Here is a 57671-nt window from a genome sequence, read left to right as displayed (position 1 = left end):
TGGCCTCGAAGCCCTGTCCGAAGCGACTGCCGATCCGTCTGGGGGAGATCAAGACCGGTCCGATCGTGAAGCGGCTTCGGGAGCTGCACGAGTTGGGCGGGGATCCGGGGTACGAGCGGTTCCCGGCCTCGGAAGAGCTGTTCCGCGTGCTGGAGCACGCGGAAACGTGGGCTCGTGGCTTGGCTCGGTTTGTCGACCGCGTAATTGGTTCGCCGTCCGGTGCCCGTCATTCTGCCTCCAGGTGTGATCTCGGCGGTGGCCGTGAGGGCGTCCTGGAGTGTTCGCACGCCTGCGCGCATGGGCGAGGGCGCCTCCCACCCCGCGTGTCTCCCTGCTCTACCCGCCGTGGCCCGTCGCCTTGCCCGCCACGGCGGCGGCCGCGCGGACGAAGGCGGCCAGGGCTGGGGAGGTGGCGTGCTCGGGCCAGGCGAGGACGAGCGTGGTGGGCTCGGCATCATCGACTGGGACAGCGACCAGGTCGTCGCGGAGCTGGCCGCGGATGGAGGAGGGGAGGACGGCGACCATGCGGCGCAAGGCGATGAGGTGGAGAAGCTGCCCAAGGTCACGGACCTCGGGTCCGTGTGAGCCACCCTCAGATGCGCCCGGCCAGCGCGGCAGGGGCTCCCCGGCGAGGTCGTTCAGGCAGACCCGGGTACGGCCCGCGAGGCGATCCGAACTCGGCATCACGAGAAGTTGAGTCTCGGTCAGGAGGTCCTGGGTGTCCAGGCCGGTGAGGTCGTGGTGGGGGCGGTGAAGCAGGGCGGCGTCGGCACGGCCCTCCCGCAGGAGGATCTCACGCTCGCCGAAGCTGCACACCAGCTCGACCGGCAGCGCACCCGGCTCAGCCTGATAGGCGTCGAGGATCGCGGGCAGCAGGCCACCGTCGCCGCCCGGCTTGATGACCAAGACCAGACGCGGGTCGGCGCGGCCGGCCCGCCGGGTGCGGCGCGCCGCGGCCGACGCGGCGTCGAGCACCCTACGGCTCTCGCGGAGCAGGACGGCCCCCGCCTCGGTCAGTGCGACCCGGCGACTGCCACGTTCCAACAGGGCTACGCCCAGCCGTCGTTCGAGCTGCTGAATAGCGCGGGAGAGCGGCGGTTGGGCCATCCCTAGCCGGGCGGCCGCCCGACCGAAGTGCAGTTCCTCGGCGACAGCGGTGAAGTAGACGAGCTCGCGGACCTCCAGTCTTTCCATACCCGCACGGTATCGCTGCGTACCTGATCGGTGTTGGAACTCCCGGCCGGCCCCGTGGTGGGCTGAACGCATGACAGAAACCACGACTGCCCTGGTCACCGGCGCCAACAAGGGCATCGGGCGCGAGGTCGCAGCCCGGCTCGCCTCGCTCGGCACGAACGTCCTGCTGGCCTCGCGCGACCCGCACCGCAGTGCGGCAGCCGCAGCCGACCTGGGCTCGCGGGTGTACCCGGTCACCCTGGACGTCACCGACCGCGCCAGCGTCCTATCCGCCGCCCGCTGGATCGAGGAGCGCTTTGGCCGGCTGGACATCCTGGTCAACAACGCCGGCATCTCCGGCGACCTCGCCGCCCAGAGCCCTGCCAGTGTCGAACTGGCCACTGTACGCGAGGTGTTCGAGACCAACGTGTTCGGCGTGATCAGCGTGACCACCACGATGCTGCCGCTGCTCGCCCGCTCCCCCGCCGCCCGGATCGTCAATGTCAGCAGTGGACTGGGCTCCATCGCCCGGATGACCGATCCCGACGACTACTTCACCACCCGGCCCCCGTTGGCCGCGTACGTCCCGTCCAAGACCGCACTCAACTCGCTGACCGTGCAGTACGCCAAGGAACTACGCAGCCGCAACATCCTGGTCAACGCCGCCGATCCGGGGCCGTGTGCGACCGACCTCACCACCGCATTCCCCGGCCTCACCCGCACCGCGGCCGACGGCGCGGCCGTGGTCGTCCGGCTCGCCACGCTGCCCGATGACGGGCCGACCGGCGGCTTCTTCGACGAGCACGGCCCGGTCCCCTGGTGAGCTGCCTGTCAGGGAACCGAGGGACGGGGTGGTGGGGGTCAGCCCGTACGGGATGGGCGAGCCGGAGATCGCGCCGGCGCCCGACGGGCCGCAGCGCCCGGGTTACCCGCCGGACCGCCCCGGCAACAGCCGACGGAAGGGTAGCGGACCGTCAGGCAGCCTTGACCGGGTACTCGGTCCAGGTGCGGATGGGTGAGTCGGGGGCAAAGCCGGTCTTCGGTTCGGCGCGGGCATTTCGCCGGCGCACGTAGGCGCCGATGGCGGCGTTCTGTTCGCCGTGGCTGCGGTGGTCGGTGCCGTTGAGGGCGAAGTAGCGCAGGGCGGCGAACTCGGACTCGATCCAGTTCAGTCACGATCCGTAGGTCGGCAGGAAGACCAGCTCGATGTCGTTCGCCGCGGCCCACGCGCGGACGTTCGGGTGCTTGTGAGGGGAGAAGTTGTCCAGGACGACGTAGAGCTTCTCGCCGGGCCAGCGGATGCGCAGGGACTTGAGCAGGGACAGGAACTCGCACCACCGTTTGCGGGGCCGGATGCGGTAGTACATCTTGCCGGTGGCCAGGTCGAGGACGGCAAGCATGTGCATCGCGCCGTCGCAGCGGTTGCAGGTGGCCCGCAGACGACGTGGTGAGCGGTGCGGGCGCCATGCCCTGCCTTTGCGGGGCATGAGGTTGAGCGGCCCGAACTCGTCCACACAGACCACCCGGCCGTCGGTCGGCGGGGAGCCGTAGAGCGCCAGGAACCGGTGCATCTTGGCGATGAAGTCTGGGTCGTTCGAGGACTTCCAGGTCGTGCTGGTCTGCCAGGAGACCCTGCCCTCGGCCAGTATCCGCCGCAGTGTCTCGCGGCTGACGGCGGGGACCACGTTCTGCTTGACCAGGTGTTCGGCGACCTTGGTCAGGCTCCAGGTCGAGAACGCGGAGATCTTCCAGCCGGCGGGGACGTTCGGGCGATCAGGCAGATGTGCTCACGCACCTGGCTTCTGATCGTCCTGGGGCGACCCCCGCTCCATTTTGGGTCCAGCGCCTCGAACCCCTGCTCGTTGAAGGCGTGGATGACGTCTCGCAGATAGTCGGCGCTGACCTGCATCAACCAGGTGATGTCCGGAACCGACTGCCCCTGCGCGGACATCATCACCACGATCGCCCGCCGCAGCCGCACCGCATCCTTCGCGGTCCTGCTGATCCGCTGCAGCCGACGCCCTTCCTCCATGCTTACCGGCCGGACGAACACCCCGGACGACGTCCCACGACCACCTCCTCCATCACAACGTGGAAGCAGCCTGCCGCGCAACGAACGGAAGATCAATGACCCGACCAAGGATCCGAGCCAAGCCACTGGCAAGTTGAAGCAGCCAAGGGACAGCCTGGTCAACGTGGTGGGCGAGGCCGCGGTGTTGCGCGCGACGTTGTAGCAGTACCTGCGCGAGCAGGGGGACACTGGGCAGCTGAAGGCGATCGAGGATGGCAGGGCCGCCGGCGTGCCGTGGCTCCACTTCACCGAAGCACGGTGCGTGGCCTCCAAGCAGGGCGCGCACCAGAAGGCGCGGCGGTTGAAAGCTGAGCAGGTTCGCGAGCCCGGCGAGCGCCGCACGCCCGAGGTCGCCCGTGAGCACGAGGACCGCGTGGCCGCCGAGGAGCGGGCCGAGCGGGCCCTGATGCTCGTGCGGGAGCGCCGCTTCCCCGTCGCCCGACAGATCGGCCGGCTGCTCCTGGAGCACGGCGACGGCATCGTCCTGGACAGCTGGGCGACCTACTGGCTCGGCGAGATCGCCGAGACCATCGACGACCGCGACCACCCGGCCAAGCGTGCGCGGTTCACCGGATAGGTGGAGAGCTTCCTACGAGCCGTCCACGGCCACGCTCGGCAGCGCAATCAGCCCTCCACCACTACGGAGGAAATCCGCCGAGCTCTGGCGCTGGCCACCGAGTTAACCTTCCAGGAACGACCCAAGATCCCCGAGCAGGTGCCACGTTCTCACTCTGGGAACCCGGCGCGGTGCGAGCGCCGACGCATACGCGGCGGTCGTACTGGCCGCTGACCCCGCTCCACGCATTCCGTCACCTCGGGAGCCGCATTTCGTCGGTTCGTGTGTCCTGAACGCAAGGAGGAGTTCGATGTAGGAAGAGCGCCTTTGTTGCGGTGCTGCGTGAAAGATGAAGGATTTGGCCCTTCGGAGTCGCCCTGCGGGGGGAGGCTTCAAACCGCCTCATGCTGCGTTGGCTGAAGACCGTCGTGGTGAGCGATGAGGAAAAGGCGTCCAAGAGGCGTCAGGTAGGGATCGGGAAGACGAGCGCAAGCGAATCGTCGATGATGCGTCGAAACGGAAACAGGTGACATCAAAACCGGGGGTGTGTAACCGGCTCCCGGGATCAGCCTGGCGGGAGCCCGTCTATTGGCCAGGTGGTGTCCGGCGTGTAGGCGACGTGAGTCCGGTCTGCTGCTTTCACGTGGAACAGGAGAAGGCGTACCTCGACACTGCTCGCCCCGGTTGGGGCGGCGACAGGGAGCCTCCCGAGCGGCCGAAACCGCGAGGGACTGAGTACCGTCGCGGGGTGCGCTGGCGGACCGGTCCGTAGTAGTGACGAAGCCCCTGTAATGGGGGTGGAGCGAAGGGGCCGGGTCATCCGTGGCTGTGTTCGTTTGGTCAACCGGGCGGTGTCCGGGAGGAGCCGATGGAGCAGTTGAAGTCGTCAGGCAAGTCGTTTGATATCTCGAAGTGGGAGGTCTGGGAGGCTTTCCAGGATGTGAAGAAGAATCAGGGTGCACCGGGGGTGGATGGTCATTCCATCGCCGACTTCGAGGCCGATCTGAAGGGCAACCTCTACAAGATCTGGAATCGGATGTCGTCGGGGACGTACTTCCCTCCTCCGGTGCGTGCGGTGGAGATTCCGAAGCAGCACGGCGGTGGCATGAGAATGCTCGGCATTCCCACGGTCGCTGACCGCGTTGCGCAGACCGTGGTGGCCCGACATCTGGGCGTCCGAGTGGATGCTGTATTTCACGAGGATTCCTATGGATACCGGCCGAACCGGTCGGCCTTGGACGCGGTGGAGCGTTGCCGGGAACGGTGTTGGAGGCGGAACTGGGTGATCGATCTCGACATCCAGAAGTTCTTCGACAGCGTCCGCTGGGACCTCATCGTCAAGGCCGTGGAGGCTCACACTGACGCCGTTTGGGTGAAGTTGTATGTCCGGCGGTGGCTGGAAGCGCCGCTTCAACTGCCTGACGGCACCTTGCAGGAGCGGGATCGGGGCACCCCGCAGGGGTCTGCGGTCTCGCCCGTGCTGGCGAACCTGTTCATGCACTATGCGTTCGACATGTGGCTGGCCCGGACCCATCCGGGCGTCCAGTTCGAACGTTATGCGGACGACGCGGTCGTGCACTGCGTCACCGAGCGCCAGGCCCGTGAGGTCCTGGCGGCCCTCGGAAACAGGATGGAGGAGGTCGGGCTGCGACTGCATCCCGACAAGACCAAGATCGTGTACTGCAAGGACGAGAAGCGGCGTGGTTCGTACGAGCACACGCAGTTCACGTTCCTTGGCTACACGTTCCGCCCGCGCGGCGCCCGCAGGAGAGGCGGAAGGCAGTTCCTGGCCTTCATGCCGGCGGTCAGCAAGGACGCCCTGAAGAAGATGGGCCGGGAGGTTCGCCGCTGGCGGCTTCACCGACGTCCCAACTCCACGTTCGTGGAACTCGCCAAGGAGATCAATCCGATCGTGGCGGGCTGGATCAACTACTACGGCCGGTTCTACCGGTCGGCGTTGTATCCCCTCCTGGCGCGCATCAACGCCTACTTGGTGCGATGGATCCGCCGAAAGTACAAGCGGTTGGCGGCCCTGAGGAAGGCGGTCGAGTGCATGCAGGGGATCGCCAAGAGGTATCCCCGGCTCTTCGCGCACTGGAAGATCGCGACCGAAGCCGCCGTTGCCTGGTGATCAGGATGGCAAGAGCGGAGTGACGAGAGATTGTCACGCTCCGTTCTGTGGGAGCCCGGGGGTGCGATTCCCCCGGGCCACCCGACCCCGTATTGGGCCCGTCGCGCCGGGCCTGATGTGCTTGTCGGGACACAGGGTCGGGTCGGGTCCAGGAGGAACCGGTCCGGCTGCTTGTACCTGGCCGCCGGCTGGTCGCTGATGGGTCTTGGTCGGCTTCAGGACGGCCTTCAGTGCGAACCGGTCCCCGCCACCTGACGACCGTTGCCCCCGAGTCTCATCTTGCCGGCGGCGGAGTTCGCAATCTGCCTGCCTACCTTGCCGTCAGCACGGTGACCAGTTCGTCAAGTCCGCTGGACCGCAAGTCGAAGACATCGGAACTCGTCGGCGGGTCCCCGACCGGTCGCTGAACGTAGGCTGTCCGCATCCCCGTCGCCTGAGCTCCGCGAAGGTCCCAGGCGTGGGCGGCCACCATGAGCACACGTTCTGGTGGGCATCCGGCAGTGTCGATGGCGAGCTGGTAGACCTCCGGCGCCGGCTTGTAGGCCAGGACGGCTTCGCTGGACAGGGCTTGGTGCCAGCGCAGTCCGGCATGTGCGTTGAGGCGCAGAAGGGCGGTGCGGCCGGCGTTGGAGAGCCCGAGCACGGGGAATTGCTTCGCCAGCCGTTCGAGTCCGGCTACAGAGTCGCCCCAGGGAGGCAGGCGCTGACCGGCTGTGGCCAGCCGGGCGACGGTCGCCGGATCGGCGAGTCCGGCATGGTCGGCGACCCGTCGAGCTGCCTCCCCATCGATGATCTCGGTGCTGGCGTACTCACGATGCCCTTGCGCGATGCGTTGCTGCTCATGCTCTACATGCTGCTGCCACAAGGTGAGCATCTCGTCGGCAGACTCGTCGTCGGACGCAGGCACGGCCTCGCGGATTGCCGCTCGAAGCCCGCTGGGTTCGTCGACCATTGTTCCCAGGACATCGAAGACGACTACCTCGATGTCGCAGATCTCGGCCATCCGGTCTCCTGTTCGTGCTGGTCTCCACAAGGGCGGGCCAGTTCCGACTCCTCCGACGGTGCCCGGTTCTCTGCCCAGCGGAACCAGCTCTGCTCGGTTCCGTCGCCGAGTGGGTCGCGCAGCGGCACACCTGAGGCGGCGACTACGCACGCCGCGCTGAACGATTTCGGCACCTTCGCCGTCTCAGGAACGGTGGCACGCAAGGCAACTCGGACTTCACCTCCGGGTTCTGCGCCGGCCCGTCCGACAACCACAACTACACCACTCCAGCGGCAACTTCACCGACCCTGGCAGAACGCACGGCCCCCTATGCGTATGAGGTGCTCCCTATGTCCCGACCTCCGCACCGCCGCCACCGTCCCCGCCCGCCCCGGGCCGGCGGTGCATGGCTCGCCGTCGTTCCGGCGCTCCTGGCTGTTGTGGTCGTGGGAGTCGCCGGTTGCTCGAAGCCCGACGTGCGCAGCGGGGCGCCCCCGCTGAAGTTGTGCGGCGTCACCTTCTGGAGCGGCGCCGAGGGCATCGGAGCAACCCGGCTGAGCGCTTCCACCCGTGGGATGCCATCCGCTCCGGCCGGCGACGGGCTGCCCGCCACGACCGCCCGGGACGCGATCGGCACGCCGCCCCGCGTCGTTTCCGTCTCCTCCGACTGCTCCCACGGCCGTACGGTCGTCGTCTCCCCGGCTGCCTCCGTACGCGTCCGCAAGGCGGCGAAGGACGGCGACGGCCACATCGTGGCCCTCTCTCTCATCCCGGCGCATCCCGGTACCCCTGCCCAGGTGCACATCTACGCCTACGACGGCGCTCGCCCCACCGGCCAAGTCCTCACAACGGTGAGCTGATACACGCCGGGCCGGCGGGCGTTCGCAGGAGAGGCGTTCCGCTCCAGTTACTCGCAAGCGCCCCGTCGACCTGGCCAGGTCGGCTGCAGTGCCAGCGACGGCGCGCGGTGGTCGACGGCATGGGACGATGACCGCGATGTCAGGTCAGGCCAGGTCTGGGGGTCACTCATGTCCTTGGCCGGTGTCGCGCTCGGCGGTTCCTTGTACTGCCTGGTCCAGCGCAGGACTGTCTGTCCATGACGCGGCACTCTTCTCCCGCCGCCGCAGCGACCTGACGTCGGCCTCACAATGGGAGGTGTGGTCCACGTCCCGATCGGCCGTCATCTGCTCCGCGCCAAGGATCTCGCGGACGCCCGCTACAGCGAGCCGCTCACCGTCGCCGACATGGCGGCGGCCGCCGCGCTGTCCCCTGCCCACTTCAGCCGCTGCTTCAAGGCCGCGTTCGGTGAGTCGCCGCACCAGTATCTGCTGACCCGCCGTCTCGAACGGGCCGCCGCCCTGCTGCTTGCGACGGACTGGACGGTGGCCGCGATCGGCGTCGCCGTCGGCGCGCAGAGCATCGGCTCGTTCACGACGAGTTTCCGCCGGATGTACGGAACGACCCCGCAGGCCTATCGGGCGGCTCACCCGCCCGCTGCACGGCATGTGCGCATCCCCCGCTGTGTGGCGATGGCCTATGCGCGGCCGCAGCACCGCACGTTTCGAGAAGACACGTCGTCGCCGGCTGCCTAGCGTCGTTCCCAGGCAATCGACCAAGGAGCGGCCATGGCCACGATCAAGATAGCCAATGCTCAGTTCTGGGTGCACGACCAGGACGAGGCGCTCGACTTCTACACCACCAAGCTCGGCTGGGAGGTCCGGGCGGATGTGACGATGGAGGCATGGAGCTTCCGCTGGCTGTGTGTCGCTCCGCCCGGCGGGGACGGCCCGGCGCTCGTGCTGATGCCTGTACCGGGGCAGCCTATGCTGGACGAGACCAGCAGTGCCCAGCTGTCCGATCTGGTGGCCAGGGGTGCGGGCGGCACGCTGTTCCTGGAGACCGACGACTGCAAGGCCGCTTACGACGAGCTGTCCGCCCGAGGTGTCGAGTTCAACGACCCGCCGACCGTGCAGCCGTACGGAATCGACACGTCCTTCCGCGACCCCTCGGGCAACAACATCCGGCTCACACAGGTACTGGAATTCGATCCGGAACGGCACTGACCGCACCCCGGCCCTCGGCACGGACATCAGGCACACGATCAGGGGTACTCCTCAGGTGGAGGTCCAAGATGTTCGAGGCAGGCGACATTCGCGAATGGCGTGGTCACGGCGTGGTCGACCCTCGCGGTCACAAGATCGGCACCCTGGAGGCCGTCTACGTCGACACCGCCACCGACCAGCCCTCCTTCGCGACGGTGACCGTGGGTCTTCCCACCCGTCGGCGGCTGGTTTTCGTACCGCTCTCCGGTGCGACCGTCGGGCCGGACTATCTCAAGATCGCTCACCCCAAGGACGTGGTGAAGAAGGCTCCCGCGATCGACACCGACGGCGAGTTGCCTGCCACGGAGGAGCCAGGGATCTTCGCGCACTACGAACTCGACTACGCCCCGGGAGCAGGCGGTGAACGCCGCCTGGCCCGTCGCTGACCCGCCCGCCGTGAGAAGGCGATGACGCCACTGGAGCGCCGATGAGCCTCTTTCTGTTCCTCATCCTCGTGGCCCTCGTGCTGGGCATCATCGGATTCGCCGCACAGGGGCTGTTCTACCTGCTGATCATCGGCGTCGTCGTGCTGATCGCCGACCTCACGTACGGCGCTGTGCGCTTCCGCCGTGGCGGCAGAAAGCACCGCCTGGCGCGCTGACCGCGACAGCGCCCGACGCGTCCGTGGTCAGATGTCGCCCAGGCGGCGCATGTCCTCCTCGTCCCAGGTCCGGGTGGAGCGCGGCTGGGTGTAGGGCTCGACCTCGGGCGGGAGGCCGCCGGCGATGGCCCGCTGCCGCACGCTCTCGGCATCGAACTCCAGGCCCAGGAGGATCGCGAGGTTGCTGATCCACAACCAGACGAGGAAGACGATGACGCCGGCCATGGTGCCGTAGGTCTTGTTGTACGAGGCGAAGCCGGCGACGTAGAACGCGAATCCGGTGGAGGCGGCCAGCCAGATCACCAGGGCCAGCAGGCTGCCTGGTGTGATCCAGCGGAAGCCCTTGACCTTGGCGTTCGGGGTGGCCCAGTACAGGATCGCGATCATGATGGTGACCAGCAACACCAGCACGGGCCACTTGGCGATCGACCACACCGTCAGCGCGGTGTCCCCGATGCCGAGCGCCTGCCCGGCCTGGTGGGCCAGCCCACCGGTGAAGACCACGATCAGAGCGCTCATCACGGCCAGCACCATGAGCACCACGGTCACACCGATCCGCACCGGCAGGACCTTCCACACCGGTCGGCCCTCCGGCATGTCGTAGACCGCGTTCGCGGCACGAATGAAGGCGGCCACGTACCCGGACGCCGACCACACCGCCAGCACGATGCCGACCAGGGCCATCACCGAGCCGGTCCCGGCGTTGTTCTGCAGCTGTTCGACGGCCCGCGTGATGATGTCGCGTGCCGAGCCGGGAGCCAGCTGCCTGAGGTTGTTCAGGACCTTGTCGGTGGCCGACTTGCCGGTGATCCCCAGCAGGGAAACCAGCACTAGAAGGGCCGGGAACAGGGACAGCACTCCGTAGTAGGTCAGCGCCGCGGCCCGGTCGGCCAGCTCGTCGTCCTTGAACTCCTTCAGGCTGCCTTTGAGAACGGCGGCCCAGGCCCCTTTCGGCAGCTTCGTCGGCGAGGCCGGGGCAGCCCGTTCGGCCTCCCGGTCCGGTCCTGCCTCCTCCGGCGACGGCACCGGCGCTGGGGAAGCCGGGGCCGCGTCGGGGCCGTCCTGGTGTTTCCGGCCTGGAAGATGCAGCTTGGTCATACTCGCCGGGTATCCCCACGGCGCCCGCTCAAGCCGACGCGTGCCTGCCGCGAACGGGGATCATGGAGGACGGCATCCGCCGTGGCCGGTCGATCAGCTCGCTGGCCCGTCCTTCCCGGCTCGGGGCTTGGGTCAGTCGGGTGGGTCCAGGGTGAATACGGTGATCCACTCGGCGTCGGCGGCGTGGTAGCCGAGGCCGGTCAGGGTCTCGGAGGCGGCGCGCATGTGCCCGGCGCCGTAGACGACGGCGACGGTGAACGGGCCGGTCCGTCCTGCGTACCCCCGGTCGAAGTCGGTCAGGGCCTCGGCCAGCAAACGGTCGCGGCGCCGGAGGACCAGGTCGTCCAGGCCCGGCCAGAAGTCCGCCATGGCCTGCTCGCCCTCGCTCATCAGGTCCTCCACCGCGAGGTGCCGGGCGAGCCAGCGGCGCGTCCCCAGCAGCTGCATGCCGGCCGTCACGGCCGGCACGACCGTGGCCACCATCGCGCGTTCCTTGAGGGGCAGCCGCCGGAACCCCTCCTGGAATTGCGCACCGCTCATGTCGGGGCACACCACGGGCAGTCCGAGCGCCTCGAAGTCGATGTCCTGCACGACCAGACCCAGGCGCTCATGACTGTCCAGCTGCTGGTACGACGCGACCAGCGCGTCGGCGCCGGACGAGCCCTCCCCGACTCCCTCGGCGACCACCAGATCGCAGCCGCGGCGCAACCGCGCCGCCACTCCCCGGTAGAAGGCGGCCTCCCCGAGGTGAACCATGGGAAAGAGCACGAAGGTCAGCTCCGTCCCCGGCCGTGTGAACCTGATGACGGCCGATCGCACCCCGGCCAGGCCGGTCACCTCGATGAACTGCACATCCGCCCCCTTCGCGCCCGCCTCTCCCCCACAACCACGCCGGGACCGTCTCTGGGGTTGCCAACAGCTCACTGTTGCGGGCGGCAGCTCACTGTTGCGGGCGGCCGGCAAAGGGGGCGCCGAAGACCAGCCGCTACCGCCGCTCGCCCGGGGTTCCCGACGGTTCGGCTGACGGGGCGTGTTCCGTTTCCGTCGAGGCTTCCGCCGCGGAGGAAGTGATCACCTCGGAGTGCCGGCCGCCCCGGTCCATGAGGCCGCCCGTGAAGGCGAGGCCGAGGCCCGCCACCGCGAGGGCGGCGCCGACGAGGTTGGGGGACGCCCAGCCCCAGCCTGCCGAGATGGCCAGTCCGCCGAGCCAGGCGCCGCCCGCGTTGGCCAGGTTGAAGGCGGAGTGGTTGGAGGCCGCGGCCATCGTCGGCGCCTTCTTCGCCTTGGCCATGAGGAGCATCTGGACGGGCGTGGTGACGAAGGCACCCATCGCACCGATGAAGGTGATCGTCACCAGGGCCGGGACGGTGCTGTGGACGGTGAAGTAGAAGGTCACCAGCGCTGCGCCGAGCAGGGCGAGACCTCCGTAGAGCGTCGGGCGCAGGGCGCGGTCCGTGAGGGGGCCTGCCATCAGCGTGCCGAGTGTCATGCCGACGCCGTACAGCGCGAGGACCAGGGTGGTCGAGGCGTCGGAGATGCCCGTCAGGTGCGTCAGCATCGGCACCAGGTAGCTGTAGACCGCGAAGAACCCGCCGAATCCCACCACGGCCGTGGCCAGGCCGATCGCGACCTGCCTGTTGCCCATCGCCCGCAGCTCGTGCCGGATCCCGGACTGGCTGCCTCGTGGCTGGTGGGGGACGAAGAGGGCCAGCGCGGCGAGCGCGACGAGGCCCATGACGGCGACGGCTGCGTAGGCGGACCGCCAGCCGAACTGCTGACCGAGAGCGGTGCCGGCCGGCACACCGACGATGTTCGCGACGGTCAGTCCGAGGAACATCCTGGAGACGGCGCGGGCGGCTCGCTCGGGGGCGACCAGCCGGGAGGCGACGACCGCGCCGACGCCGAACAGGGCGCCGTGCGGCAGCCCGGCCAGGAAACGCGCGGCGAAGAGCAGACCGAAGTCGGGTGCGAGCGCGGAGGCGATGTTGCCGACCACGAACAGCCCCGACAGGAGCAGCAGGAGCCGTTTGTGCGGTATGCGTGCACCGATGCCGGTCAGTACGGGGGCGCCGACGACGACACCGAGCGCGTACGCCGACACGAGGTTGCCGGCATGGGGCACCGACACTCCGACGCCGTCGGCGATCTGGGGCAGCAGCCCCATCGTGGCGAATTCGGTGGTGCCGATGCCGAAGGCGACGACAGCCAGGGCCAGGAGAGCCAGAGGCATGGTGCGGGTGAACCTTTCAACGCAAGCAGTGCAGGGACGAGGGAGCGGAGAACCGCCGAGGTCGTCCAGATCCCACGGTCGGCCGCGTCGAGCACCATTGCCCTGCGCACCCCCAAACAGGGCCAGCCCATGAACAGTGCAGCAGCGGCGGGAGACCGCGCATTCCAAGATCGAGCCGCAGCCTGGCGTGATCTACGTCATGACGGTGCCGGCCGGTCGGACGGCGACGTGTCGCGTCCGACCGGCACTGTTGCGTCGGTCAAACAGCCCGCGCCCGCTCGGGGGCGGCGTGCGGTGGCCATTTCAGCCGGTGTAGGCGGCGAAGATCTTCGCGAACTCGTAGGGAGACTGCGGGATGTTGGTGCACTGATAGAGCGCGCCCGTGCAGGCGTTGCGATCCCGGGTGGCCTCCCAGAAGGCGAGCTCTCCGAGGTGCTTGCCCTGGGCGAAGGAGACCAGCTGGCGGGCGTCGGCCTGGTCATAGATGTGGCCGTCGTCGTTCTGTCCGAGCATCGGTGTCACTCCGACCATCGCCCAGAGCTGGGCGTCGGTCCTGCTCGGGTAGAGCGACTTCAGCTGGGTGAAGGTGCTCTGTGCGGCCTGGACGGCGGCGTCGCCGTAGTCGACGCTGCGGTAGTAGTCCATGGCCATGACGTTGACCACGTCCAGGTCGACTCCGGCGTCGCGCGCCGACCGCACCACGTTCAGGCCGTCGGAGGTCAGCCCCTCCGGCAGGACGGGCAGCGTCAGCGAGATCCGCAGCCCCGGGTGGGCCTGCTGCAGGCGCGCCAGGGCCTGGGAGCGGCGGGCGACGGAGGCCGGGTCCGCGGTGGCCGCGCCCTCGATGTCGAAGTCGACGTACTTCAGGCTGTAGGCGGTCACCACCGCGTTGTACTCGGCGTACAGCGCGTCCACCGAGCCGCAGGCCTGGGCCAGTTCGATTCCGCTGGCGCCGCCGAAGGAGACCTTGACGTCTCCCCCGGCGGCCCGGATGGCGTCGATCTGGTCCTTGGCCCAGCCGTCGCGCGGGTCGTATTCGTTGAACCACATCGCCTTGCAGCCGGAGGCGGTGATGAAGGCCATCGTGTAGCTCTTCACGCCGCTCGCCGAGGCCATGTCGGGCATGCTCGGCGTGGGCCACGCCCCCATGTCGATGTACGGGGCGGTGAACAGGCCGCCGCTCGGCTGCTGACCGCCGGCGGAGGTGGTGCCGCTGACGGCCGCGGAGTAGGCGGACACGTTGCCCGCGGCGTCGCGGGCCCGCACGCGGAAGGCGTAAGTCGTGGCGGCCTGCAGGCCGGTGGCCGTGTAGGAGGTGCCGGTCACGGTGACGGGCGTGCCGCCGTCGCGTGAGATCTCGTAACCGGCGACGGATCCTGAGTCGTCGGTGGCGGCGCTCCATCGCACGGTGAGGGAGGACGCGGTCGCGGAGCCGACGGTCACTGCTGCCGGGACACTGGGTGGTGTGGTGTCGGTGCTGGAACCACCCGTGCAGGAGGCCCCGTTGAGCTTGCAGCCGGTGGGCGTGCCGGTGCCGTTGGACACCCATCCGAAGGAAGCGGACGCGCCCGGCGCCAGGGTGCCGTTGTACTCACGGTTCTTGAAGGTGTAGTGGCTGCCGTTCTGGGTGAGCAGTGCGTCCCAGTACGAGCCGACGGTGGTGCCGGAGGGCAGGTCGAACTCGACGCTCCAGCCGGACAGGGTGCTGCTGCCGGCGTTCGTGATGGTGTATGCGCCCTGGTAGCCGCCGTCCCACGTCGACGTCTTGGAGAAGGCGGCGTTGGGGGTGCCCGCGGCGGAAGCGGGCGGGGCCAGGACCAGGAGAAGCAGCCCGGTGAACAGGGTGAGAAGTACCGATGGTCTTCGCATGTGCTGCCTCCACTGGGGGGGTGGGCGCCGGGATGACGCGTGAAGTCGCAGACTTGGTCCATACCAATCCTCTGGCATGTAGATACCGAGCGCTGGCGTGGCCGTCAAGCCGCACGCACGACCCGGAAGCTGTGGAGGCGTGGCGATGCCGCGACAGCCCGCCCGCACGAACAACCACAAGGAGTTCTTCGCAAAGGACTCTTCGCGCCCCCTTCCGTCGTCCTCCCGACGGGCATTAATCCGGCAGCACTGCTGTTCCACCTCTGGACGCCTGCCACTGCAGCCCGACCGGCGTCACCCCGGAACAGGCGAGAACGGATCAGTCGACATGAGCGACACACAGACCGGCAACCGCATACGGGCCGCCGCACCGGCTCCGGACGGCGATCTGCTCGAGCGGGTACGCCGGCACCGGCGGCACACCCTGGAACTGCTGACCGTCTGCGCCGTCTGTCTCGTCCCCTGGACCGTGCTGCTGGGGGTGACGCTGCCCTCCGGGTACCAGGTCCACCACTGGCGCGTCACGTGGGTGGGGTTCGACGTCCTGCTCGTGGTCGCGATGGCGTCCACCGCGCTTCTCGGGTGGCTGCGGCACCACGCCGTCATCGTGGCGGCTCTCGCAACCTCCCTGCTGTTGATCTGCGACGCGTGGTTCGACGTGTCTCTCGCCGTCGGCACCTCGGAGATCTGGCTGTCGGCGGCACTGGCCGCGTTCGCGGAACTGCCTCTGGCCTTCTATCTGATCCGCCGGGTGATGGGGATGATCTCGTTGGTGCAGTGGCCCACGGCCCGGGTCGTGGCGTGCGGCGACGAGCAGGCCGCCGACCTGGACACCTGACGGATCCACGGCACGGCGGCCACCTGCTCCGCCGGGATTCAGCTTGAGGGCTGCTGTGCCCTGGGCGTCTGCGGGTGCGGAGACGACGGCGCCACCCGCAGCAGGCGGGCCGCCCAGCCGGGCAGCTGCCAGTTCCACGGGCCGAACAGCGAAACCAGCGACGGAACCAGCAGCATCCGCACGATGGTCGCATCCAGCAGGATGCCGATACCGAGGCCCGTCGCCAGCGTCTTCAGATCAGTCCCGGGGCCGGAGGCGAGCGCGGCGAAGGCAAGGAAGAGGATCAGCGCGGCGCTGGTGACCAGCCGGCCGGTGCGGCCGAGGCCCTCGATCACGGCGGCGTCGGTGGAGCGGCCGGTGTCGTACTCCTCACGGATGCGGGAGAGGATGAACACCTCGTAGTCCATGGACAGTCCGAACAGGAACGCGAAGACCATCAGCGGGATCCAGAAGGTGATCGCTCCGGTGGCCGCGATGCCGAAGACCGCGTCGGAGCCGTGACCGTCCTGCCAGAAGATCACCATCAGCCCGAGGGTCGCCGCGAGGGAGATCAGGTTCAGCAGGACCGCCTTGAGCGGCAGCAGCAGGGAGCGGAAGGCCCGCACCAGCAGGACGTACGTCAGCAGCGCGATGATGGTGAGCATCAGCGGGAAGTTGCCGTAGACGGCGTGCAGGAAGTCGATCTGTGCCGCGCCGATGCCGGCGACGCCGAGGACGCCGGGCAGGCCGTCCGCGGCGGTCTTGACCCGCTTGACCACGCCCACGCTCTTGGAGTTCACGGTCTCGTGGTCGGGGATGACGACAACGATGCTCTGTCCGGCGCGGTTGCCGGCCGGCCCTGACGGCACGAACACGCTGCTCACACCGTCGATGCCGGCCAGCCTGGCGGCGGCCGTGCGGGCCTGGTCGGTGCGGACCAGGACCTCCATGGGAGTCAGGGCGCCGGTCGGTACGCCGCCGCGTTCCAGGGTCTGCAGGCTCTCGTAGGCCGGACCGCTCTTGGCCAGTGACTCGGAGGAGGCGAGACCGATCTTGATGCCGAGGAAGACGCCGGTCAGAGCGAACAGGGCGGCCAGCGCGGTGGCGGCGGCGATCCAGCGGCGTCGTACGACGGCAGCGGTCCACCGGCTCCAGAAACGGCTGGCCCGGTTCTCGTGCCGGATCTTCGGCCAGTCGACCTTGGGCCCGATGCCGCCCAGGATCGCCGGGGTGAGCGTGAGCGTGGTCAGTACGCTTGCCAGGGGGATGAGTGCTCCTCCGTAGCCCATGCTCCGCATGAAGGGGACCGGCAGGACCACCAGCGCCAGCAGACCGATCGCGACGGTGACGCCGCTGAACAGCACCGCGTGCCCGGCGTGTTCCATCGCGACGACGACCGCGTCGTGGTTGTCCCGGCCGTGGTCGCGCTCCTCGCGCCAGCGGGTGACGAACAGCAGTGAGTAGTCGATCGCCACGCCCAGGCCGATGAGGGCGACCAGGAACTGCACGATGAACGACACATCCGTCGCATAGGTGAGCGGCAGCAGCATCACGAAGGTCGCGAGGATCGACACTGCGGCGACCACCAGCGGCAGCAAGGCCAGGAAGGAAGCGAACACGAAGGCGAGTACGGCCAGGGCGCCGACGGCGCCGAGAAGTGTCTCCCCGAGGACGCCCGGCCCGCCGCCGTTGTTGCCACCGGAGGCCAGCACGTCCTCACCCGTCACGCCGACCGCGGACCCCGTCGGCACGGCGTGCTGCGCCGCCGAGCGGATCGGATCGGTCAGCAGCTTCTGCCGGGGGGACGGGTTGAACCGGTAGAACACCAGGGCGTAGGCCGTGCGGTCGTCCTTCGTGCGGAACGCCTTGTCCCCGGTGTTCGCCTCGTCGATCACCCGCAGGCCGGGGACGGCTGCGCCGACGGCCGTGAAGGCCCGTCCGACGTCCTTCTCGTGACCGGTGATCGTCTGCCCTGCGGGAAGTGTGACCGAGACCAGATAGGGGTTCGTGTCACCGCCGCTGCCGAAGGCCCGCTCGATGCGGTGGGCCGTCACCGTGCCGGGCTGGCCCGGCAGGGAGAAGTCGATCGTCAGCCGGTCCGTCGTACGACTGGCCAGGAGGATGCCGGCGACGAGCACCAGTCCCCAGAACCCCACAACCGCCTTGCGATGACGCAGAACGAACTCGGCCCACCGCCGCATGCCCGGGCCCTCCCCACGTTGTAGGTTGCGGGAGTTTAGCGCTATGCCCCCTTACTTCACTATCAGGTGAATCAATGACTTTTGATGCGATCCGCTGCCGTGTCGCCCGGGGCATGGGGGCTGCCGGAGAAGATCACGCCGGGGTGGGTCGGTGTCACCGTGTGCACCACGATCCTGGTCAAGTCCGGGCGGCCGCGCTGGGCCTGGGTCATCGCCGTCCCCCTGGCCTGGGTGGTCGCGGTCACCTTCACCGCAGGCTGGCAGAAGATCTTCTCCGCGGACCCCAAGGTCGGCTTCTTCGCGCAGCGGGCGCGCTACGCCGACGCCGTCGACGCCGGTCAGGTCCTGCCGCCCGCCAAGAGCCCCACCGACATGCACACCGTGGTCACGAACTCCACCGTCGACGGCGTCCTCATCTCCCTGTTCCTCCACCCGCTCATCGCCCGCCGCGCCACCGAACACGGCAGCGGCCTTGCCAAGAAGCGCTGGGTCGTCGAGGCAGCCTTCGCCCTTCTGCACTGGTTACGCGCTGGGCTGAGCCAAGGCGGTCCGAGCACGGCCCCCAGACCTCATCGTTTACCCCTCAACCGCGCAGGGAGTCGAGCAGACCCTGGGGATTTCGGGCATCCCCATCAAGGTGGTCGGTGGCACGGAATGACGGAATTGCCCGGCCGGTGCCGGGCGAACGAGGCCGACTCTATGCTGACGGTCGTGCAGGTACTCGGCAAGAGCAGTGAGGAAGAGATGGTCGCCTGCTTCTTGAGCGGCGAGCTGTCCAGCCAGAGGTTCGGCCAGAACCTCCGTGCCCATCTGGCGGCAGCCGAGCAGACCGAGCAGTTGCTGACGCATCCGGACCTCTCCGACACTGGTGCGAACTTCGCACGTCGCGCTCTGCTCGCTGCGACGCGCGGGTACGGCGAGAACCGCGACCTGTTCGAGAACTTCCCCGAGCAGGTCATGTGGACCAGGGCGCTCCTGTCCGCCGGCGAGGCGGCCGGCGTTCGCTACGTCGACTACTCCTACTGGGTCGAACTGTCGGGTGACAGCCGCCGGCCGGTCGACGCGGCCGCACGCATTAGGGCAGGGCTGCGAGCGTTCGACGTGCCCAACGAACCATTCGTCGACGCAGCCCGGGCGCTCATCAGAGGCGAGCGGTTTCGGCCACTCATCCTCGTCGGCGAGAGGCAGGACAACCTGGTCTGCCTTGAAGGCCATCTGCGTCTGACCGCCTACGCCCTCGTCGGCTTCCCGACCGACATCGAGTGCCTGATCGGCACCGCGCCGGCCATGGGACGCTGGGCGCAATAGACCAGTCACCTCGGGCTACGTGAGCTGACGGTGCGGCGCGGCGGAGTTGCTCGGGCGAGCGCTGTTCTCATCCCGCGCTGCTCACCGTTCTGACGGCAGGCTGCTCGAGCGGCTCGTCCTCATCCACCGCGATGCCCCCGTCCAGCCGCAGCCCGGTCGGCCTCGGCAGCATCCACATGGGGGGGCGCGGAGCTGACACGGCGTGGCTCTGTGGCGACGACCCTCCCGCCCCACCTCTTCTCGACGAGCGAGATGTCCTGCCCGGCGCAAGACGATCCCACGGCCGCGACGAGGTCGAGCACAGTGAGCCGCGCGTACGTCGCTCCCCCGCGTCGCAGTCCATCGCTCGCACTGCCGGGTCGCGTTGGGCCATGCCGGGGCTGACCGGAGGACCGGGTGCCTCCCGGCACGGCAACTGGTCCGGGACCACTGACGCCTGACGGTTAAACATACCATGTCTATCGAGGAATAGATCGGAAGGAGCTCCAACAAAAAGGAACAAAAGCTCAGTTGGCTAGCTGCTTTCATCCCTGCACGACCGTTGACATGGGCAGGGTGAGTGCCGCAATTTCATGCGTGACATCCGGCACCACGCGGCTCAGGGGTCTGCAAGAAGTCCCGGAGCCGAAACGGTCACGCGGCGGTGCTGCCGTACGGGAACGGAGTGAGGACATGTCGTCAGGAACCTGCTCTGCCACGAGCTCCCTGGAGTCCGCACAGTCCGTTGCTGTTCGCAGCCGGTGACGCGCTCCATCCACCCGCTTGCGCCGCGGACTTCGTCGCCCGTACGCCGTGGCGCCGAGTCAGTCACCTGCCGACCGTGTCCGGTCCGGGTTGCGTCGCGCACGTCGTGCTCCCGCCACCGGACGTGCCCGCCACCGACCACCGGCCCTGGTCTCCCACCACAGCTCTGACGGAGGTACCACCATGATCAACAGACGCCAGTTCCTGGCAAGTGCCACGGGTGTCGCGGCGACTGCGGTCGCAGGCAACGTCCTCGCCGCCGGCACCGCCCGGGCCGCGACCACGTACACCCCCACGTGGGCCTCGGTCGACCAGCACACCGCGGCTCCCGAGTGGTTCAAGGACGCCAAGTTCGGCATCTACTACCACTGGGGTGTGTTCAGCGTTCCGGCCTATGGGAACGAGTGGTATCCGCGCCGCATGTACATCAGCGGCGATGCGTGCAACCAGCACCACATCGCCACGTTCGGCGACCCGTCGGTGTGGCCGTACCACAACTTCATCAACGGCGCGAAGGACCTGAACGGCAACTTCAACAAGTTCGCCCCGAAACTGAAGTCCGCGGGCGGGAACTTCGACCCGGACGAGTGGGCGCAGCTCTTCGTCGACGCCGGCGCCCGGTTCGCCGGCCCGGTCGCCGAGCACCACGACGGATTCTCCATGTGGAACAGCTCGGTCAACGAGTGGAACTCGGCCGCCAAGGGCCCCCAGCTCAACCTGCTCCAGTTGTTCACCGACTCCATCCGCGCCAAGGGGCTGAAGCTCCTGGTGGCCATGCACCACGCGTTCCACTTCAACGGCTACTACGACCACGTGCCCGCGCAGTCCGACCCGAGCCTCCAGAAGCTGTACGGGCAGTTGGGCACCACGGCCGAGAACCAGCTGTGGTACGACAAGCTCAAAGAGGTCATCGACCTCGCCAAGCCCGACATCATCTGGCAGGACTTCGACCTCAACAAGGTCGACCAGACGCAACTCCTGAACTTCCTGTCGTACTACTACAACCAGGCCCAGGCGTGGGGCCGCGAAGTCGTCGCCACCTACAAGGACGGCCTGAACGGCCACGGCGAGGTCTTCGACTACGAGCGCGGCGGCCCCGGGGACATCACCGCTCCCTACTGGCTCACCGACGACAGCATCTCCAGCTCCAGCTGGTGCTACACGAACGGCATCGGCTACTACAGCATCCAGCAGATGCTGCACTCACTGATCGACCGGGTCAGCAAGAACGGCAACATGCTGCTCAACATCGCCCCGATGGCGGACGGCACCATCCCCCAGGCCCAGAAGGACATCCTCCTCGGCATCGGCGACTACCTGCGCCGCTTCGGCGAGTCGGTCTACTCGACGCGGGCCTGGACCACGTACGGCGAAGGCCCCACGCACATGGGCGGCGGCGCCTTCACCGCCCCGCAGGTCGGAACGGCACAGGACATCCGCTTCACCCGGAACAAGAACAACACCGTCCTGTACGCCACGGTCCTCGGCTGGCCGGGAAGCACACTGACCATATCGACGCTCAACTCGGTCCGGATCAACGTCAGTTCCCTGACCTCGGCGAAGCTGCTGAACTCTACCGCCGGCAGCTACACGGACCTGCCCACGCCGACGCAGGACTCGACCGGGCTGCACGTGACCCTGCCGTCGTCGTCGGCGCCGTTCTCCGCCCTGGCCTACGTCGTGAAGCTGACCTTCTCCGGCCAGATCCCGGCCCTGCAGCCGCTGTCCGGGGCTGTGGTCTACCAGGACGTCAACTACTCGGGCGGCTCCTCCCTGCTCCAGCTCGGCTCCTACACCGCCGACCAGTTGGCGCTCGCCGGCCTGCCCAGCCGCAGCCTGTCCTCGCTGAAGCCGGCCCCCGGTTACCAGGTCATCGGCTACTCCGGTGACAACTTCACCGGCACCGCCTGGACCTTCGACGCCGACAACGCCGACCTGCGTGTCACCGGCAACAACGACGCCGTCGTGTCGATGAAGGTGCAGCTCGACCCCTCGGCGTGGTTCAGGATCACCAACGTCACCGACGGGCTGGTGCTGGACAGCGGCGGGAACGTCCCCAGCGGCTCCAACCTCAAGCAGTGGACCTGGAACGGCAGCACCAACCTGCAGTGGCAGGCCGTCGAGCTCGGCAACGGCTACTACAAGCTGGTCAACCGCGCCAACGGCATGGTCGCCGACGGCGGGGGCGCCACCACGAACGGGTCCCCCGCCCTGGAGGCGACCTGGACCGGTGGCAACAGCCAGCAGTGGCAGCTCAAGTACCAGGGCGGCAACAGGTACTGGATCGTCAACCGCGCCACCGGCCTCGTCCTCGACGGCGGCGGCGACGTGCCCTCGGGCTCCGTGACCAAGCAGTGGTCCGGGAACAGCAGTACCAACGTGCAGTGGACCTTCACCAAGGTCTGAGCGTGGGGGGCCCCGGGGGGGGGGGGGGCCCCCCCCCGCCCCCCCCCCCGCGGCCCCCCACGCAGGTGTGACCTGCCTCGCAGCATGATTGGCTGGCCCTGGGCAGTGCAACAACACACCGGAGGGCACGCAGGCATGAGCAACGGCCACACCTACGAGTACAAGGTTGTCAGTTTCAGGGAGTCGCTGATCGGTGACGCACTGGACAGCGACAAGCTGGAGAAGGTTCTCAACAAGCATGCCGAGGACGGCTGGGGCCTGAAGGCGATCACCTCCGCCGACGTCAAGGGGCGCATCGGCCCCGGCGCGGTCGAAGGTCTCCTCCTCACCTTCGAACGTCCCCGCGCATAGCGTCGGCTGCATCACGGCTTCCAGCGTCGGGTCCGCGCACTGCGCGGGCCCGACGGTCAGCTGTTCGCGCCGGGAGCGTTGAGGGCTGCGGCCCGCAGAGCGGCTGCCACACGTATGACCGGTTCGGTGGGCGGGTGCGGGAGACGGGCCAGGAGCAGGCGCCGTTGTTCCTGGGGTCCGCCGCGGACCGGGAGGATGCGTACGCCTGGCGGGGCGGCGGAAGCGAGTGTCGCGGGGACGGTGGTGAGGCCGCAGCCGGCGGCGACGAGGTGGAGTTTGGCCAGCCAGTCGCGGGCGGTGTGGGCGATCTCGGGTCGCTCGTCGAGGCCGGGCCACACTCCCATCAGCCGGTCCTGGCCTGAGCCGGCGCTCCCGATCCAGCGCTGCCCGCGCAGGTCGGCGACGTCGACGAAGTCGCCGCGGGCCAGGGGATGGCCGGCGGGCACAGCGAGCTGCAGGGCACGTTCGCTGAGCGTCTGCAGGGCGAGCGGGGGCGACTCCGTGTCCGGTGGACGGAACGGTGGCATCGAGGCCAGGAGGGCGAGGTCCAGGGTGCCGGCGCGCAGGGCGCGTACCAGCGCCGGGGTGGTGCCTTCCCGGCTGACGACGTCGAGCCCCGGGTCCGTGCGGCGCAGCATGGCCAGGGCCGTGGGAAGCAGGACGGCTCCGGCGCTGGGGAACCAGCCCAGGCGGACCGTGCCGGACTGCTCGGGCAGGCCGGACAGTTCGCGGGCGGTCGCATCGATTTCGTCGAGCACGGTCGTCGCGCGGCGCATCACGACGCGGCCGGCCGCGGTCAGGCGTACTCCGTCGCGCCGCCGTTCCAGCAGCTCCGCGCCTGCCGCCCGTTCGATCGCGGCGATCTGCCGGGACACGGCCGACTGGGTGTACCCCAGCGATACGGCGGCCGCGGTGAAGGTTCCCTGTTCGGACACCGCCCGCAAGACCCGCAGCGCGGTCAGCGACACATCCGTGAAGTCCATGACGATTACGCATGCTAGCTGTGCCCAACTCTCGTTGGACGCATGGACCGGTCGTTTTTAGTGTGGCCTGCATGAATGCTTCGCGAATCGCTCTTGTCACCGGCGCCAACCAGGGGCTGGGCCGCGCACTGACCGAGGGACTGGCGGCCCGTATGAGCCCGGCCGACCTGGTGCTGCTCACCGGCCGCGACCAGCAGCGCGTGGCGGACGCCGCCGACGCGGTGGCACAGCTGCCCGGCACCGTCAGCCAGGTTCAGGGCCGCGTCCTGGACGTGAGCGACACCGGCGCCGTCACCGCACTCGCCGAGGAGCTGCGCGCACGGTACGGCGGCGTCGACGTGGTGATCTCCAATGCGGTCGCCCGTGTGCTGCCGGACGAGTCCCAGGCCGCACGGGCCGACGAGTTCATCGACGTTTCCAACACCGCCACCCACTCGATCCTGCGCTCCTTCGGACCGATCCTGCGCCCGGGCGGCCGTCTGCTGGTGGTGGCCAGCAGCCTGGGCACCCTCGGCCACCTCGACCCGCGGCTGCACCATCTGTTCGACGGCGCGAGCCTCGACCAGGTCGAGGCCGCCGTCGAGTCCTGGCGCAGCCGGATCCACGACAAGACCGCCGAGGAGGCGGGCTGGCCCCGCTGGCTGAACGTGCCCTCGAAGGTCGCCCAGGTCGCCGCCGTCCGCGCGCTGGCCGCCGAGCGCCGCGAGCGCGACCTCGCCACCGGCACCCTGATCGCCTCCGTGTGCCCCGGCATGGTCGACACCGCCACCTCCCGGCCCTGGTTCAGCGACTACAGCCACGCGCAGTCGCCCGCCCAGGCGGCTCGCGCTGTGCTCGACCTGGTCTTCGCCGAGCACGTCGATCCGGCGCTCTACGGCGAGCTGGTGCGCTTCGGCAAGGCCCTGCCCTGGCACGACGGCACGCCCCCGGTGGAGCAGGACCGGCTGCTCACTCCCTGAGCGCATGGGGTGCCGTCGCGTGGGGAGCGCCTTGCCGGCCCAGCCCGAGCCGAACGCCCTGCGGGCCAATTGGGCCGCGGCCCATCTCCACCCCGGCGCCCCGGAGGCGCCGCACGCTCCGAGCATCGCCGACGCCGCGTCCCGCCCTCCGCGCGTGTCAGTGCCGGGCCACGGTGGCGACGCTGCCCCCGTGCTCGTGCCAGGCCTGCTCGCGCAGTTCGGCCGACAGCAGCAGTTCCACCGCTGTGCAGGCCAGTGCCTCCGTCGCGGCGAGCAGCACGCGGCGGGCGCGGTCGGAGGCTGCCGCGGTGGCGAATTCGGGGGTGTGGTCGGAGCCGTCCGGGTCCATGATCGCGACGAAGGGGTGGATGGCGGGCACGCGTCCGCTGACGTTGCCGATGTCCGAGGAGCCCAGGAACACGCCGGGCGCCGGTGGCGTGAGGTCGATGCCCGCGCGGGCCAGGTGACCCGCGAACCGCAGGGACAGGGCCGCGCTGTCGCGGAAGTGCTCGTAGCGGGGTGTGGCCCGTCCGAACGTGACGGTCGTGCCCATGGCGCGGGCCACGCCCTGTGCGCAGGTCAGCACCTCGCCCGCCAGGTCCTCCAGAGCGGCGGTGGTCGCGGCGCGCAGTCCGAACAGGCCTTCCGCGTACTCGGGGACGATGTTCGTCGCCAGGCCGCCGTCGGTGACGATGCCCTGGACGTGTGACCCCTGCGGCAGGCGCGGGCCGATGGCGGCGAGGGCGTTGAACAGCTGGATGAGGGCCGCGAGGGCGTCGATGCCCTCGGTGGGGTTCCCGGTGGGGTGGGCCGGGCGGCCGTGGAAGCCGATGCGGTACTGCGTCTGGGCGGTCAGGGGCGCCCACTGCCAGTTGTGGACGCCGGGATGGAACATCAGGGCGGCGTCGACGTCGTCGAAGACACCCGCCTCGGTCTCGGTGACCTTGCCACCGCCGCCCTCCTCCGCGGGCGTGCCCACGGCCCATACGGACCCGGCACCGTCCCCCAGGACGGCGCGTGCCGCGAGCGCGGCGCCGAGGCCGGCCGCGGCGATCAGGTTGTGGCCGCAGGCGTGCCCGAGGCCCGGCAGGGCGTCGTACTCCAGGAGGAGGGCCACCGCCGGCCGGCGCACGGTTCCGGCCCGCGCGGCGAAGGCGGTGGGCAGTCCGGCGAGGTCCCTCTGCACCGTGAACCCCTCGCGTTCGAGCTCGCCGCTCAGCAGCCGCACCGCCCGGTGTTCCTCGAATCCGTACTCGGGGTCGGCGTGCAGGGCCAGGGCCACCTCCCATATCCGCTCCGCGCGGGCGGCCACCTCCCTGACCACCCTTCCGAGCGCCTCGTCCACCGCGTCCGCCACACCGGCCTCCCGAGGTCTTCCAGGTACGTGTGTGTCTCGGTGCGAGTTCCAACAAGTCGGCCTCCCACACCGTTAACCCGCTGCGGGACGGGGCACTCGGGGCTCCGGCGGATCCGGACGGGGAGCCGCCGCTTCTTGGCTGGAGGTGGACAGGATGGGACACGGTGGAAACGTCATCGACGAACTGATGACCGATCACCGGGAGGTCGAGGAGCTCTTCGGCCGGATCGAGTCGCTGCCGTCCGGTGACAAGACGCGCAAGGTGTACGCCGACCAGGCCACGATGGAACTGGTCCGGCACTCGGTGGCCGAGGAGGAGTACCTCTACCCGGCGGTACGGGAACACCTCGTCAACGGCAACACCATGGCGGACCGGGAGATCGAGGACCACGCCGCCGCCGAGCGGATCATGAAGGACCTGGAGAGCTGCGACGCGGGCGACGCCGAGTTCGACCGTCTCGTCGGAAGGCTGATGAGCGAGGTACGCGCGCACATCGCCGACGAGGAGGAGAACCTCTTTCCCCAGCTGCGCACGGCATGCTCGGCGCAGGCTCTCGACGAACTGGGAGACAAGGTCCGCCAGGCCAAGAAGCTGGCGCCGACCCGGCCGCACCCTTCCGCACCGAACAAGCCTCCGGCCAACAAGCTGCTGGCGCCGGGGGCCGGGCTGGTCGACCGGATGCGGGACGCGCTGAGCGGGCGCGGCAAGCACGCGTGACGGGACGCCCGCCACCCGGGCCGCCTGCGCTCAGGCGGGCTGTCCCGGCTTGAGCAGGGTCATCAGCTGGTCCTGATGGAGCGCGGTCACCGGGGCGAGCAGGTCGGGGTGGCGCAGCAGGGCCGCTGCCCGCCGGTCGCTCTCGTCGGGGGCCACCAGACGCCGGAACGCGGCGGGCGTTCGGGCCGTATGGCTGCTCTCGGCGAGAGCGGCCACCGCACGGCCGGCCAGTTCCGGGTCGCTCAGCAGACAGGCCGCCCAGCTGGCCACGACCTCGTCGACCCAGGTCCGCCAGGCGTGGGCGTCCGTGTCCTGGTCGCCCGGGTCGTCCGCGCCGGTGATCCAGTCGAGCCGGGCGGATCCTCCGGGGCCCGCCATGCCGACCAGGGCGGCGTCCACCGGGGTGGGGTAGCGCAGCCAGGCCGCGACCGTCACGGCCTGCCGGGCCTGCACTTCGCACAGGGCCGAGGCAAGCGCGCCCCCGCCCGAGGGGTAGGCGCAGGTCAGCCACTGCGCGGTCGCCGCGATGAGCGGGGAGAGGTCTGCGAGCACTGCGGGGGCCGTCCGTACTGCGTGGGGAGAGAGCAAGGGCTTGTGAAAAACGGTAGCTCGCCACCTCGTGCAGGAACATGCCCGCATCCCGTCCGGTGACGTGGCATCGACCACAGCGGCGCGGGAACCCGGAGGGTCTCTGCACGCGCCCACCCCTTGGAGAAGGTCATGAGTCTTCTGCGTCTGGTCGGCCGCCCCATGCTCGCCTCCATGTTCGTCTCCGGCGGGCTGAACACGCTGCGCGCTCCCGAGGAGGTCGCCGCCGTGGCCGAGCCCGTCGTCCAGCCGGTCACCGAGCGGGTCGACCTCCTGCCGGACCGCACCGAGCAGGTGGTACGGCTCAACGGGGCCGTGCAGGTGGTGGCGGGTCTGCTGCTGGCGAGCGGCCGGCTGCCCAGGCCGGCCGCGCTGGCCATCGCGGCCACGCTGGTGCCGACCACGCTTGCGGGGCACCGTTTCTGGGAGGCGGACGACCCCGAGGAGCGCGCCCAGCAGCGCATCCACTTCCTCAAGAACCTGTCGATGCTCGGCGGTCTGCTGATCGCGGCCGACGACACCGCAGGTGCTCCCTCGCTGGCGTGGCGTGGCCGTCATGCCGCCCATGATCTGCGGCGCGATGCCCATCTGGTACGCCGGTCCGTGCGGGCCACGGCCCGGCCCGCCGCCGCGGTCGGCGGTGTCCGGGCCCGGCTGGCCCGCTGATCACCTCACCCACGGGCGAGGAACCGCTCGAGGGCGGTGGTCAGTTCCGCCGGCTTCTCCAGCGGCAGTTCGTGACCGGCGTCGATGATGCGGACCTCGGCGTCCGGGTAGGCCTTGGCCATACGCAGCATCTGCCGCACCGGCAGCTGGATGTCGTGGTAGCCGTGGATCAGGAGGGTGGGGACGCGGATCTCCCCGACCCGGTCCAGGACGTCGAAGGCGCGCATGGCGCCGTAGAGCGTCATGACGACCTCGCGCGGGGTGGCGGCGGACGCCTTGATGTGGGCGCGGACCTCCTCGCGCGGGTAGCCGGGGGCGAAGGCGCGCTGGATGTTGGTGGCGACGAACAGCTTGTAGGGGACGAGCGTCGAAGCCGCCATCAGCAGGCCCCGGCCGCGGCTGTAGGTCATGCGGGCGATGGAGCCGACCAGGACGAGGCGCTCGACGCGCTCGGGGTGGTCGAGGGTGATGGTCTGCGCGATCATGCCGCCCATCGAGTGGCCCACGAGGACAGCCCGTTCCACCTCCAGGTGGTCGAGGAGGGCGAGGACGTCGTCGGCCAGTTCCGCGACGGTGGGCACCCCCGCGCCGCTGCTGTCGCCGTGGCCGCGCAGATCGAGGCGGATCACCCGGCGCTTCTCGGCGAAGTGCGCCATCTGGTGGTCCCAGCGGTGGCGGTTCGCCGTCCAGCCGTGGATGAACACCAGGGGCACGCCGTCGCCGTCGCGGGGGCCCTCGTCGTCGTACGTCAGCGCTGCGCCGTCGACTTCGAGCTGCGGCATCGTGCCTCCTGGATACAGTGCGGTTACTGGCGAGTACGTTAGCGGTCGGCGGGGCCCTCGTCACCGGCGTTCGCCGAGGAAGTCCAGGATGTGCCCGAAGACGTCGAGAGCGGCGCCCCGGCCGAGGAAGGTGTCCAGGTGCCCGTAGCCGGGGATCTCGGTGTAGGTCACGTCCAGGTGGGGGTGGCGGCGGGCGAGGACGTCGCGGCACAGCTGCTGGGAGTCCAGCCACAGGCCGTTGTCGCTGCCCGCCAGGAGCAGCAGCGGGGTGTCGATGCGGCCGGCCGCGTCCAGGGCGTTGGGGGGCAGGGCGGCGTAGCGGTGGTCGGTGTCGTGCCAGCGGACCACGGTGCGGGCGAGTTCGATGCGGCGCAGGTGCGGCAGGATCCACAGGGGTGCGGGGCCGAGGAGTTCGGCGAGCCGGTTGTGGGTGGTCTCGGTCAGGTGCTCGTGGACGAAGAGCGAGGCGCCGGTGCCCCATGCGGAGTGGTGCAGGATCTGGCAGGTGGGGTCGGGGCAGTCGGCCTTGCGGGAGGCCAGCGCGAACAGGGGCGTGTACTTGGACCGCAGGCCCACCGTGCGGAAGTCGACGGGGATGTGGTCGAGGCGGGACTTCAGCAGTTCTGCGGCCAGGGACATGAGCAGCGAGGTGCGGCCGGCGAGTTTCGGGGTGAGGAACACGCCCTGCGCGACCACGCCCGCCAGGCCCGGGACCAGGCCCGCCGTCATGCTCAGGGAAAGGGTCAGGGCGCCGATGCAGTGGGCCACGGCGAACAGCGGACGGGCCTCGCCGATGCGGGCGCGGATGTGGGAGACGGCCGCGGGGATGTCGTACAAGGCGACGTCGTCGTAGGTGTATTTCCGGCCGGTGGCGTTGTAGGGCAGGCGGCAGCTGCCGCGCCAGTCCAGCAGCCATGGCTCGTAGCCGTCGTCGAGCAGGACGTCGACGAGGTTGCGGATCTCGGGAAGCAGGAACATGTCGGCGGAGGCCGTGTGGCCGTGCAGCAGGAGCACCGCGGGGCGGTCCCGCTCGCCGGTGTCGACGCGGGTCAGGCCGAGGCGGACGCCGTCCGGGGCGTGGAAGGGGATCTCCTCGACCCGCCGCGGGTCGAGGCGGTGGTGCAGAGGGCGCAGGGTGGGGGTGGTTCTGACCTTGCGGAGGGCCGGCCTGGTGGTGGGTTTCGTCGCCTTGAAGATCATCGGTTGTGCTCCGTGGGGTGCGGGGTGCGGCGCAGGTCGAGGAGGTCGGCGGCGGCCCGGGTGAAGGGGCCGAGCAGGCCGCGGCCCATCTGGAGGCCGAACCAGGCGAGCCAGGTCAGCTTGGCGGCGCGCTGCTCCCGGCCGGTGAGACGGGGATCGACCTGGATGCCGTCGATCTGGTCGCGTACGTAGCTGTCCGCCGGTACGACCAACTCGCCGGCCAGCAGGGCGGGTTCGCCCTCGCGTCCGATCCGGACGGTCAGGGCGCGGGTCTGGCGCCAGAGGTCGCGGCGGGCGCGGGCGTGTTTGCGGCCCTCCAGCCACCAGCTGCCGCCGTCCGGGTCGCGCAACAGCAGCCGGTAGCGCAGGAGTTGGTGGGTCAGGCCGTGGTGTTCGGGGATGCCCTCCTCGGGGCGGATCCACACGTCGCCGCGTTCCACGGTGAGCGGGCCGGGGTGTACGGCCGGGCAGGTGAGGTGTCCGCGTACGTCGATGCGGCGCTCGGTGACCAGCTGGTGCATGCTCGCGATGGAGAGGGTGAGGGTCATCGCGCAGGGCGTGTCGGCGGCGGCTGCGACCGGGCCCAGCCGGCCCTCGGTGGTCTCGGTGAACCAGAGGTAGGGCTGGTCGTCCTTGTGCGGCAGCCGGGCCAGACCGTCGCCCGCCAGCCGTTCGAAGGTCTTCAGCTGTGCGCGGGCGTCATAGCGGGTGGCCGGGGGCAGGCCGAGGGCCTCGACGAGGTGGGCGGTGCGTTCGCCGGTGGCCGCGGGTCCCGTGAGTGTCGCCTCGCACAGCTTGAGTGCGGTGGGGCTCTGCAACACCCGGGAAAGGAAGGTCAGTTCGGGGACCGGATCCGCCTGCAGACGGGCCAGGGTGTCGGTGCGCCAGTCGTCCCAGTCCTTGACCCGCACGTGCATGCCGCCCAGGGCCATGTCCTGTACGACGTCGTCGAGGGTGTTGGGCACGCCGGTCAGGTTGTAGTCGAAGCCCCAGGCGTCGGGTTCGCAGATGACGCCGACGGCGACCCGGCTGACCCAGTCCACCGGGGCGACGTTGAGGTGGCGGAAGGCGGGCACGGTGCGGAAGCGGCCGAAGGCCGACACCAGGCCGCTGGAGAGGTCCTGGGGGTTGTAGGCGCCGGTCTTGGTGTGGCCTCCGATGCCGCCCGGGCGCAGCGCGGTGACGATCAGGCCGTGGTCGCGGGCGCGGCGCAGCGCGACCTCCGCGGCCCATTTGGTCTGGTCGTAGCCCGCGATGAGGCGGTCGGCGTGGGCCAGGGGGTCGTCCTCGCCCATGGAGGTGATGCCGACCTCGTTGAAGACGGCGATGGAGGAGATGTGGTGCAGCGGTTTGGGGCGGCCGGCGGCCGCCAGTTCGGCCAGGGCGAGGGTGCCGAGGACGTTGCCGGCGCGCAGTGACTGGTAGCCGCGCAGGAAGTCCACGGCCGCGGCGACACCGACGATGCCGTCCAGCTCGTGGGCGAGCTGGTTCCACCGTTCCTCGCTCAGGCCGAGGTGCGGACTGCGGATGTCGCCGGGCAGCACGGTGATGCGGCGGCGGACCTCCGTCGACCAGGGCAGCCGGTAGCCGCGCAGTGCCTCGCCGAGCCGGGTGTGGGCCGCTTCCTCGTCGGCGGCGCGGACCAGGCAGTACACATGGGCGTCGCTGTGGCGCAGCAGGTCCAGGAGCATGTGGCTGCCGAGGAAGCCGGTCGCGCCGGTGAGCAGGATCCGGCGATGCGGCAGGGGCTCCGGGGCGGCGATGAACGGGAGGCGGTCGGCGAGGGCGAGGTCGGCCAGGATCTGGTCGAGGTCCTCACGGCGGGCGGTGCTGTGCGGCGCGCGGTCGGGCTCGGACAACCAGGCGACCGGGGGCGGTGGTGTGCGAGGAGAGGGGACGGGCAGTGCAGGTGCCGTCCCGGCCGTCGGGTCTCCCGCGGTGGTGACCGTGGGGGCGACGGCCCTGATTCCGGGGAGCCGGGCCCAGCGGCGGGCGAGGCTGCTGGGGCGGGCGTCGGCGAACACCTCGTCCAGATCGACCTCGATGCCCAGTTCCTCCTCCAGCTCCGCCACGAGTTCCACCGCGTTCACGGAACTGCCGCCGGCGTCGAAGAAGTCGGCGTCGGGCGAGAGATGCCCCCCGGGCAGATGGCGGCCTGCCGCCGCGGCGATGACGGCGGCCAGCAGGTCGACATCCGGGGACGGATCCGTGTCGAGCGGCCCGTCCGCGGCGGTGGCGGAGTGCGCGGGCACGGCAGCCGGCACGACCCTCGCCAGCAGGTCGCTCACGCCGAGTCCGCCGCCGCGCTCGATCGACTCCGCCGTCGCCCGCTGACCTGCGTACGCTGACGCGTCCTCGTTCGTCTCACGCATGAGTGCCCTTCACCATGTCGGCAACCATTTCCGCGGTTCCTTTCCTCTTGCTGTGCTTCGTCACCGGTCACTGCTGCCAGGAGCGGAACGCCCGCAGGTGTTCGGGCGTGGCGACGCACTCCAGGCACTCGTCGTCCTGCGCTCCCCCGCCCAGGGCGGCCAGCAGCCGGCGGGCCGGTGCGTTGCGTCCGGTGCGCTGCGCGGTCAGCCGGACCTTGCTGCAGCCGAGTTCCTCGGCGCGGTCGGCGAGCCACTGCAGCAGGCGTTCCTCGACGCCCCGGCCGAGGGCACGGCAGCTCATCAGCCAGGCCAGAACGTCGAGTCGGTCGCCGTCCGCACGCAGGGCGAGGAGGGCGATCTGGCCGTAGTCGCCGAAGCGGTCCCGGGCTGCCGCCGTCCACACCTCGCCGTGCTCGCGCCAGCGGGCGACGTCGAGGCCGTCGTCGGAGCGCGGGTGGAGGGTGAACTGGTTGGTGCGGCGCACCAGTTGCTCGGCCCGTGGGACGTCGGTGGCGGTCAGGGGCCGGATGTCGACCTCCAGGTGCAGCCCGGCCAGGAACTCCTCGAATCCGGCCTGCTCGCGTGCGGTGTCCCGCTCCCGTTCCTGTTCGTAGAAGCGGGCGCGCAGCGCGTCCTCGGACGTCGCCGCGGAAGGCACCAGCGGCCACAAACGGCCGAGGAACGCCTCGAGTTCGGGGGCCGGCGGGCAGGTGACCGAGAGCACCTGGGGCAGCGCCGAGCGGACCTTGGCGATCTCGGCGGGGTTGTCGTCGAGGAACAGGAAGCTGTCCAGGCCGAGGTTGAGCGTGCGCGCCGCCTCGGCGAGGCGGTCCGGCTTGGGGCCCCAGGCGGCGGAGAGCACGCTGAAGTGTTCCGCCTTCAGCAGGCTGTCCCGGCGGTCCAGGACGGCTCGCACGGTGTCCTCGTCGTTGTTGCTGACCAGGACCAGGAGCGCGCCGGCCGTGCGCCACTGGAGCAGCCTGCGGGCCAGCAGGGCCCGGGGACCGCTCAGGTCCACCGCGCCGGGGCCTGTCTCCCCGGCCACCCCGCCCCACAGGGTTTCGTCGCCGTCCACCGCGATCACCTTCGGCGCGGGGCGGCGCACTGCCCGCACGACTTCGGCGAGGCGCAGGGCGACGGCCGCCTGGAAGTGGGGGGTGAAGGGGAGGTGGGCCAGGCGCTCGGTGCGTTCGTCGAAGCGTTCCTCGACGGGGTGCCGGCTGGTCCAGTCGTCCGGGCCGAGTACGGCTGTTGCGGGCAACTCGGCCAGTTCGGCGGCGAGTTCGCGCTCCCAGCGCTGCAGGCGCTCCGGGGTGTGTGCGGCGGGCAGGAAGCCGACGATCATCGGCTTTCGGGTGCGGTCGGCCAGGGCCCGCAGGGCGGTGGGGTAGGCGGTGCGCAGTTCGGCGAGCAGCGCGTCGTCCACCGGCCCGAACCGCTCCAGGTCCGCCGCCCGCAGCAGCACCACGCCCACTGCCGTCGCCGGGTCGGCGTAGACACCCGCAGGATCCCGCAGGGCGGCCAGCACCTGGTGGTACGGGGCTTCCGCGATGGTCGTCGCCGTGCCGTTCGGCGCCCCGTCGTCGAGGGCCGCCTCGCACATCGAGGGCAGGTGGCCGAGGGCGAAGGTGGCGGCGAGGGCGAGGGCGGGGCGCGAGACGTCTGCCGCGGCAGCCTCTTCGCCGGAGGCGGGCCGTTCGACGGCAGGCGTCGTACCCACCGGCCGCGAGGCGTCCTCGGCCGTCTGTGCGAGCAGCCGCACCAGCTCCTCCCCCAGCCCGGCGACCGTGGCCGTGTCGAGGATGTCGAGGTTGTGGTCGAGCCGGATGCGGCCGGCCTCCGGCGTCACGGTGATCATGAGGTCGAGGTCGGAGTAGCCGGTCCCCACCGGCAGCACGTCCAGTCCGGTGAGGCTGCCCGCGGCCCGGACGTAGTTGAAGTACACCTCCACCAGCGGCGCGTCGGGCCGGTACAGGCCCTGCTTGGCCAGCACCGGCAGGACGTCGGAGAACATCGCGCCCTTCGCGAGGATCTTCTCCAGGCGGCTGTCGGTGCGACGCAGTACGTCCTCGATCCGCTCCCGCGCCCTCGCCTCGGCGGGGAAGGGCACCGGTACGCCGAAGAAGCCCACCGCGTCGAACGCGTCGGCGTGGATACGGGTGTCGACCGGCACGGCGAGGACGAACCGTTCCCGTTCCCGCAGCCTGGCCAGCAGCACGGTCAGGGTGCCCAGGCAGAAGGCGGCGGGTGTGACGGCGAGGCTGCTCGCGGCCGCCGACACCCGTGCCATGAGGCCGTCGGGGATCGCCACGCTGACGCTGCCGGCCCGGTACGAGCGTGCGGCCGGACGCGGGTGAGTGAGCGTCAGGTCGAGGCGCTCACTGCCGTGGAAGGCCTCGCGCCACTCGGCCGCACCGGTTCCGGGGCCCTCCCCCGGCTGCTGTGCCTCGATCAACAGGTCCAGGTCACGGTTGGTGACCGTGCCCGTGAGGGCGGTGCCGGACAGTTCGGTGTCGAGCTCGGCGGCCACCAGCAGCAGGGACTGCAGATCGCTGACCGCGTGATGGGCGCCGTACAGCAGGATCTGGCCGCGCTCTGAGCCGTCCAGGAGTTCGAACCGCCACAGCGGGGGCTGTGCGAGGTCGAACGGGGGCTCGAGCAGCCGGCTCAGCCGGTCTGCGGCGTCGAGTGCATCGGCTGCGGGTACGGCCGTCCAACGCAGCAGCGGCCGAGCGGGCTCCCGTTCCACCCGCAGCTGCCTGACTCCCTCGCTGCCGGTGACGATCGCGGTACGCAGGGCCGCGTGCCGGGCCGCCAGGCGGGTGAGGACGCTGGTGAGCGTGGCACGGGTGGTCGGGGCGGTGAGCCGTACGGCGAGGCCGACGGCATGGGCCGCGGCCGGCATGTCCGGGCGGGCGCTGCGCAGCAGGCGCACGACGTCACGGGTGGCCGGGCGCAGTTCGCTGTCCGGCACTTCGGTGGCCGCTTCGGTCCGGGGCGCCACCGTGCTGTGTTCGGGCAGGGCCGTGGCCAGGGCTTGGGCGAGGCCTCGGATGTCGGTGGCGGAGAAGACCGCGGTGGACGGGAGTTCGGCGCCCAGTTCGCGGGCGAAGGCGTTGCGCAGCCGCACCAGCATGAGGGAGTCCAGGCCCAGTTCTTTCAGGGCCGTGGTGGCGGAGGCCTCGACAGTGCCTCCGGAGACCTGGCCGACCCTGGCGCGCACATATGCCTCGAGCCGCTCCGTGCGCTGTTCGCGCGTTGTCGCCGCGAACACCTGCTTGACCAGGTCGTCGGAACCGTGCGTGCCCGTGGGGACGGTGGCCAGGTCGGCGAGGAGGGGGCGGGTGCGGGCGGCGTCGGGGTCGAGGGCGAGCAGTTCCCAGTCCAGGGCGAGGGGGGCGAGTTGGCGGCGTTCGGTGGCCAGGACGCGGTCGAACAGCTCGCCGCCCTCGGCGGGAGTGAAGGCGACGAGGCCCGAGCGGCTGGTTTCCGCTGCCCGGGTGGCGTCGGCGGCGACCATGCCGACGCCGGTCCACGCGCCCCAGTCCAGGCTGAGCGCACGCCTCCCGGCGAGGCAGAGGTGGTGGGCCCAGGCGTCGAGGAAGGCGTTGGCCGCCGAATAGGGGCTCTGGCCGGCCGAACCGAGCAGGCCCGCCGCGGAGGCGAACAGGACGAGGTTTTCGGCCTCGGGAACGAGTTCGGTGAGCAGGGTGGTGCCCAGCACCTTCGGGGCCAGGACGTTCAGGACGCGTTCGTCGCTCAGGTTCGTCACGGTGGCGTCGTCCAGGACGCCCGCGGTGTGGACGACCGTGGTGATCGGTCCGGCTTCTCGTCGTACGGCGTCCAGGGCGGCCGTCAGGCCGGCGCGGTCGGCCACGTCGGCACGGACGACGTGCACGGTGACGCCGCGCTCTTCCAGTCCCTGGATCCAGTCGGATGCCTGCGGCGTCGGCGCGCTGCGGCCCAGCAGGGCCAGCCGCCGGGCGCCGCGCCGTGTCAACTGCTCGGCGACGACCCGGCCGAGGCCGCCGAGACCGCCGGTGATCAGGTGGACGCCGTCCGGGGCGGCGCCGTCGCGGGCGCCGTCGTCCGGACGGGTGCGGGCCAGACGCGGCACCATGCGGTCCGCGCCGCGCAGCGCGAGCAGGCGTTCGTCGTCGGCGTACCGCAGTTGCGTCCACAAGGCGTCCAGGCCGTCCGTGGGCGGCAGGTCGATCAGGGTGGTCCTCAGTTCCGGGTGCTCCTGGGCGAGGGCGAGGCCGAAGCCCCAGGCCAGGGCCTGTTCGGGACGGGTCACGTGGGTGCTGTCGCCGGCGGCCTGGCTGCCGCGGACGACCGTGAACAGGCGGGGTGCCGGGCCCTGCGCCCGGTCGGTGAGCGTCCGCACCAGGTGCAGGGTGCTCAGGCAGCACAGCCGCGCCGCCTCCCGCGCGGTGCGCGCATCGCCGATCGCCGGGGCGTCGAGCGCGGAGAGCTGCACGATGCGCTCGGGTGCCGCGTCCGCGAAGGCGTCGTCGAACAGGCGGGTCAGGTGCTGCGGATCGGCCGGGTCGAGGAGGTACCGGCCGGGGCCCTGGACGTCGTATGCCTCGCCCCGGTAGGCGATCACATGGGGCACCGAAGCCGCGTCGAGCCGGCAGGCGAGTTCGGCTGCGACGCCCGTCTCGTCGGCGAGGATCAGCCAGCTGCCCTGGGTGGGCGCCTGTTTGGCGGGCGGGCGGGACTGCCAGCGGGTCTCGAACAGTGCGCCGTCCAGTGGGGAGAGCGCGGCGAGCTCGAACTCCTCGACGGCGAGGACGAGTTGCTCGTCCTCGTCGTGCAGTCGCAGGTCGAGGGTTGCCCTGTCGCCGTCCACGGAGCGCAGTCGGCAGGTCGTCCATACGGGAGACGTCCTGCGTCCGGTGAAGTGCAGCCGTCCGGCTGCGGCGGGTACGAAGGCCCGGCCCGCGGGAGTGTCGTGCGGCAGAGCGGCCGTGTGGAAGGCGGCGTCGAGGACGGCCGGATGCAGCAGATGACCGGCGGCGGGCCGCAGGGCAAGCCTTCCCCACGCGGCCGCGTCCCCGAAACGGCCCTGCTCCAGACCGCGGAAGGCCGGGCCGTAGTCGATGCCGAGGGCGGCGAGTTGGGCGTAGACGGATGACAGGTCGGCCTCCTGGCCGCACTGGTCGCGCACGGCAGCCGGTGTTTCGCGCTCCTCTGTCGCTCGGTCGCCGCTCACCGCGGTGACCCGCCCGGTGACATGCCGCTCCCAGCGCGCGGAGGCCGCGGCCGAGGCGATGGTGAAGTGCCGCGAGCCGTCCTCGGCGGGCCGCAGGACCAGTTGCAGCCGCACCGGCCGCTGTGCGTCCAGACGCAGCGGCTGGTCGAACCGGACGTCGGCCAGCACCACTTCGCCGCCGCCCTCCACCGCCGATACGGCCTCCAGCGCCATGTCCAGGAAGGCCGCGGCGGGCAGCCAGACCTCACCGGTGACGCGATGGTCGGTGAGATAGGCGAAGCGGCCGTCGCGCAGGTCGATCTCGGTCTGGAAGATGTGGCGGTCCGCCTCGTCGCTGGCCTCGATGTGCGTGCCCAGCAGCGGTGAGAGGCCACCCGCCGGGGAGGCCGGCGTGCGCCAGTGGCGTTCGCGGGCGAAGGCGTACGTGGGCAGGTCGACGCGGCGCCCGGCCGGGAAGAGAGCCTGCCAGTCGGGGGTGTGCCCGGCCGTGTACAACTCCCCCAGTTTGCGCAGCAGGTCGTCGTGAGCACCCTCCTCGCGGCGGAGGGAGGCGATGCTCACCGCGTCGATTCCGGCTTCGGCGGCGACCGCTTCGACGGCGGAGCCGAGCGAGGGGTGTGGGCTGAGCTCGACGAAGTAGCGGTATCCGTCGTCCAGCATCCGGCGGATCGTGTCGCCGAAGCGGACCGGTTCACTGAGGTTGCGGTACCAGTACCCGGCGTCCAGCCGGTCTCCCGGCACGGGCTGTGCCGTCACGGTCGAGTACAGCGGCAGCGCGGCCGGCGTGCCCCGGACGGTGCGGATGCGGTCGAGCAGTTCGTCGCGCAGCGCTGCCATCAGGGGGGTGTGCGAGGCGAAGGGGGTGGACAGCCGCCGCGCCGGGATCTGCAGCTCCTGGCACTGGCCGAGCAGGTCGCTCAGCGCTTCCGCGTCGCCGGACACGGCTGTGGACTGCCCGCTGTTGACGGCCGCGACGAACAGCCGCCCCGCATACGGCTCCAGCAGCTCCTGCGCCCGGGTGTGCGGGACCTCCAGGGCGAGCATGCCGCCCTTGCCGACCAGCGGTACGGCCGCCCGGGCGCGCCCGCACACCACCGCCACGGCGTCCTCGAGTGTCAGGGCGCCCGCGCTGTAGGCGGCGGCGAGCTCGCCCAGGCTGTGTCCGACCACGGCGTCCGGTGCGACACCGAGCGCGCGCCAGGCGGCGGCCAGCGCCGCGTTGACGGCGAACAGGGTCGGCTGCAGATACTCGGTCCGGCCCAGCGGGGCGAGCGCTTCGGGCGCGCGCAGGACGTCGAGGACCGACCAGCCCGCCTCCCGGTGGACCGCCTCGTCCACGCGGGTCAGCTCCGCGCGGAAGGCATCCGAGTCGGCCATCAACTGCACGCCCATGCCGGGCCATTGGCCGCCGTGCCCGGCGAAGACGAAGGCCACCTTGCCGGACGGCTCCTCGCGACGTGCCGCCACGGGCCGTCGTCCACCGGCCAGCTCCTCCAGCTCCGCCAGCAGTTCGTCCCGGTCACCCGCCACCAGCGCCGTGCGCCGTTCGAAGTGGCTGCGATGCCTGGCCAGGGTGCGGGCCACGTCCGGCAGCGCCGTGTCACCGTTCAGGTGCTCGGCGAGCCGTACGGCCTGCGCGCGTACCGCGTCCTCGGTGCGCGCCGACAGCACGAACAGCCGCTTGGACGGCGCGGGTTCGCCATGGGTGGCGGGCGGGTCGACCGGCGGCGCCTCCTCCACGATCACATGGGCGTTGGTTCCGCTGATGCCGAAGGCGCTCACGCCGGCACGCCGCAGCCGCTCGCCGGCCGGCCAGGCCACCGCCTCCCGCAGCACCTGCAGCCCGCTGTCGGCCCAGTCCACATGGCGGCTTGGGGTATCGGCATGCAGCGTACGCGGCAGCAGCCCGTGCCGCAGCGACTGGATCACCTTGATCAGCCCGGCCACGCCCGAAGCCGCTTGCGCGTGGCCGATGTTGGACTTGAGCGAGCCCAGATACAGCGGACGCCCGGCGGGGCGCGAGGCGCCGAAGACGTCCGCGAGGGCGTTCGCCTCGATCGGGTCGCCGAGTGTGGTGCCGGTTCCGTGGGCCTCCACGTAGTCGATGTCGGCCGGGGCGAGTCCGGACAGCTCCAGGGCCCGCCGGATCACCTGTTCCTGCGCCGGACCGTTCGGTGCGGACAGCCCCTGGCTGCGGCCGTCCTGGTTCACCGCGGTGCCGCGCAGTACGGCCAGCACCTCGTCCCCGTCGCGGCGGGCGTCGCTGAGCCGCTTCAGTACGATCATGCCGGCGCCCTCGGCCCAGACCGCGCCGTCGGCGGCATCCGAGAAGGACCGGCACCGGCCGGTCGGGGACAGACCGCGCAGCCGGCTGAACTCCACGAAGGTCTGCGGGGTGACCATGAGCGTCACCCCGCCCGCCAGGGCCAGGTCGCACTCGCCCAAGCGCAGCGCCTGCGCCGCCAGGTGCACCGCCACCAGGGAGGACGAACAGGCCGTGTCCACGGTCAGGGCCGGGCCGTTCAGCCCGAGCGTGTAGGCGAGCCGGCCCGAGGCCACGCTCAGGGCCGAGCCGGTGCCGACGTAGCCGTCCAGCTCGTCGAGCCGCGCCCCGGCCAGATAGTCGCCGGAGAACATGCCGACGTACACGCCGGTGGTGCTGCCCGCCAGTTCGGCCGGCACGATCCCGGCGCGTTCCACGGACTCCCAGGCCGTCTCCAGCAGCAGCCGCTGCTGCGGGTCCATGGCCTCGGCCTCCTTCGGTGTGATGCCGAAGAACGCCGCGTCGAAGGAGTCGATGTCGTCGAGGAAGCCGCCTTCGCGGGCGTACGACTTGCCCGGCGCCTCCGGGTCGGGGTCGTAGAGGGACTCCACGTCCCAGCGCCCGGACGGGAACGGGCCCACCGCGTCGCGGCCCTCCGCAACCAGCCGCCACAGTTCCTGCGGGGAGCCGACCGCGCCCGGCAGGCGGCAGGCCGTCGCGATGACGGCCACGGGCTCGTCGGACGCGGGCGCCGCCCAGCGGGCCTGCTGCCTGTCCGGCGCGGTGGGGCGGAGCCTGCCGCCCTCCGGTGCGAGCGCGGTGGCGAGCAGGTGATCGGTGAGGCGGGCGGGAGTGGGGTGGTCGAAGAGCAGGGTGGCGGGCAGCCGGACGCCGATGCGGGTGCCGAGGCGGTTGCGCAGGTCGACGGCGGTCACGGAGTCCATGCCCAGGTCGCGCAACGGCTGCTCGGGGCGGACGGACCGGGGCGAGGGCAGGCCCAGGGCATGGGCGGCTTCCTCGCACACCAGCTCCCGCACCCGAGCCGCGCGTTCGCTGTCCGTCAGCCGGGCCAGACGGTCGGCCAGGCCGCGGCCCGTCTGCCGGTCGGGGCGCGGTGCGGACAGGAGGGAGGCCCACAGGGCGCCGGTGGCCGCCGCGTTGTCGCGCAGGCGGGGCAGGTCCAGATGCCAGGCGAGGAGGTGGGGTGTGCCGCGGCGCAGGGAGAGCTCCACGAGAGCCCGGCCCTGCTCGGGGGTGAGGGCGCGGTGGCCGAGGCGGGCCATCCGCTCCAGGTCGGCGTGTTCGGCGGCAAGGCCCTCGCCGACCCAGGCGCCGAAGGAGATCGAGGCGGCGGGCAGGCCCAGCGCCCTGCGGTGGTGGGCCAGTTGGTCGAGGAAGACGTTGGCGGCCGCGTAGTTGGCCTGCCCGGCGTTGCCGACGACACCGGCGGCCGACGACACCAGCAGGAACAGCTCCAGCGGCAGCTCGGCGGTCAGCCGGTGCAGATGGGCCGCGCCGTCGACCTTGGGGCGCAGCACCTGCGCGAGTCGCTCGGGACTCAGCTCGGCGATCACGCCGTCGGCCAGGACTCCGGCGCAGTGCACCACACCGCGCAACGGCAGCGCGTCGCCGACGCCGGCGAGCACACCGGCCAGGGCGGTCGCGTCCGCGACGTCGCAGGCGGCCACCTCGGCCTCGGCACCGAGTGCGGACAGCTCCTCGATGACTTCGGCGGCCCGCGGGTCGCCCGTCCCCCGACGGGAAGTCAGCAGCAGCCGGGGTACGCCGTGTTCGGCCAGCAGACGGGCCATCTGCCGGCCGACCGCGCCCAGGCCGCCGGTGATCAGCACCGTGCCGTCGGTGGGCACGAGAGCGGGGCGGCCGACGAGGTCGAGGACGACGGGGCGGCCGGACACCTCTCGACGGCGTACCGCCTGGCGCGCGGCGGTGACCGGGAAGACCTGGGGCTGTACGGGTGCGTGGACGGCGGCGCGCAGGGCCTCGGCCACCCGTTCGCCCTCGTCCGCGAGGGACACGGCGACCGCGGCCGTGAACGGCAGATCGTCCGGAGCCACGGCGACCAGCCGCGCGTCCACGACCAGCTCGGACCCGGGCGTGGCCTCGGTGGCGACGACGACCCGCGAACCGCACACCAGGCCCTCGGCCTCGGGGGCGACCTCGGCGAGCACACCGGCGCAGGAGGTGTGCGTGGGATGCAGGCCGATGGCATGCACCTCGATCCGCACCTGGGCGGGGCCGAGCGCCTGACGCGCCGCCGGGCGCAGGGTGACGTCCCCCGAATTGCCCGTGAGCTGGTAGCAGTGCCCGGCCGGGATCGGCAGCACGTCGGCCGGGCGGGCACGCACCAGCCTCGGGACCAGCAACTCGCCCTTCCTCAAGGCGAGTTCGGGCTCGTCGTCATGCGTGACAGCGGCCGGAATCGCGGTCGCGGCAACGTCCCCGTGGATCCCGCCGTCGAGGTCGAGCAGGGTCAGGCCGAGGTCCGGGTGCTCGCTGCGGGTGCTGCGGGCCAGGCCCCACAGCACCGACTGCGCCAGGCCCGGCACGGTGTCGGCGTCGCCGGTCGCGACCGCACCGCGGGTCACCCAGAGGGTCCGCGAGGGTGCCCCGTGGGGCGGGAGGGCGATGAGGTCCCGCACCTCTGTGAGGGCTCGGGCCGCCAACTCGCCTGCCACGGCAGCCGGGTCGGCGTCCGCCGCCGGGCGCGGCCACAGCCGTACGACGATGTCGGCACCCGACTCGCGCAGTTCGACTCCCGCCGCCGTGAGGCCCCGTACGATCGCCTCGACGTCCGGGTCCGAGCGGTCGCCGATCACCGTCCAGGCCGCCCGCTCGCCTCCGGCGGTCGCTTCGGGCAGCGCCGTCCACGCCACTTCGTACAGGTGCCGGGCGTGCTCCGAGCCCGCGCGCAGGTCCGACGGATCGGCGGCCCGTAGCCGTACGCCTTCCAGACGGCCTGCCGGGATGCCGTCCGCGTCCCACAGCGCCACGTCCAGGACGAGGTCCGTGCCGGAGCCACCGGTACGCCGCACCACCGCGGTCAATTCGCTCGCCCCGCCCGGCGGAAGGACACAGCGGCCCACCGCCACGGGCAGCAGCGCCCGGCCGGCAAACGTGTCGAAGGCGGCGGCCGCCTGCAATGCGGCATCCAGGAGCGCCGGATGAACCGGATACGCCTCGGCCGCATCCCCGGTCACGGCCGGCAGCGCGAGCCGCGCCAGCAGCTCGTTCCCGGCGGTCGCGACCACCGACCGTACGCCCCGGAAGGCCGGGCCGTAGGCAAGCCCGAGCGCGGCGAGCCGCTCGTACGTGTCCTCGCCCCAGACCTCGTCGGCCGCCTGCGGCCACACGGGCGGCGGCGTGCTCGGTTCGGGCACGGGTTCGGCCGCGGACGCGGTGGCGTGCAGGGTCCAGCCCGCCGTCTCCTGACCGCGCGGACGGCTGTGCACGGTGATCTCCGGTACGGGGGCGGAGGCGTCCACCTCGACCGACACCTCGACCGTGCCGGAGACGGGCAGGGTCAGGGGCGTGAGCAGCAGCAGATTGGCCAGGTCGTCGCGGGTGTCGGGGCGGGCGACGGCGAGCGCGGCGCGGCACAGCTCCATGAGGGTAGTGCCCGACACCACCGTCTGTCCGAACACGGTGTGGTCCGGCAGCCAGGCGGCGGTGGCCGGGGACCACTCGTTGCGGAAGGTCCAGCGGGTTGCGTCGGCCGACTGCAGCTGGATGCCGAGGACCGGGTGGGCGGCACGGTCGAAGAGGGCGGGTCCGTGTGCGGTCGTGTCGGGTTCGGTCCAGTGGCGCTGTGCGTCCCAGGCGTACGTCGGCAGGTCGGCGGCGGAGGTGTGGGGAACGAGGCGCCGCCAGTCGACGGGGCGGCCCCGGACGTGGAGTTCGGCGGCCGCGCGGTCCAGGCAGGCCGGCCCGGGTTCGTCGCGGCGCAGCGATCCGACGGCGACCAGGTCGTGGCCGTGTTCCTCGCCGACGGTGGTGACGGCGGTGAGCAGGGAGGGGTGGGGGCTCAGTTCGACGAAGCAGCGGTAGCCGTCGGCCGCCATCCGCTGCGCGGTCGGCCCGAAGCGGACCGGCTCGCGCAGGTTGGTGTACCAGTAGCCGGCCTCCAGCTCTTCGGTGACCGGTTCGCCGGTGACCGTCGAGTACCAGGCGACGGACGTCGGATATGTGGTGACGCCGTCGAGTTCGTCGAGGATCGTCGCGCGGACCGGGTCCACGTGGGCCGTGTGGGAGGCGTAGTCGACGTCGAGCCGTCGGGCGAACACCTGCCGCCGGTCGAGGTCGGCGAGGAGGGCCTCGAGCGGTTCGACGTCGCCGGCGATCACCGTGGAGCGGCCGCTGTTCACGGCGGCGATCGACACCCGGCCGTCCAGTGCGGCGAGGAGGGGCTCGACCTCGGTGTGCGGGAGGGCGACGACCGCCATGGTTCCGGAGCCGGACAGCGCGGTCAGGGCCTGGCTGCGCAGCGCGACCACGGCGGCGGCGTCGTTGAGGCTGAGCGCCCCGGCGACGCAGGCGGCGGCGACCTCGCCCTGGCTGTGCCCGATCACCGCGTCCGGCCGTATGCCGCGCGCCCGCCACACGGCGGCCAGGGAGACCATCACGGCGAACAGGACCGGCTGGACGACATCCACGCGCGCCGGCGAGGGCGCGGCACCGTCGCCCCGCAGGACCGACGTGACCGACCAGGTGGTGAACGGGCGCAGGGCCGCGTCGCAGCGGTCGAGCTCGTCGGCGAACACGGGGTCGCTGTCGAGCAGATCGCGGGCCATGCCCACCCACTGGGCGCCCTGACCGGGGAAGACGAAGGCCAGCTTTCCGGTCGGCTGTGCCTGTTGGGGGCCGATGGTCAGGTCTGGGTTCGGCTCTGCTGCCGCAAGTCCTTGCAGGGCGTCGAGCAGTTCGTCGCGGCCGGCGGCCTGGAGGACGGCCCGGTGCTCGAAGTGGGTGCGGTGGTGGATGAGTGTCGATGCGACGGTGGACAGCGGCAGCCGCGGTTGGCGGGCGAGCGCCTGCCGAAGGCGGTCCGCCTGTCCGCGAAGGGCCTCGGGGCTGCGGGCGGAGAGCGGGAAGAGGGTCTGACCCGTCGGCTCGTCGGCGCCGGGCCGGCCGGGGTCCTGCGGCGCCTCCTCCAGGACCACGTGCGCGTTCGTCCCGCTGATCCCGAAGGCGCTCACACCGGCCCGCCGTACCCGCTCGCCGTCGCGAGGCCACGGACGGGGGCTGGTGACGAGGCTGAGGCCGCTGTCCGCCCAGTCGACGTGATCGGTCGGTGTGGCGGCGTGCAGTGTCGCGGGCAGCACGCCGTGCTGGAGCGCCAGCACGGTCTTGATGACGCCGCCGATACCCGCCGCGGCCTGCGCGTGACCGATGTTGGACTTGAGCGAGCCGATACCGAGGGGCCGGTCCGCGGGGCGGTCGGGCCCGAAGACGGCGGCCAGCGCCCGGACTTCGATGGGGTCACCCAGAGGTGTGCCGGTACCATGGGTCTCGACGTGGTCCAGGTCGCCGGGCCGCAGTCCGGCCGCGTCCAGGGCCGCGCGCAGCACGCGCTCCTGCGCCGGACCGTTCGGCGCGCTCAGGCCCTGGCTGCGCCCGTCCTGGTTGATCGCGGAACCCTTGATCACGGCAAGGATCCGGTCGCCGTCCCGGCGCGCGTCCGCGAGCCGCTTGAGCAGCACCAGACCGCAGCCCTCGGCCCACACCACGCCGTCCGCATCCGCGGAGAACGGACTGCACCGCCCGGACGGCGACAGCCCGCGCAGCCTGCTGAACTCGACATGTGCGCGGGGCGTCACCAGCAGCGAGGCGCCACCGGCCAGCGCCAGGTCGCACTCGCCTCCCGCCAGCGCCCGCGCCGCCAGATGCAGGGCGACGAGCGAGGACGAGCAGGCGGTGTCGACGGTGACCGCCGGTCCCTGCAGGCCGAGGGAGTAGGCGATACGTCCGGAGGCCACACTGGACGCCGAGCCCGTGCCGACATGACCGTCGAGCTGCCCCAGCGAGGCGGAGGCGAGGTAGCCGCTGTCGTACAGGCCGACGTAGACCCCGGTCGAGCTGCCGTTCAGCGTGCCCGGCACGATTCCGGCGCGCTCGATCGTCTCCCAGGCGGTCTGCAGCAGCAGCCGCTGCTGCGGATCCATGGCCGCGGCCTCGCGCGGGGAGATCCCGAAGAAGGCCGCGTCGAAACGGTCGATGCCGGTCAGATAGCCGCCGCGCAGCGAGTACGCCGTGCCGGTGGCCTCCGGGTCGGGGTCGTACAGCCCCTGGGTGGTCCAACGGCCGGGCGGTACTTCGGTGATGACGTCCTCACCCGAGGCCAGCAGCCGCCACAGCGCCTCGGGGTCGTCCGCGCCGCCCGGGAAGCGGCACGCCATGGAGATGACGGCGATGTCGTCGTCCGTCCGCGTGGACAGGCCGGACCGCGCCGGGCCGGCCGTCCCCGTCGCTTCGGGCGCGTCACCGAGCACCGCCTCGGCCAGCGCCGCGACGGTCGGATGATCGAAGATCAGCGACGGGCTCAGGCTCCGGCCGATCCGTTCGGACAGCTGTGCCGCCAGCGTCACCAACTGGCGTGATCCCAGGCCGAATTCCGCGATCGGCCGGTGCGGGTCGACGGTCAGCGGGTCGAGCCCGGCCGCCTCGGCGACCGAGGAGACCAGCCAGGCCCGCACGCTCTGCGGCGTGGTGAGGGACGGCTCGGCGGGCTGCTTCGCGGACTCGTTCGCAGGCATCGGGGCAGGTGTCCTCGTGAACTCGGGCTCGGTGTGATGTTCCGTACGAGCAATACGGTCGGCTTGGGAGCGTGACGGAGCCACCGACAGCCGAACGGGCGGGCGGAGTACGGGAGTTGCTTCGCAGGGCGGCGCGGACGTGCGTGGTGTCAGCGCGCGGTGGGTGCGGTGACCGACGCGAGGGAGCCGGCCAGGTGGGCCGTCCGAGTCGCGTGGCGCTGGATCTTCCCGCTGGAGGTCTTGGGGATCGTGCCGGGGTGCACCAGGACGACCTCGCGGACGGACAGGCCGTGGGCCTCGCCGAGCGCGCTGCGGACCAGGTCGGTGATCTTCTCCGAGTCGCCCGCGGCATCCGGGGCCACCTCGGCGACGAGGACGACCTGCTCCCCTTCGACTTCCGCGTCGGCGGGGACGGAGAAGGCGGCGGTGCAGCCGGGGCGCAGGGCCGGGTGGCACATCTCGGCGGACAGCTCCAGGTCCTGCGGGTAGTGGTTGCGTCCGTCGATGACGATCAGGTCCTTGAGGCGGCCGGTGACGAAGAGTTCGCCGTCGCGCAGGAATCCGAGATCACCGGTGCGCAGGAAGCGGCCTTCGCGGCCGGGCAGGGTGGCGCGGAAGGTCTCGCGGGTGGCCAGTGCGTTGCGCCAGTAGCCCTTGGCGACGCTGGCTCCGCTCACCCAGATCTCGCCGACCTGCCCCTCGGGGAGTTCCGTGCCCTGGTCCGGGTCCGCGATGGTCACCGTGAGGCCGGGGCCGGGACGGCCGCAGCCGACCGTGGCCGCGTCCGCCTCGCCGGCGTGTGGGCCGAGGTCCTGGGCGGCGAGGAGAGTGGGCGGGGCATCCACGGCGGCGCCGGTGACCATCACGGTCGCCTCGGCGAGGCCGTAGCAGGGGTAGAAGGCCTCACGGCTGAAGCCCGCCGGGGCGAAGGTCTCGGTGAAGCGGCGCAGGGTGGCGGCGCGTATGGGTTCGGCGCCGTTGAAGGCGACTTTCCACGAACTCAGGTCGAGGCCGTCGACGAGTTCGTCGGTGGCGTGCTTCAGGCTCAGTTCGTAGGCGAAGTTGGGGCCGCCGCTGGTGTGCGGCCGGTAGCGGCTGATGGCCTTCAGCCAGCGGTCGGGCTGCTGCAGGAAGTGCAGCGGGGAGAAGAGGGTGGTGGTGAGGCCGAGGTAGACGGTGTTCAGGACCGGTCCGATGAGGCCCATGTCGTGGTAGACGGGCAGCCAGCTGACGACCAGTTCACGGCCGTACTCCTCGATGACTTCCGGGGTGTGCCCCATCCGTTCGGTGATGATCCGCTCGTTGTCGAGCAGGTTGCCGTGGGTGACGGCGACGCCCTTGGGGGCGGAGGTGGAGCCGGAGGTGTACTGGAGGAAGGCGACCGAGTCGGGGCTGAGGTCGGGGGCGCGCCAGGCGTCGGCGGCCTCGTCGGGGATGTCCTCGGTGGCCAGGCAGGTGATGTCGGCCAGTTCGGGCAGGTGCTCGGCCATCCCGGCCAGCGCGGTGACCACGTCCCGGCCGCCGAGGATCACCTTGGCGTCCGCGTCGGCCAGCAGACGCCTCATACGGGTCAGGGCGCGGTGGTTGTGCGCCCGGCCCTGCGGGGGCACGCCGGGCACGGCGACCACACCGGCCGCGAGGCAGCCCAGGTAGTCACTGATGAACTCCAGGCCGGGCGGGTGCAGCAGCATGGCGCGGGAACCGGTCAGCCCGCGCTCCTGCAGCCAGGCCGCGACGGCTCGGGAACGGCGGGCGAGCCGAGCGTAGGTGATCTCCTGGATCTCTCCGTCGCAGTCGCCGGAGACGAGGTAGCGGTATGCGGTCCGGTCGGGCTGTTGCGTGGCGTGCTCGGTCAGTAAGTCGACCAGGGAACGGGCCATGGGAAGAGTCTCACCTGTCTGAATCGGTGGGCGGGGAACTGGAGTTCGAGGGCCGCGCGACACATGTGCGCAGCAGCCGCGAGCGGCCCGGCCCCCTTGCCGGACTGTGCGACTCGACCATCCGTCCAGGGAGTGCGACACGCCGGCCCCCCCCGTGCCCCGTACGACTTGCTACCGGCGAGTAGCACTGTAGCAACTCTGTTCGGCCCGTCGACCCGAACTCTGTAAACGCTCGGTATCAAACGGGAGTTGGACATACGGAAGACCCGGCCGCCCGTGAGATGCACGAAAGGCCGGGCCTGCGGGCGGGAAGCCGGTGTCAGCCGCCGTTCAGGCGTCCGCGCAGCAGCCCCTTGCCGATTTCCGCGCCCTTGCGGCTGTCCGCCTGGGCCTTGCAAAACAGTCGGTACCCGTCACGCCGCCGGTCTCCGTGCTGCTGGTCATGCGGGCCTCCTCCAGCGGTAGTCCTTCCGGGGCCGTCCGAGTACCCGTCCCGCACCGGGCAATCAGCCGACGTCCCACAGGAAACGGTGCGTGTGGATGCCGAAGTACGGGAACGACTGGATCTGCCGGACCCCCTCGATCGGCCGTACGACGTCGTTGACGAAGTCCAGCAGTTCGCGCGGGCCCGACGTGACCACCTCGGCGAACAGGTCGAAGCCGCCGGAGGTCAGCACGGCGTAGACGACCTCGGAGCGAGCGGCGAGTTCGTCGGCGACCGCGCGCGGGTCGCCGTCCACGCCGATGCCGAGCAGGGCCATGGCCTGTCCGCCCATGGACATCGGATCGGTGACGCCGACGACCTGCACGGCCTTGGTGTCCAGCAGCCGCTGCAGGCGCTGGCGGGCCGCGGAGGCCGAGAGGCCGACCTTGGGGCCGAGGTCGGCGTAGGCGATGCGCCCGTCGGTCTGCAGTTCGCGCAGGATGGCCCGGTCGATGTCGTCCACGTGCGTCGCTCTCCTTGTTCCGGCCGGCTTGCCCGGTCCCGTCGGTGCCGCTCAGCCGGCCAGGGCGGCCAGGGCGGCGGCGAAGACCTCGGTGTGGGTGTCGACGTCCTGGTCGGTGGTGTCCGGGCACATGAGCGCCATGTTGTGGAACGGGGTGAGCAGGATGCCCCGGTTGGCCAGGTAGAGGTGGAGGAAGTCCTCCAGTTCGGGGTCGCCGACGGCCGCGGACTCGGTGCCGGTGCGGGGCGCGGGCGAGGCGAAACGGTACTCGGTGCGGGCGCCGAGACGGCTGACCGACCAGGGCAGGGCGTGGGCGTCGATGCCCGCGCGTACGCCCGCTTCGAAGCGTTCGGACAGTTTGGCCATGCGGGCGAACGCGTCCTCGGTCAGGACGTGTTCCAGCGTGGCGCGCATGGCGGCGACCGACAGGGCGTTGCCGGCCAGGGTGCCGCCGACACCGCCCATGTCGACCAGGTCGAGGTCGGCGCGGCCGAGCAGACGGTCCGCGAGCTCCGCGGACAGGCCGTACGCGCCGGCCGGGATGCCGCCGCCGATCGCTTTGCCGATGGTGAGCAGATCGGGCTCCAGGTCCCAGGCTGCGGTGCAGCCGCCCGGGCCGGCGGAGAAGGTGTGGGTCTCGTCGTTGATGAGCAGGGTGCCGTGGCGGCGGGTCAGCGCCCGGACACCCGCGAGGTAGCCGGGCTCGGGCAGCACGATGCCGATGTTGGTGAGGGCGGGCTCCATCAGGACGGCGGCCACATCGCCATGGGCGAGTTCGCGCTCCAGTTGTTCCAGGTCGTTGAATTCCGCGACGCGGCTGGTCAGCGTGACGTCACAGGGAGCGCCGACGTTTCCGGGGCGGGCCGCTCCCCGGCCGTCGGGGCCGACGACGATGAGGGACTCGTCGACGCTGCCGTGGTAGCTGTAGCTGTTCACCAGGATCTTGGGGCGGCCGGTGACGGCCCGGGCGAGCCGGATCGCCCACGGTTGGCGTCCGTCGCCGTCAGCGAGAAGCTCCAGCGGGCGAGCCCGAAGCGGCGGGTCAGTTCGGCACCGACCCATTCGGCGTCCTCGGTGGGCAGCATCGCGGTGGCCCCGCCCAGATCGGCGAACCGGCGCTGCACCGCATCGGCCACGACCGCCGGGGAGTGACCGGCCATCGCTCCGGTGTCACCGAGACAGAAGTCGACGTACTCGTGCCCGTCGATGTCCGTGACACGGGCGCCGCGGGCGGTGGCCAGGTAGCGGGGAAAGGCACCGGCCGTCTTGTTCATCCACGTCATCGGCACGCGCCCGAAGAGGTGCTCGGCCCGCCCGTAGGCGTCCCTCGAACGCGGGCAGCGATGGGCGGCCTCCTCCTTCTCACGGGCGAGCAGGTCCTGCAAACGGGCGCGGTCCATGAGATCCCCGAACTCTGAGCACGACAGAACCCGCGGAGCGTACGACGAAAATCACTGATCAGACAAGAGCACGCAGCGGAATCTGTTGTCTTGGCGATCGAATCACGCGCTCTGGACCAGCACGGTCCACGGATGGCGGAGAATCGCTCAGCCGTACGAGAGTGATCGGTGACGGTGTGTACCGTGCCGCGAGTGACCGTCACCGACCGCACCGACCGCTTTGTCATCGACCCGTTCGGCGCCGACATCCCCGGTGAGAGTGCCCGGCTGCGGGCCCTCGGCCGGGTCGTGCCCGTCGAGCTGCCGGGCGGCATCCCCGCCTGGGCGCCGACCGGCTACGACAGGCTCAGGGAGCTGATCCTCGACCCGCGGGTCAGCCGGGACCCCCGGCTGCACTGGAAGCTGTGGCCCGAGATCGGTGAACACCCCTCCTGGGGCTGGATATTGGGCTGGGTGGGCGTGGTCAACATGCTCTCCACCTACGGCGCCGACCACGCACGGCTGCGCAAGCTGGTGGCGCCGAGCTTCACGCACCGGCGGACCGAGAAGCTGCGGGCACGGGTGGAGGCTGTCACCGCGGAGCTGCTGGACGCGCTGGCGGCGGACGGCGCCGGCCGACGGGTGGTCGACGTCAAAGCGGCGCTCGCACAGCCCCTGCCCATGCGGATCATCTGCGAACTGTTCGGCGTGCCGGACGAGCTGGTGGACGACACGCGACGGCTGATCGCAGCCATCATGGACACCTCCGACCCGAGCCCGGAGGCTGCCGCGTTCGTGCAGCAGCAGATCGGGACGGTGCTGCCGGCCCTGATCGCCCACCGCAGCCAGCACCCGGCGGACGATCTGACCACCGAGCTGATCAGGGTGCGGGACGAGGACGGCGACCGGCTCAGCGACGAGGAGCTGCTGTACACGCTGCTGCTGGTGATCGGTGCCGGGTTCGAGACCACCGTCAACCTCATCGGCAACGCGGTCGTCGCCCTGCTCCGGCACCCGGAGCAACTGGCCGCCGTGCGGGCCGGGAAGACCGGCTGGGAGGCGGTCGTGGACGAGACGCTGCGGGTGCACCCGTCGATCGCCTCGCTGCCGCTCAGATTCGCCGTCACCGACATCGTCGTCGGCGACGTCACGATCCCGGCGGGCGACGCCATCATCACGACATATGCTGCCGCGGGACTGGATCCCGCGCACTACGGGCCGGACGCGGACGTCTTCGACGCGGCACGCGGGGCCGACGACCATCTGGCGTTCGGCATCGGTGTGCACCGGTGCATCGGCGCTCCGCTCGCCCGGGCGGAGGCGCTCACCGCTCTTCCGGCCCTCTTCGAGCGCTTCCCCGAGATGCGACTGGCCGTCCGCGAGGACGAGTTGCGGCAGGTGCCGTCGTTCATCGCGTTCGGCTGGCAGGAGGTGCCGGTGCTGCTGCGCGCGTAGAAACGCAAGGGGGCCCGACCGGTCCCCCGTTCCGGTCGTGGCCCCCGCGGTCCGTCGAACTTACGTGCCGGGTGGTTCGGTTGTGAACCGCGTCGATGCCCGCTGCGGTGTCCGCACGGCTCACCTGTGCACAGGTGAGTCCGGATGGTCCCGGTTCGCCCGGCGCAGATCGGGCTGGTCGAGGTCACCGAGGGCCAGATGGGCGAGGACGACCTCGTACAGGTCGCTGCCGGCGGCGAGCAGTTGCCGTTCGAGGACGGGTTCCGCGCTGCGCACGTGCTCCCGCACCGTCTGCGCGTGGACGCCCAGGATCTGTGCGGCGCGTTCGGCGTTGCCCCCGGCTGCGATCCAGGTGCGCAGGGTACGGCGCAGATCGCGGGCGTCGGCGTCGAGGCGTGCCAGCAGGTCGCTCGCCCAGGTGCGCAGGGCGGGGCCGGCCAGCAGTTCGCCGAGCCGGGGGTGGCCCGTTGCGAAGGGGCCGGTGTCGTGCGGTTCCGTCGCGAGGCCCATCCAGGTGTTGAGCGCGAGGTGCACGACGGCGCGGGCGGCGAGATCGGAGAAGTCCGTCTGCAGCAGGGTCTCCACGCGTTCCATGCGGGCGCGGACGGTGTTGCGGCTGACGCCGAGCACCTTGGCGGCGTTGACGGCCGTGAACTCCAGGCCCAGCCGGGTGGTGGCGAGCAGTTCGGCGCGGGTGTGGTGCGCCAGGGTGTCCAGCGGGCGCAGCACGTGGGTCGTCCAGCCGTGCAGGTCGGCGGGGTCCATCAGGCGCTCGGGGTGGGTGCGTTCGGCGTACACGGCCTGCTTGTCGGGCCGGAAGCGGGCGACGGCGAGCGCGCTGACGGCCTGTCCGTAGGCGGTGGCGGTACGGGCGAGGCTCTGCGGGGCGCTGCCGCCGAGGTAGGTGCCCGGCCGCCGGCCGATCAGGGAGCGCAGTTCCCCCGCGGCCGTGTCGTCGGGAGCGACGACGATGACGTGTGCATCGACGGCGGGACAGCGCACGACCAGAACCTGCTCCTCCGTCGCGGTCAGGCACTCCTCGGCGAGGTCGTCGCGGTCCTTGGCGCAGCCCTCGAGGACGTAGACGCAGGCGGTGTCGGTGTCGAGCAGTCCGGGCCACAGACCTGCGGCGACGCGTCGGGCGGAGACGGTGTCCTCGACCATCAGCAGTTGCAGGATCGCCAGGCGCAGATCGGAGGTGGCGCGTTGCAGACGGCGTCCGGCGGTGGTCGACTCGCGTGCCCTGAGCAGGAGTTCGACCACCTGGGCGGTGTGGGTCACGATGTCGGAGGCCCTGCGGTCGAAGGGCGCTGAGCGGGACACGGCCAGTACGCCGACGGGGGCGGGCGGCGGCTGCTCCACCCGCACCAGCCGCAGATGGCGTCCGGTGTCGTCCCAGGCCGCGGAGGCGATCCGGCCGGAGACGAGGTCCGCGAGGAGGTGGTCGTCCAGCGGTTCCGGTGTTCCGGCGAGGAGCCGGCCGGTGCCGTCCTGCAGCCAGGCCGTCCCCTGCACGGACTCCGCGAGCCAGACCACGACCCGGCGGATGTCCCGCCCGGTGGGCCGCAGGTGATCGAGCAGTTCCTGCGCCCATGTAGGGCCGCCGTCGGCGCCCGCCACTCGTACCGGGCAGGCCCCGTCCTTTCGGCCAGCCATCTCGGCCTTCTCCTCGTCCATCGCAGCGACCTCGGCTTTTCGGTCGGGGACGTTACCTCACGGGTGCCCGGTGGCTGCATGCCTACGGGGGGGTGCGACGGGAAGCGGGCCTTTCAGGCGCGGTCGGCGAAGGCGCCGCCCGGGGCGAAGGCCAGTGAGGCGAAGCGTTCGCCGATGCGGAGGTGGGTCTCGGCGTCCGGGTGAAGCTGGTCGGGCAGGGGCAGTTCGTCGTGGTCGGACTCGCCGTAGAGCTCGCGGCCGTCAAGGTAGGTCAGGTTCGGATCCTCGGCCGCCCGCTGGGTCACGATACGGGCCAGCTCGTCCCGGATGACGCCGAGGGCCAGTTTCCCGCTGGCACGTTCTCCCGGATCGCCCATGGCCTGGAAGTGCAGTTGACCGTCGTTCAGGGAAGTGAAGTCCAGGACGCTGGGGCCGGGCGTCTCCTCGTGTATCGGGCACAGGATGGGCGAGACGACCAGCAGGGGTGTCGTGGGGTGTCCTTCGCGGATGGTGTCGAGGAAGCCGTGGACGGCGGGGGTGAAGGCGCGCAGGCGCATCAGGTCGGTGTTGACCAGGTTGATGCCGATCTTGACGCTGATGAGGTCGGCCGGGGTGTCGCGCAGGGTGCGCGCGGTGAACGGGTCGAGCAGGGCGCTGCCGCCCAGGCCCAGGTTGATCAGGTCGACGCCGCCCAGGGATGCGGCGAAGGCGGGCCATGTGGTGGTGGGGCTCGCCGCGTCGGAGCCGTGGCTGATCGAACTGCCGTGGTGCAGCCATACCTTGCGGCCGCTGGGCGGGCTGGGCTCCACGGGGGCGTCGGTGCGCAGGGCGACCAGTTCGGTGGTCTCGTTGTGCGGGAGCCAGATCTCGACGTCCTTCTCGCCGTCGGGCAGGTCTGGGAAGCGGAGCGTGCCCACGGAGCCGGGCTTCGGTTCGGCCGTGCCGGCGACCATGTCGATGGTCACGGTGTTGCCGCCCGGGATACTGCCCCGGCCGGCCGGGCGGCCGTCGACGAGGAGGTCGTAGACGCCGTCGGGACGGGTCGGGGCGCCGACGTAGTCGCGTTTGGTGGGCAGGGCGTCGAGTTCGACGGCCGTCGCGCGGGTGCGGAACGCCAGCCGTACGCCGGAGGGCTGGGACTCGGCGCTGGCCAGCTGCGGATCGGTGCACTGGGCGCGGGCCCTGGCGGGCAGCCGGTGCGGCAGCATGCCGTGTTCGGTGCGCTCGATGTCGAGGGCGCCGCGCAGCAGTTCGGCGGTGACGGGCGTGGTGATCCAGTCGTGCTCGGTGGGCATGTCCTCAGCCTGTCGGTCAAAGGGTCGGGGCGGTGGGCCAGTTGCGCAGGAGGGCGTCGAGGGCGTCAAGGATCCGCATCCAGCTCTCCTGCGAGTCGGGGGCGCTGTGGCTGAAGCCGCCCGCCGTCTCCAGACTCGAGTAGCCGTGGAAGACGCTGCCAAGCAGCCGTACGGCGTGCGTCTGGTCCGGTTCCGCCAGGTCGTAGCCGCGCAGGATCGCGCGTGTCATCCGGGCGTGCCGGACGCCCGCGCTGGCGGCCGCGGTCTCCGGGTCCAGGCGCAGCCGGGCCGCGGCCGAGCGCCCGGGGTGTTCGCGGCCGTAGTCGCGGTAGGCGTTGGCGAAGGCGATCAGGGCGTCCTTGCCGGCGCGGCCCGCGAGGGCGTCGGCGGCCCGGTCGGCGAGCTCCTCCAGGGCGAACAGGGCGATCCGCGTCTTGAGGTCCTGGGAGCTGCTGACATGCGAGTACAGGCTCGCCACCTTGACGTCGAAGCGGCGGGCCAGCTCGGAGACGGTCACCTGGTCGAAGCCGACCTCGTCCGCCAGCTCCGCTCCTGCGCGGACCACACGTTCCGTGGTCAGCCCCATGCGTGCCATGGCCGCCCTCCTTTCTCGCCGGAGCCGATTATGCATTTGCCTAAAGCTTTTAGGCAAATTAGCGTGAGGTTATGGAACCGCTGACCGAGCAAGAGATCCGCGCCGCCTTCGTGAACTGCACCAAGGGCGAGGCCAGGCGCCTGTCCGTCCCGCGCGACCTGGCCGAGCGGCCCTGGGAGGACCTGGACTTCCTCGGCTGGCGCGACCCCCAGGCCCCCGACCGCGCGTACCTCGTCACCGAGTGGAGCGACGGCAGGCCGAGAGCCGTCGCGCTGCGCGCCTCCGGCTCCGCCTGGGGCCGGACACGGCGCAGCATGTGCTCGATGTGCCTGACCACCCACTCCGGCGGCGTCTCCCTGACGGTCGCCCCGAAGGCGGGGAAAGCCGGACAGCAGGGCAACTCGGTGGGCGCCTACATCTGCAGCGACCTCGCCTGCTCGCTGTATGTGCGGGGCAAGCGGGACGCGGGCATCGGGGCGCGGCTGCACGAGACGATCACCCTGGAGGAGAAGATCCGGCGCACCGTGGCGAACGTCGCCGCGTTCGTCGCCAAGGTCGGCACGGCATAAGCTCGGCGGATGGCGAAGTACTTCGACGTGCACCCCGAAAACCCCCAGCCGCGCACCATCGCCCAGGTCGCCGACAGCATCCGCGCGGACGCGCTCATCGCGTATCCGACGGACTCCTGCTACGCCCTGGGCTGCCGGCTGGGCAGCCGTGACGGCATCGAGCGGATCCGGACCATCCGCCACCTGGACGACCGGCACCACTTCACGCTCGTGTGCCAGGACTTCTCGCAGCTCGGCCAGTTCGTACGGGTCGACAACGACGTGTTCCGCGCCATCAAGGCGTCGACGCCCGGCAGTTACACCTTCATCCTGCCGGCGACGAAGGAGGTGCCGCGGATGCTGCAGCACCCGAAGAAGAAGACGGTCGGCGTGCGTATTCCCGACCACGTCGTCACCCAGGCCCTGCTCACCGAGCTCGGCGAGCCGCTGCTGTCCAGCACGCTGCTCCTGCCCGACGAGGAGGAGCCGATGACCCAGGGATGGGAGATCAAGGACCGTCTCGACCATGTGCTGGACGGAGTGGTCGACTCCGGGGACTGCGGCACCGAGCCGACGACGGTCATCGACTTCTCGGGCGGCGAGGCGGAGATCGTACGGCGGGGGGCCGGGGACACCTCGCGGTTCGAGTGAACTCCAGTATCTCCCGAGGCCGGGGGCCCTTTCACCCGGTTGGGTGGCACGTGCAACGATGACCGCGACGGGCCCGTCGGGCCGCATGAGTTGGTCGGCGCCGAGCGCGCAGAGAGGCAGCCCCCCATGACCTCCGTACAAGGAACCACCGTTGACATCCCCACCGCGGACGGCGTTGCCGACGCCTATGTGGCGCACGCCGCCGACGGCAGTGCCCGGCCCGGCGTCCTGCTCTACATGGACGCGTTCGGGATCCGGCCCCATCTGAACTCGATGGCCGACCGGCTCGCCGCAGCGGGTTACACGGTGCTGGTGCCCAACCTGTTCTACCGGCACGGGCGCACGCCCGTCGTCGAGTTGCCCGAGTTCATCGACCTGGCGGCCCGCCCGGAGATCTGGGGCAAGGTCGCCCCGCTGGTCCAGTCCGTCACGCCCGGCCCGGCCATGCGGGACGCGGCCGCGTATCTGCAGTGGCTGGCCGACTCCCCCCTCGTCACAGACGGCCCGGTCGCGCTGACCGGCTACTGCATGGGCGCGCGACTGTCCCTGCTGACCGCCGGCACCTACCCGGACCGGGTCGCCGCCGCGGCCGGGTTCCACGGCGGCCAGCTGGCGACGGAGGACGCTGACAGCCCGCACTCGGTGGCCGAACACATCACCGCCGAGGTGTACTTCGGCCACGCCGACAACGATTCCTCGCTGCCCCCGGAGCAGATCCAGCGCCTGGAGGACGCGCTCACCGCGGCAGG

General features: G+C 71.1%; 43 protein-coding genes and 1 pseudogene (2 of these 44 cut by a window edge). 20 read left to right on the top strand and 24 right to left on the bottom strand.

Features of this window, described 5'->3' with window-relative positions; all coding sequences use genetic code 11:
* A protein-coding gene (locus tag ACFY1U_RS33315; RefSeq protein ID WP_390697870.1) for a hypothetical protein crosses the window boundary here: on the bottom strand, nt 1-52 show its 5' end (the start). 101 nt of this gene lie to the left of the window's left edge; the window shows 52 of its 153 coding nt (coding positions 1-52); it begins with the start codon at nt 50-52; the stop codon falls past the left edge of the window.
* A gap of 284 nt (nt 53-336) precedes the next feature.
* The gene (locus ACFY1U_RS33310) at nt 337-1194 is read right to left on the bottom strand and encodes a LysR family transcriptional regulator (protein WP_390697869.1); all 858 of its coding nucleotides are present in this window, start codon (nt 1192-1194) and stop codon (nt 337-339) included.
* Between the two features lie 70 nt (nt 1195-1264).
* On the opposite strand from ACFY1U_RS33310, the gene ACFY1U_RS33305 reads away from it, so the two are divergent.
* On the top strand, nt 1265-1996 hold the full coding sequence (locus ACFY1U_RS33305) for an SDR family oxidoreductase (RefSeq protein WP_390697868.1): 732 nt from the start codon (nt 1265-1267) through the stop codon (nt 1994-1996).
* Between the two features lie 349 nt (nt 1997-2345).
* On the opposite strand, the gene ACFY1U_RS33300 is transcribed toward ACFY1U_RS33305, so the two are convergent.
* Together ACFY1U_RS33300 and ACFY1U_RS33295 are read right to left on the bottom strand one after the other, a co-directional pair.
* Entirely contained in the window at nt 2346-2858 is a 513-nt protein-coding gene (locus ACFY1U_RS33300) for an IS630 family transposase (protein ID WP_390697867.1), read from the bottom strand.
* Nucleotides 2859-2890: 32 nt separating this feature from the next.
* Complete coding sequence (locus ACFY1U_RS33295) at nt 2891-3124, bottom strand: helix-turn-helix domain-containing protein (RefSeq protein WP_390698058.1); 234 nt, start codon at nt 3122-3124, stop codon at nt 2891-2893.
* Between ACFY1U_RS33295 and ACFY1U_RS33290 the strand changes: the two genes are divergently transcribed.
* The 3 genes from ACFY1U_RS33290 to ltrA all read left to right on the top strand — a co-directional run bounded on the left by ACFY1U_RS33290 (nt 3093) and on the right by ltrA (nt 5931).
* Complete coding sequence (locus ACFY1U_RS33290) at nt 3093-3407, top strand: hypothetical protein (protein ID WP_390698076.1); 315 nt, start codon at nt 3093-3095, stop codon at nt 3405-3407. The two genes, ACFY1U_RS33295 and ACFY1U_RS33290, sit on opposite strands and share 32 nt — an antisense overlap.
* Nucleotides 3408-3506: 99 nt before the next feature.
* Nucleotides 3507-3821: a hypothetical protein gene (locus tag ACFY1U_RS33285; protein WP_390697866.1), complete on the top strand. Its 315-nt coding sequence runs from the start codon at nt 3507-3509 to the stop codon at nt 3819-3821.
* A gap of 847 nt (nt 3822-4668) precedes the next feature.
* Nucleotides 4669-5931 (top strand): group II intron reverse transcriptase/maturase, encoded by a 1263-nt coding sequence (gene ltrA / locus ACFY1U_RS33280; RefSeq protein WP_390697865.1) that lies wholly within the window; start codon nt 4669-4671, stop codon nt 5929-5931.
* Nucleotides 5932-6241: 310 nt separating this feature from the next.
* On the opposite strand, the gene ACFY1U_RS33275 is transcribed toward ltrA, so the two are convergent.
* Nucleotides 6242-6934: a haloacid dehalogenase type II gene (locus ACFY1U_RS33275; protein ID WP_390697864.1), complete on the bottom strand. Its 693-nt coding sequence runs from the start codon at nt 6932-6934 to the stop codon at nt 6242-6244.
* A gap of 329 nt (nt 6935-7263) precedes the next feature.
* Between ACFY1U_RS33275 and ACFY1U_RS33270 the strand changes: the two genes are divergently transcribed.
* The 5 genes from ACFY1U_RS33270 to ACFY1U_RS33250 all read left to right on the top strand — a co-directional run bounded on the left by ACFY1U_RS33270 (nt 7264) and on the right by ACFY1U_RS33250 (nt 9616).
* A complete protein-coding gene (locus ACFY1U_RS33270; RefSeq protein WP_390697863.1) occupies nt 7264-7773 on the top strand; it encodes a hypothetical protein in 510 nt (169 codons plus the stop codon).
* A 288-nt stretch (nt 7774-8061) separates the two neighbouring features.
* A complete protein-coding gene (locus ACFY1U_RS33265; RefSeq protein WP_390697862.1) occupies nt 8062-8505 on the top strand; it encodes a helix-turn-helix domain-containing protein in 444 nt (147 codons plus the stop codon).
* Nucleotides 8506-8538: 33 nt separating this feature from the next.
* Nucleotides 8539-8976, top strand: coding sequence for a VOC family protein (locus tag ACFY1U_RS33260; protein WP_390697861.1), 438 nt, complete (start codon nt 8539-8541; stop codon nt 8974-8976).
* Between the two features lie 68 nt (nt 8977-9044).
* A complete protein-coding gene (locus ACFY1U_RS33255) occupies nt 9045-9401 on the top strand; it encodes a PRC-barrel domain-containing protein (RefSeq protein ID WP_390697860.1) in 357 nt (118 codons plus the stop codon).
* 41 nt (nt 9402-9442) lie between these two features.
* On the top strand, nt 9443-9616 hold the full coding sequence (locus ACFY1U_RS33250) for a hypothetical protein (protein ID WP_390697859.1): 174 nt from the start codon (nt 9443-9445) through the stop codon (nt 9614-9616).
* A 27-nt stretch (nt 9617-9643) separates the two neighbouring features.
* On the opposite strand, the gene ACFY1U_RS33245 is transcribed toward ACFY1U_RS33250, so the two are convergent.
* The 4 genes from ACFY1U_RS33245 to ACFY1U_RS33230 form a co-directional block, all read right to left on the bottom strand.
* Nucleotides 9644-10714 carry a YihY/virulence factor BrkB family protein gene (locus tag ACFY1U_RS33245; protein WP_390697858.1) on the bottom strand — a complete coding sequence of 357 codons (1071 nt, stop codon included), beginning with the start codon at nt 10712-10714 and terminating at the stop codon, nt 9644-9646.
* Nucleotides 10715-10846: 132 nt separating this feature from the next.
* Nucleotides 10847-11566 carry a hypothetical protein gene (locus ACFY1U_RS33240; RefSeq protein ID WP_390697857.1) on the bottom strand — a complete coding sequence of 240 codons (720 nt, stop codon included), beginning with the start codon at nt 11564-11566 and terminating at the stop codon, nt 10847-10849.
* A gap of 133 nt (nt 11567-11699) precedes the next feature.
* Nucleotides 11700-12944, bottom strand: coding sequence for an MFS transporter (locus tag ACFY1U_RS33235; RefSeq protein ID WP_390697856.1), 1245 nt, complete (start codon nt 12942-12944; stop codon nt 11700-11702).
* A gap of 303 nt (nt 12945-13247) precedes the next feature.
* On the bottom strand, nt 13248-14813 hold the full coding sequence (locus tag ACFY1U_RS33230) for a cellulose binding domain-containing protein (RefSeq protein ID WP_390697855.1): 1566 nt from the start codon (nt 14811-14813) through the stop codon (nt 13248-13250).
* Between the two features lie 328 nt (nt 14814-15141).
* On the opposite strand from ACFY1U_RS33230, the gene ACFY1U_RS33225 reads away from it, so the two are divergent.
* Nucleotides 15142-15651, top strand: coding sequence for a hypothetical protein (locus tag ACFY1U_RS33225; protein ID WP_390697854.1), 510 nt, complete (start codon nt 15142-15144; stop codon nt 15649-15651).
* A gap of 38 nt (nt 15652-15689) precedes the next feature.
* On the opposite strand, the gene ACFY1U_RS33220 is transcribed toward ACFY1U_RS33225, so the two are convergent.
* Entirely contained in the window at nt 15690-17831 is a 2142-nt protein-coding gene (locus ACFY1U_RS33220) for an MMPL family transporter (protein WP_390697853.1), read from the bottom strand.
* A gap of 147 nt (nt 17832-17978) precedes the next feature.
* Here ACFY1U_RS33220 and ACFY1U_RS33215 point away from each other — a divergent pair.
* The 3 genes and pseudogenes from ACFY1U_RS33215 to ACFY1U_RS33205 form a co-directional block, all read left to right on the top strand.
* Nucleotides 17979-18260 (top strand): annotated as a pseudogene (locus ACFY1U_RS33215) (carbon starvation protein A); the annotation flags it as partial.
* Between the two features lie 1806 nt (nt 18261-20066).
* Entirely contained in the window at nt 20067-22289 is a 2223-nt protein-coding gene (locus ACFY1U_RS33210; protein ID WP_390697852.1) for an alpha-L-fucosidase, read from the top strand.
* A 135-nt stretch (nt 22290-22424) separates the two neighbouring features.
* Nucleotides 22425-22640 carry a DUF4177 domain-containing protein gene (locus ACFY1U_RS33205; protein ID WP_115912590.1) on the top strand — a complete coding sequence of 72 codons (216 nt, stop codon included), beginning with the start codon at nt 22425-22427 and terminating at the stop codon, nt 22638-22640.
* A 56-nt stretch (nt 22641-22696) separates the two neighbouring features.
* Here the strand turns inward: ACFY1U_RS33205 and ACFY1U_RS33200 are convergent, their stop codons facing one another.
* Nucleotides 22697-23623 carry a LysR family transcriptional regulator gene (locus tag ACFY1U_RS33200; protein ID WP_390697851.1) on the bottom strand — a complete coding sequence of 309 codons (927 nt, stop codon included), beginning with the start codon at nt 23621-23623 and terminating at the stop codon, nt 22697-22699.
* A gap of 71 nt (nt 23624-23694) precedes the next feature.
* On the opposite strand from ACFY1U_RS33200, the gene ACFY1U_RS33195 reads away from it, so the two are divergent.
* Entirely contained in the window at nt 23695-24582 is an 888-nt protein-coding gene (locus ACFY1U_RS33195) for an SDR family NAD(P)-dependent oxidoreductase (protein WP_390697850.1), read from the top strand.
* Between the two features lie 157 nt (nt 24583-24739).
* Here ACFY1U_RS33195 and ACFY1U_RS33190 read toward each other — a convergent pair whose 3' ends face one another.
* Nucleotides 24740-25939 carry an amidohydrolase gene (locus tag ACFY1U_RS33190; protein ID WP_390697849.1) on the bottom strand — a complete coding sequence of 400 codons (1200 nt, stop codon included), beginning with the start codon at nt 25937-25939 and terminating at the stop codon, nt 24740-24742.
* A gap of 154 nt (nt 25940-26093) precedes the next feature.
* Between ACFY1U_RS33190 and ACFY1U_RS33185 the strand changes: the two genes are divergently transcribed.
* Complete coding sequence (locus tag ACFY1U_RS33185; protein WP_390697848.1) at nt 26094-26657, top strand: hemerythrin domain-containing protein; 564 nt, start codon at nt 26094-26096, stop codon at nt 26655-26657.
* 30 nt (nt 26658-26687) lie between these two features.
* Here ACFY1U_RS33185 and ACFY1U_RS33180 read toward each other — a convergent pair whose 3' ends face one another.
* Nucleotides 26688-27209 (bottom strand): hypothetical protein, encoded by a 522-nt coding sequence (locus ACFY1U_RS33180; protein ID WP_390697847.1) that lies wholly within the window; start codon nt 27207-27209, stop codon nt 26688-26690.
* A 168-nt stretch (nt 27210-27377) separates the two neighbouring features.
* Here ACFY1U_RS33180 and ACFY1U_RS33175 point away from each other — a divergent pair, with 168 nt between their 5' ends.
* The gene (locus tag ACFY1U_RS33175; protein WP_390697846.1) at nt 27378-27911 is read left to right on the top strand and encodes a DoxX family protein; all 534 of its coding nucleotides are present in this window, start codon (nt 27378-27380) and stop codon (nt 27909-27911) included.
* A gap of 5 nt (nt 27912-27916) precedes the next feature.
* Here the strand turns inward: ACFY1U_RS33175 and ACFY1U_RS33170 are convergent, their stop codons facing one another.
* From ACFY1U_RS33170 to ACFY1U_RS33135, 8 genes are all read right to left on the bottom strand, one after another.
* Complete coding sequence (locus ACFY1U_RS33170; protein WP_390697845.1) at nt 27917-28693, bottom strand: alpha/beta fold hydrolase; 777 nt, start codon at nt 28691-28693, stop codon at nt 27917-27919.
* 60 nt (nt 28694-28753) lie between these two features.
* The gene (locus tag ACFY1U_RS33165) at nt 28754-29893 is read right to left on the bottom strand and encodes an alpha/beta hydrolase (protein ID WP_390697844.1); all 1140 of its coding nucleotides are present in this window, start codon (nt 29891-29893) and stop codon (nt 28754-28756) included.
* On the bottom strand, nt 29890-32265 hold the full coding sequence (locus ACFY1U_RS33160; protein ID WP_390697843.1) for a thioester reductase domain-containing protein: 2376 nt from the start codon (nt 32263-32265) through the stop codon (nt 29890-29892). The genes ACFY1U_RS33165 and ACFY1U_RS33160 overlap by 4 nt, the downstream gene beginning before the upstream one ends.
* Before the next feature lie 67 nt (nt 32266-32332).
* Complete coding sequence (locus tag ACFY1U_RS33155; RefSeq protein ID WP_390697842.1) at nt 32333-46516, bottom strand: SDR family NAD(P)-dependent oxidoreductase; 14184 nt, start codon at nt 46514-46516, stop codon at nt 32333-32335.
* Between the two features lie 149 nt (nt 46517-46665).
* Nucleotides 46666-48396 (bottom strand): fatty acyl-AMP ligase, encoded by a 1731-nt coding sequence (locus tag ACFY1U_RS33150; RefSeq protein WP_390697841.1) that lies wholly within the window; start codon nt 48394-48396, stop codon nt 46666-46668.
* Nucleotides 48397-48902: 506 nt separating this feature from the next.
* Nucleotides 48903-49343 carry an Lrp/AsnC family transcriptional regulator gene (locus ACFY1U_RS33145; protein WP_390697840.1) on the bottom strand — a complete coding sequence of 147 codons (441 nt, stop codon included), beginning with the start codon at nt 49341-49343 and terminating at the stop codon, nt 48903-48905.
* A 51-nt stretch (nt 49344-49394) separates the two neighbouring features.
* Nucleotides 49395-50279, bottom strand: a complete 885-nt coding sequence (locus ACFY1U_RS33140; protein WP_390697839.1) for an aminotransferase class III-fold pyridoxal phosphate-dependent enzyme — start codon at nt 50277-50279, stop codon at nt 49395-49397.
* Nucleotides 50276-50743 carry a hypothetical protein gene (locus ACFY1U_RS33135; RefSeq protein ID WP_390697838.1) on the bottom strand — a complete coding sequence of 156 codons (468 nt, stop codon included), beginning with the start codon at nt 50741-50743 and terminating at the stop codon, nt 50276-50278. Before ACFY1U_RS33135 ends, ACFY1U_RS33140 begins: the two co-directional genes overlap by 4 nt.
* Before the next feature lie 192 nt (nt 50744-50935).
* Between ACFY1U_RS33135 and ACFY1U_RS33130 the strand changes: the two genes are divergently transcribed.
* Nucleotides 50936-52177, top strand: coding sequence for a cytochrome P450 (locus ACFY1U_RS33130; protein ID WP_390697837.1), 1242 nt, complete (start codon nt 50936-50938; stop codon nt 52175-52177).
* A 120-nt stretch (nt 52178-52297) separates the two neighbouring features.
* On the opposite strand, the gene ACFY1U_RS33125 is transcribed toward ACFY1U_RS33130, so the two are convergent.
* The 3 genes from ACFY1U_RS33125 to ACFY1U_RS33115 all read right to left on the bottom strand — a co-directional run bounded on the left by ACFY1U_RS33125 (nt 52298) and on the right by ACFY1U_RS33115 (nt 55723).
* Nucleotides 52298-53833 carry a helix-turn-helix domain-containing protein gene (locus ACFY1U_RS33125; protein WP_390697836.1) on the bottom strand — a complete coding sequence of 512 codons (1536 nt, stop codon included), beginning with the start codon at nt 53831-53833 and terminating at the stop codon, nt 52298-52300.
* A gap of 113 nt (nt 53834-53946) precedes the next feature.
* Nucleotides 53947-55128: a GDSL-type esterase/lipase family protein gene (locus ACFY1U_RS33120; protein ID WP_390697835.1), complete on the bottom strand. Its 1182-nt coding sequence runs from the start codon at nt 55126-55128 to the stop codon at nt 53947-53949.
* 16 nt (nt 55129-55144) lie between these two features.
* The gene (locus tag ACFY1U_RS33115; RefSeq protein ID WP_390697834.1) at nt 55145-55723 is read right to left on the bottom strand and encodes a TetR/AcrR family transcriptional regulator; all 579 of its coding nucleotides are present in this window, start codon (nt 55721-55723) and stop codon (nt 55145-55147) included.
* Between the two features lie 71 nt (nt 55724-55794).
* Here ACFY1U_RS33115 and ACFY1U_RS33110 point away from each other — a divergent pair, with 71 nt between their 5' ends.
* From ACFY1U_RS33110 to ACFY1U_RS33100, 3 genes are all read left to right on the top strand, one after another.
* Entirely contained in the window at nt 55795-56292 is a 498-nt protein-coding gene (locus tag ACFY1U_RS33110; protein WP_390697833.1) for an FBP domain-containing protein, read from the top strand.
* A 9-nt stretch (nt 56293-56301) separates the two neighbouring features.
* Nucleotides 56302-56922, top strand: coding sequence for an L-threonylcarbamoyladenylate synthase (locus tag ACFY1U_RS33105; RefSeq protein WP_390697832.1), 621 nt, complete (start codon nt 56302-56304; stop codon nt 56920-56922).
* Between the two features lie 126 nt (nt 56923-57048).
* Nucleotides 57049-57671, top strand: partial view of a dienelactone hydrolase family protein gene (locus ACFY1U_RS33100; RefSeq protein ID WP_390697831.1) — the 5' portion only. The gene runs 133 nt beyond the window's last position; only the first 623 of its 756 coding nucleotides appear in the window; its start codon is at nt 57049-57051; its stop codon lies off the right edge, out of view.

Origin of the sequence: Streptomyces sp. NPDC001351 (assembly GCF_042896045.1) — a bacterium.
In the GTDB taxonomy this organism is placed as follows: Bacteria; Actinomycetota; Actinomycetes; order Streptomycetales; family Streptomycetaceae; genus Streptomyces.
This window is presented reverse-complemented; position numbering and strand designations above follow the sequence as displayed.

Bases quoted from the DNA above. Each gene is read 5' to 3' on its own strand.
- ACFY1U_RS33275 (WP_390697864.1), bottom strand. From the start codon at position 6,934: ATGGCCGAGATCTGCGACATCGAGGTAGTCGTCTTCGATGTCCTGGGA.
- ACFY1U_RS33125 (WP_390697836.1), bottom strand. From the start codon at position 53,833: ATGGCTGGCCGAAAGGACGGGGCCTGCCCGGTACGAGTGGCGGGCGCC.
- ACFY1U_RS33115 (WP_390697834.1), bottom strand. From the start codon at position 55,723: ATGGCACGCATGGGGCTGACCACGGAACGTGTGGTCCGCGCAGGAGCG.
- ACFY1U_RS33230 (WP_390697855.1), bottom strand. From the start codon at position 14,813: ATGCGAAGACCATCGGTACTTCTCACCCTGTTCACCGGGCTGCTTCTC.
- ACFY1U_RS33170 (WP_390697845.1), bottom strand. From the start codon at position 28,693: ATGCCGCAGCTCGAAGTCGACGGCGCAGCGCTGACGTACGACGACGAG.
- ACFY1U_RS33290 (WP_390698076.1), top strand. From the start codon at position 3,093: ATGTCCGGAACCGACTGCCCCTGCGCGGACATCATCACCACGATCGCC.
- ACFY1U_RS33165 (WP_390697844.1), bottom strand. From the start codon at position 29,893: ATGATCTTCAAGGCGACGAAACCCACCACCAGGCCGGCCCTCCGCAAG.
- ACFY1U_RS33120 (WP_390697835.1), bottom strand. From the start codon at position 55,128: ATGCCCACCGAGCACGACTGGATCACCACGCCCGTCACCGCCGAACTG.
- ACFY1U_RS33175 (WP_390697846.1), top strand. From the start codon at position 27,378: ATGAGTCTTCTGCGTCTGGTCGGCCGCCCCATGCTCGCCTCCATGTTC.
- ACFY1U_RS33265 (WP_390697862.1), top strand. From the start codon at position 8,062: ATGGGAGGTGTGGTCCACGTCCCGATCGGCCGTCATCTGCTCCGCGCC.
- ACFY1U_RS33310 (WP_390697869.1), bottom strand. From the start codon at position 1,194: ATGGAAAGACTGGAGGTCCGCGAGCTCGTCTACTTCACCGCTGTCGCC.
- ACFY1U_RS33155 (WP_390697842.1), bottom strand. From the start codon at position 46,516: ATGCCTGCGAACGAGTCCGCGAAGCAGCCCGCCGAGCCGTCCCTCACC.
- ACFY1U_RS33105 (WP_390697832.1), top strand. From the start codon at position 56,302: ATGGCGAAGTACTTCGACGTGCACCCCGAAAACCCCCAGCCGCGCACC.
- ACFY1U_RS33220 (WP_390697853.1), bottom strand. From the start codon at position 17,831: ATGCGGCGGTGGGCCGAGTTCGTTCTGCGTCATCGCAAGGCGGTTGTG.
- ACFY1U_RS33245 (WP_390697858.1), bottom strand. From the start codon at position 10,714: ATGACCAAGCTGCATCTTCCAGGCCGGAAACACCAGGACGGCCCCGAC.
- ACFY1U_RS33255 (WP_390697860.1), top strand. From the start codon at position 9,045: ATGTTCGAGGCAGGCGACATTCGCGAATGGCGTGGTCACGGCGTGGTC.
- ACFY1U_RS33150 (WP_390697841.1), bottom strand. From the start codon at position 48,396: ATGGCCCGTTCCCTGGTCGACTTACTGACCGAGCACGCCACGCAACAG.
- ACFY1U_RS33235 (WP_390697856.1), bottom strand. From the start codon at position 12,944: ATGCCTCTGGCTCTCCTGGCCCTGGCTGTCGTCGCCTTCGGCATCGGC.
- ACFY1U_RS33205 (WP_115912590.1), top strand. From the start codon at position 22,425: ATGAGCAACGGCCACACCTACGAGTACAAGGTTGTCAGTTTCAGGGAG.
- ACFY1U_RS33295 (WP_390698058.1), bottom strand. From the start codon at position 3,124: ATGTCCGCGCAGGGGCAGTCGGTTCCGGACATCACCTGGTTGATGCAG.
- ACFY1U_RS33195 (WP_390697850.1), top strand. From the start codon at position 23,695: ATGAATGCTTCGCGAATCGCTCTTGTCACCGGCGCCAACCAGGGGCTG.
- ACFY1U_RS33305 (WP_390697868.1), top strand. From the start codon at position 1,265: ATGACAGAAACCACGACTGCCCTGGTCACCGGCGCCAACAAGGGCATC.
- ACFY1U_RS33260 (WP_390697861.1), top strand. From the start codon at position 8,539: ATGGCCACGATCAAGATAGCCAATGCTCAGTTCTGGGTGCACGACCAG.
- ACFY1U_RS33210 (WP_390697852.1), top strand. From the start codon at position 20,067: ATGATCAACAGACGCCAGTTCCTGGCAAGTGCCACGGGTGTCGCGGCG.
- ACFY1U_RS33270 (WP_390697863.1), top strand. From the start codon at position 7,264: ATGTCCCGACCTCCGCACCGCCGCCACCGTCCCCGCCCGCCCCGGGCC.
- ACFY1U_RS33225 (WP_390697854.1), top strand. From the start codon at position 15,142: ATGAGCGACACACAGACCGGCAACCGCATACGGGCCGCCGCACCGGCT.
- ACFY1U_RS33135 (WP_390697838.1), bottom strand. From the start codon at position 50,743: ATGGACCGCGCCCGTTTGCAGGACCTGCTCGCCCGTGAGAAGGAGGAG.
- ACFY1U_RS33185 (WP_390697848.1), top strand. From the start codon at position 26,094: ATGGGACACGGTGGAAACGTCATCGACGAACTGATGACCGATCACCGG.
- ltrA (WP_390697865.1), top strand. From the start codon at position 4,669: ATGGAGCAGTTGAAGTCGTCAGGCAAGTCGTTTGATATCTCGAAGTGG.
- ACFY1U_RS33250 (WP_390697859.1), top strand. From the start codon at position 9,443: ATGAGCCTCTTTCTGTTCCTCATCCTCGTGGCCCTCGTGCTGGGCATC.
- ACFY1U_RS33200 (WP_390697851.1), bottom strand. From the start codon at position 23,623: ATGGACTTCACGGATGTGTCGCTGACCGCGCTGCGGGTCTTGCGGGCG.
- ACFY1U_RS33160 (WP_390697843.1), bottom strand. From the start codon at position 32,265: ATGCGTGAGACGAACGAGGACGCGTCAGCGTACGCAGGTCAGCGGGCG.
- ACFY1U_RS33110 (WP_390697833.1), top strand. From the start codon at position 55,795: ATGGAACCGCTGACCGAGCAAGAGATCCGCGCCGCCTTCGTGAACTGC.